Origin of the sequence: Sphingomonas sp. OV641 (genome assembly GCF_900109205.1) — a bacterium.
Lineage (GTDB): Bacteria > Pseudomonadota > Alphaproteobacteria > Sphingomonadales > Sphingomonadaceae > Sphingomonas.
The window spans coordinates 1-57,198 of record NZ_FNZB01000002.1 but is presented as its reverse complement, the minus strand read 5'-3'; the positions used below and the strand labels follow the sequence as shown (position 1 = coordinate 57,198).

51 protein-coding genes and 1 riboswitch (1 of these 52 only partly in view) are annotated in these 57,198 nt (G+C 66.1%); of the genes, 28 read left to right on the top strand and 23 right to left on the bottom strand.

Annotation, left to right across the window (positions count from 1 at the left end):
* Together BMX36_RS11170 and BMX36_RS11165 are read right to left on the bottom strand one after the other, a co-directional pair.
* A protein-coding gene (locus BMX36_RS11170) for a sulfatase family protein (RefSeq protein ID WP_093065586.1) crosses the window boundary here: on the bottom strand, window positions 1-693 show its 5' end (the start). The gene continues 720 nt to the left of window position 1, outside the view; 693 of the gene's 1,413 nt are visible here — the first part of the coding sequence; its start codon is at window positions 691-693; the stop codon falls past the left edge of the window.
* A 156-nt stretch (window positions 694-849) separates the two neighbouring features.
* Window positions 850-3,348 carry a TonB-dependent receptor gene (locus BMX36_RS11165; protein WP_256210769.1) on the bottom strand — a complete coding sequence of 833 codons (2,499 nt, stop codon included), beginning with the start codon at window positions 3,346-3,348 and terminating at the stop codon, window positions 850-852.
* Between the two features lie 153 nt (window positions 3,349-3,501).
* On the opposite strand from BMX36_RS11165, the gene BMX36_RS11160 reads away from it, so the two are divergent.
* Both BMX36_RS11160 and treA read left to right on the top strand, forming a co-directional pair.
* A complete protein-coding gene (locus BMX36_RS11160) occupies window positions 3,502-4,557 on the top strand; it encodes an alpha/beta hydrolase (RefSeq protein ID WP_256210768.1) in 1,056 nt (351 codons plus the stop codon).
* Window positions 4,558-4,559: 2 nt separating this feature from the next.
* On the top strand, window positions 4,560-6,113 hold the full coding sequence (gene treA / locus BMX36_RS11155; RefSeq protein ID WP_093065582.1) for an alpha,alpha-trehalase TreA: 1,554 nt from the start codon (window positions 4,560-4,562) through the stop codon (window positions 6,111-6,113).
* Between the two features lie 83 nt (window positions 6,114-6,196).
* Here treA and BMX36_RS11150 read toward each other — a convergent pair whose 3' ends face one another.
* Window positions 6,197-6,376, bottom strand: a complete 180-nt coding sequence (locus tag BMX36_RS11150; RefSeq protein ID WP_066776213.1) for a YbdD/YjiX family protein — start codon at window positions 6,374-6,376, stop codon at window positions 6,197-6,199.
* A complete protein-coding gene (locus BMX36_RS11145) occupies window positions 6,373-8,424 on the bottom strand; it encodes a carbon starvation CstA family protein (RefSeq protein WP_093065580.1) in 2,052 nt (683 codons plus the stop codon). The genes BMX36_RS11150 and BMX36_RS11145 overlap by 4 nt, the downstream gene beginning before the upstream one ends.
* 161 nt (window positions 8,425-8,585) lie before the next feature.
* Here BMX36_RS11145 and BMX36_RS11140 point away from each other — a divergent pair, with 161 nt between their 5' ends.
* From BMX36_RS11140 to dapF, 10 genes are all read left to right on the top strand, one after another.
* Entirely contained in the window at window positions 8,586-8,855 is a 270-nt protein-coding gene (locus BMX36_RS11140) for a hypothetical protein (RefSeq protein WP_066776221.1), read from the top strand.
* Between the two features lie 33 nt (window positions 8,856-8,888).
* Entirely contained in the window at window positions 8,889-9,161 is a 273-nt protein-coding gene (locus BMX36_RS11135; RefSeq protein ID WP_066776224.1) for a hypothetical protein, read from the top strand.
* Between the two features lie 134 nt (window positions 9,162-9,295).
* Entirely contained in the window at window positions 9,296-9,577 is a 282-nt protein-coding gene (locus tag BMX36_RS11130) for a ribbon-helix-helix domain-containing protein (RefSeq protein WP_093065578.1), read from the top strand.
* Window positions 9,578-9,782: 205 nt separating this feature from the next.
* The gene (locus BMX36_RS11125; RefSeq protein ID WP_093065576.1) at window positions 9,783-10,751 is read left to right on the top strand and encodes a ferritin-like domain-containing protein; all 969 of its coding nucleotides are present in this window, start codon (window positions 9,783-9,785) and stop codon (window positions 10,749-10,751) included.
* A 47-nt stretch (window positions 10,752-10,798) separates the two neighbouring features.
* Window positions 10,799-11,761: a ferritin-like domain-containing protein gene (locus BMX36_RS11120; RefSeq protein WP_093065574.1), complete on the top strand. Its 963-nt coding sequence runs from the start codon at window positions 10,799-10,801 to the stop codon at window positions 11,759-11,761.
* 84 nt (window positions 11,762-11,845) lie between these two features.
* Window positions 11,846-11,954: riboswitch (TPP riboswitch) on the top strand.
* Window positions 11,955-11,996: 42 nt separating this feature from the next.
* Entirely contained in the window at window positions 11,997-13,892 is a 1,896-nt protein-coding gene (gene thiC / locus BMX36_RS11115; RefSeq protein WP_093065572.1) for a phosphomethylpyrimidine synthase ThiC, read from the top strand.
* Window positions 13,893-14,142: 250 nt separating this feature from the next.
* On the top strand, window positions 14,143-14,892 hold the full coding sequence (locus tag BMX36_RS11110) for a helix-turn-helix domain-containing protein (RefSeq protein ID WP_093066311.1): 750 nt from the start codon (window positions 14,143-14,145) through the stop codon (window positions 14,890-14,892).
* A 141-nt stretch (window positions 14,893-15,033) separates the two neighbouring features.
* A complete protein-coding gene (locus BMX36_RS11105) occupies window positions 15,034-15,771 on the top strand; it encodes a phosphatase PAP2 family protein (protein WP_082746319.1) in 738 nt (245 codons plus the stop codon).
* Between the two features lie 62 nt (window positions 15,772-15,833).
* Complete coding sequence (locus tag BMX36_RS11100) at window positions 15,834-16,301, top strand: DUF6456 domain-containing protein (RefSeq protein ID WP_066781282.1); 468 nt, start codon at window positions 15,834-15,836, stop codon at window positions 16,299-16,301.
* Window positions 16,302-16,356: 55 nt separating this feature from the next.
* Window positions 16,357-17,286 (top strand): diaminopimelate epimerase, encoded by a 930-nt coding sequence (gene dapF, locus BMX36_RS11095; protein ID WP_093065570.1) that lies wholly within the window; start codon window positions 16,357-16,359, stop codon window positions 17,284-17,286.
* Window positions 17,287-17,381: 95 nt separating this feature from the next.
* Here dapF and BMX36_RS11090 read toward each other — a convergent pair whose 3' ends face one another.
* Genes BMX36_RS11090 through BMX36_RS11080 form a run of 3 tightly spaced genes read right to left on the bottom strand, consistent with a single transcriptional unit; the run spans window position 17,382 to window position 19,330 of the window.
* Complete coding sequence (locus BMX36_RS11090) at window positions 17,382-18,125, bottom strand: thioredoxin domain-containing protein (RefSeq protein WP_093065568.1); 744 nt, start codon at window positions 18,123-18,125, stop codon at window positions 17,382-17,384.
* Window positions 18,126-18,143: 18 nt separating this feature from the next.
* Complete coding sequence (locus BMX36_RS11085; RefSeq protein ID WP_093065566.1) at window positions 18,144-18,815, bottom strand: thioredoxin domain-containing protein; 672 nt, start codon at window positions 18,813-18,815, stop codon at window positions 18,144-18,146.
* A complete protein-coding gene (locus tag BMX36_RS11080) occupies window positions 18,812-19,330 on the bottom strand; it encodes a DUF721 domain-containing protein (protein ID WP_231731757.1) in 519 nt (172 codons plus the stop codon). Before BMX36_RS11080 ends, BMX36_RS11085 begins: the two co-directional genes overlap by 4 nt.
* Before the next feature lie 26 nt (window positions 19,331-19,356).
* Between BMX36_RS11080 and BMX36_RS11075 the strand changes: the two genes are divergently transcribed.
* From BMX36_RS11075 to nudC, 3 genes are read left to right on the top strand one after another with little or no spacing between them, the layout of a single operon-like run.
* Window positions 19,357-20,409 (top strand): A/G-specific adenine glycosylase, encoded by a 1,053-nt coding sequence (locus BMX36_RS11075; RefSeq protein ID WP_371262869.1) that lies wholly within the window; start codon window positions 19,357-19,359, stop codon window positions 20,407-20,409.
* Window positions 20,406-21,758: a serine hydrolase domain-containing protein gene (locus tag BMX36_RS11070; protein ID WP_093065564.1), complete on the top strand. Its 1,353-nt coding sequence runs from the start codon at window positions 20,406-20,408 to the stop codon at window positions 21,756-21,758. The genes BMX36_RS11075 and BMX36_RS11070 overlap by 4 nt, the downstream gene beginning before the upstream one ends.
* Window positions 21,755-22,621, top strand: a complete 867-nt coding sequence (gene nudC, locus BMX36_RS11065; protein WP_093065562.1) for an NAD(+) diphosphatase — start codon at window positions 21,755-21,757, stop codon at window positions 22,619-22,621. Before BMX36_RS11070 ends, nudC begins: the two co-directional genes overlap by 4 nt.
* 435 nt (window positions 22,622-23,056) lie before the next feature.
* On the opposite strand, the gene BMX36_RS11060 is transcribed toward nudC, so the two are convergent.
* Together BMX36_RS11060 and BMX36_RS11055 are read right to left on the bottom strand one after the other, a co-directional pair.
* On the bottom strand, window positions 23,057-25,168 hold the full coding sequence (locus BMX36_RS11060) for a S9 family peptidase (protein ID WP_093065560.1): 2,112 nt from the start codon (window positions 25,166-25,168) through the stop codon (window positions 23,057-23,059).
* Window positions 25,169-25,267: 99 nt separating this feature from the next.
* Entirely contained in the window at window positions 25,268-26,158 is an 891-nt protein-coding gene (locus tag BMX36_RS11055; RefSeq protein WP_093065558.1) for a prephenate dehydratase, read from the bottom strand.
* A gap of 100 nt (window positions 26,159-26,258) precedes the next feature.
* On the opposite strand from BMX36_RS11055, the gene BMX36_RS11050 reads away from it, so the two are divergent.
* Both BMX36_RS11050 and BMX36_RS11045 read left to right on the top strand, forming a co-directional pair.
* Window positions 26,259-26,978, top strand: coding sequence for a c-type cytochrome (locus BMX36_RS11050; RefSeq protein ID WP_066780139.1), 720 nt, complete (start codon window positions 26,259-26,261; stop codon window positions 26,976-26,978).
* A 177-nt stretch (window positions 26,979-27,155) separates the two neighbouring features.
* The gene (locus tag BMX36_RS11045) at window positions 27,156-28,487 is read left to right on the top strand and encodes an Hsp70 family protein (RefSeq protein WP_093065556.1); all 1,332 of its coding nucleotides are present in this window, start codon (window positions 27,156-27,158) and stop codon (window positions 28,485-28,487) included.
* Window positions 28,488-28,493: 6 nt separating this feature from the next.
* Here the strand turns inward: BMX36_RS11045 and BMX36_RS11040 are convergent, their stop codons facing one another.
* Together BMX36_RS11040 and BMX36_RS11035 are read right to left on the bottom strand one after the other, a co-directional pair.
* Complete coding sequence (locus BMX36_RS11040) at window positions 28,494-29,963, bottom strand: CYTH and CHAD domain-containing protein (protein WP_093065554.1); 1,470 nt, start codon at window positions 29,961-29,963, stop codon at window positions 28,494-28,496.
* Window positions 29,964-30,015: 52 nt separating this feature from the next.
* The gene (locus tag BMX36_RS11035) at window positions 30,016-31,272 is read right to left on the bottom strand and encodes a serine hydrolase domain-containing protein (RefSeq protein WP_093065552.1); all 1,257 of its coding nucleotides are present in this window, start codon (window positions 31,270-31,272) and stop codon (window positions 30,016-30,018) included.
* Between the two features lie 267 nt (window positions 31,273-31,539).
* Here BMX36_RS11035 and BMX36_RS11030 point away from each other — a divergent pair, with 267 nt between their 5' ends.
* The 4 genes from BMX36_RS11030 to BMX36_RS11015 all read left to right on the top strand — a co-directional run bounded on the left by BMX36_RS11030 (window position 31,540) and on the right by BMX36_RS11015 (window position 34,311).
* The gene (locus tag BMX36_RS11030) at window positions 31,540-31,908 is read left to right on the top strand and encodes a DUF6481 family protein (RefSeq protein ID WP_066780144.1); all 369 of its coding nucleotides are present in this window, start codon (window positions 31,540-31,542) and stop codon (window positions 31,906-31,908) included.
* Window positions 31,905-32,576 (top strand): spermidine synthase, encoded by a 672-nt coding sequence (locus BMX36_RS11025; RefSeq protein WP_093065550.1) that lies wholly within the window; start codon window positions 31,905-31,907, stop codon window positions 32,574-32,576. Before BMX36_RS11030 ends, BMX36_RS11025 begins: the two co-directional genes overlap by 4 nt.
* Window positions 32,577-32,683: 107 nt before the next feature.
* Entirely contained in the window at window positions 32,684-33,445 is a 762-nt protein-coding gene (locus BMX36_RS11020) for a histidine phosphatase family protein (protein WP_093065548.1), read from the top strand.
* Entirely contained in the window at window positions 33,442-34,311 is an 870-nt protein-coding gene (locus tag BMX36_RS11015; RefSeq protein ID WP_093065546.1) for an NAD(P)H-hydrate dehydratase, read from the top strand. The genes BMX36_RS11020 and BMX36_RS11015 overlap by 4 nt, the downstream gene beginning before the upstream one ends.
* A gap of 55 nt (window positions 34,312-34,366) precedes the next feature.
* On the opposite strand, the gene BMX36_RS11010 is transcribed toward BMX36_RS11015, so the two are convergent.
* The 6 genes from BMX36_RS11010 to BMX36_RS10980 form a co-directional block, all read right to left on the bottom strand.
* Window positions 34,367-34,780 carry a hypothetical protein gene (locus BMX36_RS11010; RefSeq protein WP_256210767.1) on the bottom strand — a complete coding sequence of 138 codons (414 nt, stop codon included), beginning with the start codon at window positions 34,778-34,780 and terminating at the stop codon, window positions 34,367-34,369.
* Window positions 34,781-34,913: 133 nt separating this feature from the next.
* The gene (locus BMX36_RS11005; RefSeq protein ID WP_093065544.1) at window positions 34,914-36,149 is read right to left on the bottom strand and encodes an acyl-CoA dehydrogenase family protein; all 1,236 of its coding nucleotides are present in this window, start codon (window positions 36,147-36,149) and stop codon (window positions 34,914-34,916) included.
* A 42-nt stretch (window positions 36,150-36,191) separates the two neighbouring features.
* Window positions 36,192-37,433: an LLM class flavin-dependent oxidoreductase gene (locus tag BMX36_RS11000; RefSeq protein ID WP_093066305.1), complete on the bottom strand. Its 1,242-nt coding sequence runs from the start codon at window positions 37,431-37,433 to the stop codon at window positions 36,192-36,194.
* Between the two features lie 412 nt (window positions 37,434-37,845).
* Window positions 37,846-42,324: a beta strand repeat-containing protein gene (locus tag BMX36_RS22305; protein WP_143058559.1), complete on the bottom strand. Its 4,479-nt coding sequence runs from the start codon at window positions 42,322-42,324 to the stop codon at window positions 37,846-37,848.
* 618 nt (window positions 42,325-42,942) lie between these two features.
* Window positions 42,943-43,359 carry a helix-turn-helix domain-containing protein gene (locus BMX36_RS10985; RefSeq protein WP_143058558.1) on the bottom strand — a complete coding sequence of 139 codons (417 nt, stop codon included), beginning with the start codon at window positions 43,357-43,359 and terminating at the stop codon, window positions 42,943-42,945.
* Window positions 43,360-43,637: 278 nt separating this feature from the next.
* A complete protein-coding gene (locus BMX36_RS10980; RefSeq protein WP_093065536.1) occupies window positions 43,638-44,096 on the bottom strand; it encodes a hypothetical protein in 459 nt (152 codons plus the stop codon).
* A 242-nt stretch (window positions 44,097-44,338) separates the two neighbouring features.
* Here BMX36_RS10980 and BMX36_RS10975 point away from each other — a divergent pair, with 242 nt between their 5' ends.
* From BMX36_RS10975 to BMX36_RS10960, 4 genes are all read left to right on the top strand, one after another.
* A complete protein-coding gene (locus BMX36_RS10975; protein ID WP_093066303.1) occupies window positions 44,339-45,673 on the top strand; it encodes an ABC1 kinase family protein in 1,335 nt (444 codons plus the stop codon).
* Between the two features lie 67 nt (window positions 45,674-45,740).
* Window positions 45,741-46,157, top strand: coding sequence for a cupin domain-containing protein (locus BMX36_RS10970; RefSeq protein ID WP_066780158.1), 417 nt, complete (start codon window positions 45,741-45,743; stop codon window positions 46,155-46,157).
* 191 nt (window positions 46,158-46,348) lie between these two features.
* Window positions 46,349-47,221 (top strand): type 1 glutamine amidotransferase, encoded by an 873-nt coding sequence (locus tag BMX36_RS10965; RefSeq protein ID WP_256210766.1) that lies wholly within the window; start codon window positions 46,349-46,351, stop codon window positions 47,219-47,221.
* Between the two features lie 99 nt (window positions 47,222-47,320).
* Window positions 47,321-48,208 carry a DMT family transporter gene (locus BMX36_RS10960; RefSeq protein ID WP_093066299.1) on the top strand — a complete coding sequence of 296 codons (888 nt, stop codon included), beginning with the start codon at window positions 47,321-47,323 and terminating at the stop codon, window positions 48,206-48,208.
* A gap of 10 nt (window positions 48,209-48,218) precedes the next feature.
* Here BMX36_RS10960 and BMX36_RS10955 read toward each other — a convergent pair whose 3' ends face one another.
* From BMX36_RS10955 to BMX36_RS10940, 4 genes are all read right to left on the bottom strand, one after another.
* A complete protein-coding gene (locus tag BMX36_RS10955; protein WP_177179115.1) occupies window positions 48,219-48,980 on the bottom strand; it encodes a nucleotidyltransferase family protein in 762 nt (253 codons plus the stop codon).
* Window positions 48,977-49,879, bottom strand: a complete 903-nt coding sequence (locus BMX36_RS10950) for a hypothetical protein (protein WP_093065532.1) — start codon at window positions 49,877-49,879, stop codon at window positions 48,977-48,979. Before BMX36_RS10950 ends, BMX36_RS10955 begins: the two co-directional genes overlap by 4 nt.
* Complete coding sequence (locus tag BMX36_RS10945; RefSeq protein ID WP_066780162.1) at window positions 49,876-50,919, bottom strand: diacylglycerol/lipid kinase family protein; 1,044 nt, start codon at window positions 50,917-50,919, stop codon at window positions 49,876-49,878. The genes BMX36_RS10950 and BMX36_RS10945 overlap by 4 nt, the downstream gene beginning before the upstream one ends.
* Before the next feature lie 246 nt (window positions 50,920-51,165).
* Window positions 51,166-52,461 (bottom strand): lipopolysaccharide biosynthesis protein, encoded by a 1,296-nt coding sequence (locus BMX36_RS10940; protein WP_218142159.1) that lies wholly within the window; start codon window positions 52,459-52,461, stop codon window positions 51,166-51,168.
* A 40-nt stretch (window positions 52,462-52,501) separates the two neighbouring features.
* Between BMX36_RS10940 and BMX36_RS10935 the strand changes: the two genes are divergently transcribed.
* Both BMX36_RS10935 and BMX36_RS10930 read left to right on the top strand, forming a co-directional pair.
* The gene (locus BMX36_RS10935) at window positions 52,502-53,626 is read left to right on the top strand and encodes a hypothetical protein (protein WP_093066297.1); all 1,125 of its coding nucleotides are present in this window, start codon (window positions 52,502-52,504) and stop codon (window positions 53,624-53,626) included.
* Window positions 53,623-54,771: a hypothetical protein gene (locus BMX36_RS10930; protein WP_093065526.1), complete on the top strand. Its 1,149-nt coding sequence runs from the start codon at window positions 53,623-53,625 to the stop codon at window positions 54,769-54,771. Before BMX36_RS10935 ends, BMX36_RS10930 begins: the two co-directional genes overlap by 4 nt.
* Window positions 54,772-54,866: 95 nt before the next feature.
* Here BMX36_RS10930 and BMX36_RS10925 read toward each other — a convergent pair whose 3' ends face one another.
* Complete coding sequence (locus BMX36_RS10925; protein ID WP_093065524.1) at window positions 54,867-55,580, bottom strand: HAD family hydrolase; 714 nt, start codon at window positions 55,578-55,580, stop codon at window positions 54,867-54,869.
* Window positions 55,581-55,664: 84 nt separating this feature from the next.
* Complete coding sequence (locus tag BMX36_RS10920) at window positions 55,665-55,901, bottom strand: DUF6894 family protein (protein ID WP_143058557.1); 237 nt, start codon at window positions 55,899-55,901, stop codon at window positions 55,665-55,667.
* A 529-nt stretch (window positions 55,902-56,430) separates the two neighbouring features.
* Here BMX36_RS10920 and BMX36_RS10915 point away from each other — a divergent pair.
* Window positions 56,431-56,679: a hypothetical protein gene (locus tag BMX36_RS10915; RefSeq protein ID WP_093065522.1), complete on the top strand. Its 249-nt coding sequence runs from the start codon at window positions 56,431-56,433 to the stop codon at window positions 56,677-56,679.
* Window positions 56,680-57,198 lie beyond the last annotated feature (519 nt).

The following is a 57,198-nucleotide window of genomic DNA, read 5'->3' as shown; positions in this document are numbered from 1 at the left end:
GAGCGATTCGTAATATTCGGCGAGATCCTGCCGCACGGCGGGCAGATCGGGGAGATGCGCCGGTATCTGCACGCGGCGTGGATCATAGCTCTGCGGCTTCACACCTGGCCACGCACGGTCGTTGCCGTAATCAACTGCGGCGCGGTGCGGATCGCTATATGCCACCGTCACGAAGAACGGGCGGTTGTTGGTCGATCGGATAAAGCTGGATGCGGCGATCGCGAGTTCGCGCACGTCGCGGATGCCGCCGCGCTCCGGCACCAATTCCGTCTCGTAGGGAAAGGCGCTGTCGGGGCCGACATGCTTCTTGCCGACCAGCGCCGTGGCATAGCCGGCGCGGCGCAGCATCGCCGGCAGCGTCTCGATGCCCGGCAGCAGCGACTGGTGGTGCACGTCATGCTGCAGGCCATACATGCCGTTCTGGTGCGTATAGAGCCCGGTGTTGATCACCGCGCGGCTGGGGCTGCACGACGAAACGGCGGCATAACCGTGGCGGAACAGCGTGCCCTGTCGTGCGAGCTGGTCGAGCCGCGGCGTCTTTACCGCGACGCCGTAGCAACCAAGATCAAGGCCCTGGTCGTCGGAGATCAGCAGCAGCACGTTGCGCTGCCTGGTCACGGGCTGGGCAAAGGCGGGGGCGGCGGAAGCTGCGGCCACTCCGGCCATGCCCTTCAACAGGTTACGTCTGTCCATCGCCCGCTTCTACTCCCACCCGTCATTCCCGCGAAGGCGGCAATCCATAACGCCGAAGGTTCGTTTCCTTCGATGCGTTGCGGGTATGGATCCCCGCCTCCCCGGGGTCACAGATATTTGATCCTCCCCATGCCGGGCATGGGGAGGAAACAGGTATCAGAACTCGAACGCTGCGCTGAAGCGGAACGAACGGCCGAGGATCGGACGAGCAAGGATCACGCCCTGGCCCTGGCCACCGATGATGCGCGGGTTCTGTTCGGTCAGGCCCAGCTCGTCGGTCAGATTGTTGCCGGTCACCTGCAGGCGAATGCGATCGGCCACCGTCACCGAGACACCAGCGTCGAGCTGGTAGAAGCTCGGCAGGATCTGGTTGTTCTCCGGATCGGAGAAGCGATCGCCGGTGTATTGCAGGGTGGCGAACAGCGACGGCTTCACGCTGCCGATCGGCAGTTCATAGGCCGGCGTCACGCGCCACATCCACTTGGGCTGACGCTGCACGCGATTGCCGGTGTTGTCGATTGCCCCGTTGCCCGTGAAGAAATCACGATAGGTGCCGTCGAGGAACGTACCGGCGGCCGCCAGGCTGAAGCCCTGGAACGGGCGAAGCACGCCCTCAACCTCGACGCCGGTCGCCTTCGCGCCGCCATTGGAGCTGGTCGGCACGTCGTTGATGATCGTCGTCGTGGCCAGCCCGTCGAAGCGGTTGTGGAAGACGGTGGCGTAGAGGTTGGCGATGTCGGTCGAGACTTTCAGGCCGCCCTCGAAAGTGTCAACTTCCGCAACAACGGCAAGTCCGGTGTTGTTGGCGATGTCGGCAGCGCTGGCCTCGCGCAGGTTGTCGAACTGCGGGAAGCTGTTGCCGCGGCTGTAGCGCGCGAACACGCCCAGGTTGCGGCTGAAGTCGTAGTTCACGCCCGCCGTCCACGACCATGCATCGTCGCGATAGCTGATCGTGCGCAGCGGCCCGAGCACGGTGACATTGTTGTCGTACAGCGTGTTCGGATTGCCATCGAGGTCGATATTGCCGCCCTGCGCCGCCGAACGCGGCGTGCTGAGTGTGCCGTCCACGATGTGGCGCTGCCAGCGGATGCCGCCGTCGATGCGCAGTTCCGGCGTGATCTGGAACTCGTCAACCGCATAGAAGGCGAGATCCTGACCTTCATACCAAGCGCTCACCTGAAAAGCGGGGCCGCTGGTGAAGCCGCGCAGCGTCGCCTGCTGCGCAGTGCCTGCCGCGCTGGTCACGGCGAGGTCAAGCCGGCGGGCGTTCGGCTCTGCGGTCAGGAGGACCTGATTGCCCAATGCCCACTGATCGCGCGAAGTGAAGTTGGTGTAGTAGAAGCCGCCAGTCAGCTTGTTGTTGCCGCTGGTCCACTCCAGCGCCGAGTCCGTCACGAAGGACGAGATCTTCTTGCGCACTTCCCAGATGCCGGCGCGCAGCACCTGCGTGTCGGCGCCAGTGGCCAGCGCGCCGCTGCCATCGGCATAGACCAGCGAGGAAACGGTGGCACCGGCGCCTGCGAGGCGGGTCGCCATGACGGATGCGGCCACCGGCGCCTCGGTCGGCACGAGGCCAAGCGTGTTGGCGTTGCCGCCCATGTAGCTCATGCGCTCACGCACGCGCAGACCGTCCAGCACTTCATAGTCGAAGGTGAAGCCGGTGTTGATTACCTTGGCGCCACGGCCATCCTTCAGATCGACGGTGCGGCCGACGACGTTCTGCACGGCGCGCGTATCCGGGCCGTTCAGCGTGCCGGTGCCATGATCGAAGCCAGGATACTGGCTGGTATCCTCGCCATCCACGACAACCGGGATCGGCAGCAGCCACTGGCCGCGATCGTTGAGGTAACGGGCGTAAACCTCGACCGAGCCCTTGTCGCCGAAATCATGATGAATGTTTGCGGTGATCTGGCCACCCTGCTCGGCACGGTAGCGCGGATCGCGGATGCCGTTGCTCTGCGCGTAATAGCCGCCGATCATGAAGCCCGTGTCGGGGCCGATCGGGCCGGAAATCCAGGCGTCACCGCGGATTTCGTCGAAATCGGTGTAGGAAAGCTTGGCGAGACCGTGGAACTCGCTGCCGCCGATGCGTGGCACCACGTTTACCGTCAGGCCCGGCTGGCCGTTGGAGAACAGCGAGCCGGTGCCACCGCGCACGGCTTCCACGCGCTGCACCGTCTCGTCCAGCCGGATGAGCTGCGAATTTTCGAGAAACGACAGCGTCGGCGGCGCGAAGACCGGCGTGCCGGCATATTGGAACGTCACGAACTGCGCGTCGCCGCCCGACGGATAGCCGCGCACGAAGATGTTGGCGCCGTTCTGGCCGCCAGAGCTTTCCGCCATGACACCCGGAACGGTGCGCAGCAGATCCGCGGTGCTGTTCGGCGCGGCGCGCTCGATCGCGTCATTGCCCAGCGTGGTCACGGCGAAGGACGCGTCCTGGCGACGCGTGCCGCCGCCTGCCGTACCCACGACAACGATGTCCTCGCCTGCCTGGGCGGCGGTGTCGACAAGTCCGGTTTCCGGCTCGGCACGCTGTGCGCTATCCGCGGCCTGCGCGGCGGAAGGATCGGTCTGCGCGGCAACCGGCATGGCGGCGAGCATGGCGCCGGCGGCCGTGCCAATCATGAGACGGCCCATGAAGGTGGAAAGCATGATCTTTATCCTTTTGCTTCCGCCGCTCCTCCCGGTAGCGGCCTGATGGGCGCGAAATAGGAGTGCGGATTCCGCCCGTCGAGGTGGACAACTACCGGTGTTGCGCAATCCCGTGGCGGGTGCAGCCTTTCTGCAACAGGTAAGGAGGAGACGATGGTGAAATCAGGCATGGCGCTCGCAATGCTGCTGCTCGCTGCTCCTGCGGCGGCACAGACGGTTGAGGTGCCAGCGATGACGCTGCCGCCCTCCAGTTTGCTGAGCGAGGAGGCGAAGCGCGTCATCGTACGCCAGCAGGCCGTCCGCCCACCCGATTTCGGCAACGACATCGCCGCGGCGCGCGCCTTTTGGGGTCGCTACAATGACGAGCGTCTGACGGAGATGCGGCGCCATTTCCGCACGAGCGAGCGGCGTGAGCGGATGGGCGGTGTCACGGTGGACGTGGTGACCCCGGTTGCGGGGCCTACCGCCCGCAATGCGGCGCGCGTGCTGATCAACGTGCACGGCGGCGCGTTCATGTGGGGCAGCGGCAGCGGCGCGCTGGTGGAGGCGATCCCGATCGCGGCGACCATGGGCGTCAAGGTGGTGACGGTGGATTACCGCCTTGCGCCGGAGCATCGCTATCCGGCCGCGTCGGAGGACGTGGCGGCGGTCTATCGCGAACTGCTGAAGCGGTATCGGCCGGAAAATATCGGCATCTATGGCTGTTCGGCCGGGGGGATCATTACCGCCCAATCGGTCGCGTGGTTCCAGAGCCATGGCCTGCCGCGGCCCGGCGCCGTCGGCACGTTCTGCGGCACCGGTGCGGGATACGCCGGGGACAGTGCCTATCTGTCGGACCCGCTGACCGCCGGCAAGCCGATCCGGGCGGGCGACCTTCCGGCCGATCTTTCAAGTATTTACATGAAGGATGTGCCGCTCCGCGACCCGGCCGCCTATCCGCTGCGCGCCGAGGCGGTGATGCGGCGATTCCCGCCGACGCTGCAGCTTGCCGGAAGCCGCGATTTCGCCGCCAGCGTGCTGACGTGGCAGCATCGCCAACTGAGCGCGATGGGCGTCACGAGCGAGCTTCAGATCTTCGATGGACTGGGCCATGCCTTCTTCGTCTGGCCGGACATGCCTGAATCCATGGAGGCTTTCCGGCTTGTTTCGGCCTTTTTCGACCGGCATTTGGGCGCGGAGCCGGCGCGCTCGGAAAAAAAGGGTAATTGACGATGAAGCTTTGGCATTCGCTGGTCGGGACATCGCTGGCGGTATGCGCGCTGGTCGCGGAACCGCTGGGCGCGCAGCAGTCGCCGGCGGCGCTGTACGGCGACCTGTTCAGCGCGGTGCAGACCGGCCGCCTCTTCCCGGATGGCAAGACCTTCGCCGATGCCGCGCCCAAGCGCGACCCGCAGGCGATCATGGCGGATTATCGCCGTGAGCGGCCGGCCACGCCGGAAGCGCTGCGCAGCTTCGTGCTCGCCAACTTCACCGTCCCGGGTGTCAACGATCGCGGCGCGACGGACCTACGGCGCCATATCCGGAACCTGTGGCCGATGCTGGTGCGCCAGCCGGACGAGCAGGTCGCGGGTTCCTCGCTGCTTCCGATGCCCCATCCCTATGTCGTCCCGGGCGGCCGCTTCCGCGAGATGTATTATTGGGACAGCTATTTCACCATGCTGGGCCTCGCCGTCGATGGGCAGCAGCCTTTGGTGGAATCCATGCTGGCGAACTTCACCGACACGATCGAGCGGTACGGCCATATCCCCAACGGAATGCGCACTTACTACCTCGGCCGATCGCAGCCGCCTTTCTACGCGGCAATGCTGGACCTGTCGAAGGACACCGATCCCGCGACCGCGGCGAAGCGGCTGGCGGCGCTGAAGAAAGAACATGCCTATTGGATGAAGGGCGCGTCGTGCCTCGATTCGAGCGGGGCGTGCGACCGCGTGGTGCGGATGCCCGACGGCACGCTGCTGAACCGTTATTGGGATGATCGCCCGCTGCCGCGCGATGAAAGCTTCGCCGAGGATCTGATCACCGCCAAGGAAGACCCCAGCCGTCCGGCGGAGGAAATGTACCGCCACCTGCGGGCGGGGGCGGAGAGCGGCTGGGATTATAGCAGCCGCTGGCTTTCCGATCCGCAGCGGCTCGCCTCCATTCGGACGACCGAGATCGTGCCGGTCGATCTCAACAGCCTGATGCTGATCATGGAGGAAGCGATCGCCAGGCGCAGCGCAGCCGCAGGGGATCAGGCGGGCGCTGCGTCGTTCGCGGCATTGGCGAACAAGCGTCGCGCCGCGCTGAACCGCTATTTCTGGGTCGCCGGGCAAGGGCGCTACGCCGATTGGGACCGGATGACGCGCAAGCCCACGCCGCGCATCTCGGCCGCCACGCTTTACCCGCTATTCGCGGGCGCAGCCTCGCCGCAGCAGGCGGCGGCCGTTGCCGCAAGCGTCCGCCGCGATCTGCTGGCGACGGGTGGCCTGCGCACCACGCCGGTGCGCACCGGCCAGCAATGGGATTCGCCCAATGGCTGGGCGCCGCTGCAATGGGTGGCGATCGCCGGGCTGGAGAAGAACGCGCAAGGTGAGCTGGCGCGCGAGATCGCGAAGCGCTGGCTGGACACCGTTTCCACCACCTATGCCGAGACGGGCAAGATGCTGGAGAAATATGACATTGAGGAGCGCAAGCCCGGCGGCGGCGGGGAATATCCGACGCAGGACGGCTTCGGCTGGACCAATGGCGTGACCAGCGCAATCCTGGAACGTTATCCGGATCTGTGACTACCTCGGCCTTTCGCTCTGAGCCTGTCGAAGGGGGTGTTCCTGGCACGTACCTCGACAAGCTCAGTGCGAACGGAAAGGGGCTAGCAACACCGTCCGCCGCCGCTGCCGTAGCGGGCCTGCTGGCGATCGCGGAAGAATTCCGCCCGCGTCATCGGCGTGGCGCCGGGATGGTGGTCTGCGACGTGCCGGCAATAGGCATCGTAGTCCGGCATGCCGACCATCAGCCGCGCGGTCTGCGCCAGGCGCGACAGCAGGCTCACCGCGCGACACCCAGAGCCGGCGGGATCTCCGTCGCGCTTGGCCGGGCGAGACGGCGCGCGGCGAGGCAGGTGCGCACCGTATAGACCAGAATGGCGGCCACTACGGCGAGGAACAGCGCGCACAGCCCGGCGTCGATCCGGTCGTTGAAGACGATGCGGCCCATCTCCGCCATGGAGGCGGCAGGCTTCAGCACCTCGCCGCGCGCGATAGCGTCCGAAAACACCTCGGCATGGGCGAGGAAGCCGATCTTCGGATCGGGGTGGAACAGCTTCATCAGCCCCGCCGTGCCGGTGCACAGGACAAGCCACGCCGCCGGTACGATCGTCACCCAGGCGAAGCGATCGCGCTTCATCCGCACCAGCACCACCGTTGCCAGCATCAGCGCAACCGCCGCGAGCATCTGATTGGAGATGCCGAACAGCGGCCAAAGCGTGTTCACCCCGCCGAGTGGATCGGTGACCCCCTGATAGAGGAAGAAGCCCCAGGCTCCGACGCAGATCAATGTCGCGACCAGCCCGGGCACGAAGCTGGACGTCTCCTTGAAACGCGGGCTCACCAACCCGAGCAGGTCCTGCAGCATGAAGCGGCCCGACCGCGTGCCGGCATCGACGGCGGTGAGGATGAACAACGCCTCGAACAGGATCGCGAAATGGTACCAGAAGGCTTTCATGCCAGGCCCGCCCAGCACGTTGCTGAAGATCTCCGCCATCGCCACCGCCAGCGTGGGCGCGCCGCCCGCACGGCTGACGATGGTCGTTTCCCCAACTTCGCGCGCAGTGGTGGCGAGCGTGTCGGCGGAGACCGGAAAGCCCATCGCGGTGATTGCCGCCGCCGCCGTCGCGGGATCGCCGCCGGTGATCGCGGCGGGCGTGTTCATCGCGAAATAGATACCGGGGTCGAGGATCGAGGCCGCGATCAGCGCCATGATCGCGACCGCGCTTTCCATCAGCATCGCGCCATAGCCGATGAACGGCGCATCACCCTCGCTGGCGATCAGCTTGGGCGTGGTGCCGCTGCTGATCAGCGCGTGGAAGCCGGAGACCGCGCCGCATGCGATGGTGATGAACAGGAACGGGAACAGCGGCCCAGCCCAGACCGGGCCGGTGCCGCTGAAGGCAAACTCGGTCAGCGCCGGCATGCGCAGCGGCGGGGCGAGCACGACGATGCCGATCGCGAGCGCCGCGATCGCGCCGATCTTGAGGAACGTGGACAGATAGTCACGCGGCGCAAGCAGCAGCCACACGGGCAGCAGGGAGGCGACTGCGCCGTACACGATCAGACCGAAGCACAGCTGCACCGGTGTCAGCGTGAAGATCGGCGCCCAGGTGGCGCTTTCCGCCACATTTTGCCCGAAGATGATCGCCGCGATCAGGCCGATGAAGCCGATCACTGACACTTCGCCGATCGCGCCGGGGCGGATCCAGCGGGTGTAGGCGCCCATCAGCATCGCAAGCGGCACGGTGGCGATAACGGTGAACAGCCCCCACGGGCTTTCCGCCAGCGCACGCACCACGATCAGCGCCAGCACGGCCAGAATGATGACCATGATCATGAAGGCGCCGACCAGCGCGATGGTGCCGGGCACCGCGCCCATCTCCATGCGGACGAGCTCACCCAGCGACTTGCCGTCGCGGCGCATGGAAATGAACAGGACCATGAAATCCTGCACCGCGCCCGCCAGTACCACGCCCGCGAGGATCCAGAGCGTGCCTGGCAGATAGCCCATCTGTGCCGCGAGCACCGGGCCGACCAGCGGGCCGGCACCGGCAATGGCGGCGAAATGGTGGCCGAACAGGACGCGGCGGTCGGTGGCCACATAATCCAGCCCGTCGGCACGGCGAACAGCAGGGGTGGGGCGCGACGGATCGATGCCGACCACGGCGCGGGCGATGAACAGGGCGTAGTAGCGGTAAGCAACCAGATAGACGGACACAGCGGCGGCGACGATCCACAGCGCATTGACCGGCTCGCCGCGGACGGTGGCGACCACCCCCAGGCTGCCGGCTCCGACAAGCGCCAGCGCGATCCATGGAAGATGCCGCGTCATCTGAAATCCTCTTTGCGCATGGTCCATAAGCGCCGCCCCTAGTGCATGGCGTGCCGCGCGGCCAGCACCACCGGCGGCGCGCGCATTGCGCGCCGACGGGAACCCTCCTGCAGGTTCCGGCGATTGGGGGGCAGTACCGGAATCGGCGCGGGAGACGCAGCATGGCGGAAGCCACCTGGGGCGATGCACTCGACCCCTCGATAGACTGGAAGATGAGTGCCTCGCTCGAAAACGTGACGCGCGGGGGAGAAGAAGTGCCCGAAGTCACCAACCTCGAGGCGGCCGTGCGTGCGTGGCTGCAACTGGAGCAAGGCATGAAGGGAGAGGCGGTGCTGACCCTTGAGCGGCCGATCCACCTGGAAGCCGGCATGCCCCTCGACACGTTCGTCGGCGAAGCTATCGGCGATCTCGCGCGACGCCTGCCGGCCTGACCGGCGACGTATCCAAACAGAAGGAAGTAGCTGATGGCAGACGGCCAGTTGGAGATCGATACCAGTTCCGTTCTCGACAACATCGACGCCGAGCTCGTGGAGTTCACCGGCGAGGTCGATGGCGACGATTACGAATTCGCCGTCCAATATGACCTGCTGGAAGCGTTGAGCGGCGATCGCCCGGACGGCGATGCGGTCGACATGTTCAACCGCTTCATCGATCAGGTGACCGAAGCGGCACTGTCCGCACTGAGCCGGAATTCGGACGCAAATCCGATCGTGGTGAGCGAATCCGACCTCGAATAGGCATTGTCGCCGGTTGCGCGATGCTCCGACGCCCGTCAGATCATGACCATGAAGCGGACGGATCATCGCGCACCCAGCGGTCGCATGGACGAGCGTCGACCACCCGCTGAGGACGGACGGGCGGGGCGGTCGTCATGATCGATATCCGGCCGCCACACGGCGGGTTCGCCGGGCCCGTCAAGCGATCGATCACCATCGCCGGCCATCCTACCTCGATCAGCCTTGAACCCTTGTTCTGGCATGCGTTGGAACAGGCGGCGGCTGCGCGTCGATTGCCGTTGTCCGCGCTGGTCGCGGAAATCGACGCCGTGCGCATCGGCGCAGCCGATCCCCCCAATCTGGCCAGCGCGCTGCGGACCTGGCTGCTGGCGGAAACGATGCGCCGGCAAGCGGATGACGGCCTGTCACCCGCCTGACCCTGTCGCTGTCCCGCCGCAACAGGGCGGCGCCTGTTCGGCGCGTGGATAGCGATCCCCGCGGCCAAGCATCGCATTTCCTTGCGCGCACTTTCCCGCTAGCGCGTTCCTGTCGATCCGTTCAGGGAACGGACAGCGAAACCGATTAGGCACGGGGCTGGGGTGTTTGCCGCCCGGTGCGCGTAGAAAGAAGAAGGAAGCCGCGATGTCGCAGACGGAAACGTTGATCGAGACGCCGGAGGCGCGCGGGCCGCAGCGCGCCGATCGACGTGCCTTCTTTGCCACTGCCTTTGGCGCGGCAGCGGTCGGTGCCGGCGCACTCGCGCTCACGACGCAGCCGGCGGCGGCGCAGACGGTGGCCACCGAACTCGACGTGCTGAACTTCATTCTGAACGTCGAATATCTGCAAGCGAACTTCTTCTCGGTGGCGACCGGCGGCGCGGTGCTGGCGGCTGACGACATTTCGGGCAGCGGCACGGCCGGCGTGGCGACGGGGGCGCGGGCGGTGTCATTCGGCGACGCCGCGCTCGCTTCCATCGCGAAGGAAATGGCCGCCGACGGCCTGGCGCATGTCCGCTTCCTGCGCAGCTCGCTGACGACCTCCTATGCCGTGGCACAGCCCGCGATCGACCTCGGCTCCGCCGCCGCCAATGCGTTCAGCGGCCTCGCCCGCGCGGCCGCGATGATCGGCAACGCCCAGTCGTTCGATCCTTATGCCAGCGAGGACAATTTCCTGCTCGCCGCATTCATGCTGAAGGACGTGAGCGTCACGGCTTATGGCGGCATCATGGGGCTGATCACCACTTCCGCTTATGTGGAAGCGGTCGGCGGGATGATGGCAGTGGAGGCGCACCATGCCGCCGCCCTGCGCGCTCTGCTCTATCGCCGCGGGCTGAGCACCCCGTCGCTGATCGATGCGACGGAGGCGATCTCCGGCGCGCGTGACACGCTGGATGGCGCCACGACCGATCTGGACCAGGGGGTGCGGCCAACCGCCTCCGCATCGGGCGATGCGATCGCCAATGTCGCGCCGCTGAACGCCAATGGCCTCGCCATCAGCCGGACGCCGCAGCAGGTGCTCAACGTCCTGTATCTGAACAGCGGGACTGCCACGAGCGGCGGCTTCTTCACCGCCGGGGTCAACGGCACGATCAAGTCCACCGCGACGAGCTGAGGCGCCGCCCGCCTCGCTTGTTTCCCTTGTTTCCAGGACCATTCGCCATGACCGACCTCGACACCCTGCCGCAGCCGCCCGAACCCACCGCCGATCGGCAGGCGGAGCGCCGCCGCTTCCTTCAGCTTGCCGGCGGCGCATCCATCGCCGCGGGCGGCCTTGCGCTGCTGTCTGCCTGTGGCGGTGACGATGATGATTCGGATCCCGATCCGGATCCAACGCCAACGCCGACCCCAACGGCGACCTCGACGAGCAATGCCGATCGCGCCGCGCTCAACTTCGCGCTTCAGCTTGAATATCTGCAGGCGCAATATTTCGCCTATGCCACGACCGGCGCGAGCGTTCCCGCCGATCTGCTGACCGGCACCGGTACGCCGGGGGTAGTGACGGGCGGCGCGCCCGTGTCGTTCAGCGACCCGTTCACCGCCGCCTGCGCGCGCGAGATCGCCGCTGAATCGCAGCGCCGCATTGCCTATCTGCGCGGCATCATCACGGCCGAGGCGGTGGCGCAGCCGGCGATCAACATTTCCGGCGCGGCGGACGGCCCGTTCTCCACGGCGCTCGGCGAAGCGTTCAATCCTTATTCGGGCGACGGCAACTTCTTACTGGGCGCGTTCTTCCTGCAAGACGTGATCGTCACCGCGTACAAGGGCCTGCAGCCGCTGATCAATCTCGGCACCACGCGCACCGGTTTCTTCGGCCTGCTTGGCGCGCACAGCTACCATGCGGGCCTGATCCGCACGGCGCTGTTCACCAATGCGACGCTGCGTACCCTGGCCGGTCGGTTCAGCGATGCGCGGGACGCACTGGATGGCAGCCGCGACCTCGATCAGAATGTCGCGATCGATGGCGCGGCGAACATCACGCCTGCTGACGGCAACGGCATCGCATACAGCCGCTCAAGTCCGGCGGTGCTGAACGTGCTGTACCTGAACAAGGCGTCCGTTTCGGCCGGCGGGTTCTTCCCGGCGGGACTCAACGGCGATCTGAAGACCAGCGCCGCAAACTGAGCGTTCCACCCGGACGGCCGGCAAGCCGTCCGGGCCACATCTTGGCGCCCGGCTTTACCTTAGCCGCCAAACACCTTAGAATTGCCCGCATCCTCGGGGGACCGCTGACGGCGGTTGAGAGGCGGGCACGAGCCCGCGACCCGCTGAACCTGATCCGGTTGACACCGGCGGAGGGAAGGAGCGGCGCCAACACCGGCAATCCGTCCCCGCTCTCCGATTAGTGGAGAGTGAACACATGGCCGACGTAGATTCGCCGATTGAACGCGTTTCCTCCGGAAACCCGCAGGCACGCACCGAAATCGGCGTAACCACCGGCCCGATCCGCGGATCGCGCAAGATCCACGTCGGTCCGCTGAAGGTCGCGATGCGCGCGATCGATCTGGAGCCGTCGTCGGGCGAACCCCCGCTCAACGTCTACGACACCTCCGGCCCCTACAGCGACCCCGCCGCCCACATCGACATCATGGCCGGTCTCCCCCAGCTGCGCCGCGACTGGATCATGGCGCGCGGCGATGTCGAGGCGTACGACGCCCGCGAGATCCGCCCCGAGGATAACGGCCAGCTCGGCCCCGACCGTTCGGGCGGCGTCCAGCCCTTCCCGAATGTCGTCAAGCGCCCGCTCCGCGCCAAGCCCGGCGCCAACGTCAGCCAGATGCATTACGCCAAGCGCGGCATCATCACCCCCGAAATGGAATATGTCGCCACGCGCGAAAATCTCGGCCGCGAGATGCTCCGCGAATACGTCCGCGACGGCAACAGCTTCGGCGCGGCGATCCCCGATTACGTGACGCCCGAATTCGTCCGCGATGAGATCGCGCGCGGCCGGGCGATCATCCCCAACAACATCAACCATCCCGAATCCGAGCCGATGGCGATCGGCCGCAATTTCCTGGTGAAGATCAACGCCAATATCGGCAATTCCGCGGTCGCGTCGAACGTCGCCAGCGAGGTGGACAAGCTCGTCTGGGCGATCCGCTGGGGCGCGGATACGGTGATGGACCTCTCCACCGGTCGCAACATCCACGACACGCGCGAATGGATCATCCGCAACTCCCCCGTGCCGATCGGCACCGTGCCGATCTACCAGGCGCTGGAGAAGGTGGGCGGCATCGCCGAGGACCTGACGTGGGAGATCTTCCGCGACACACTGATCGAGCAGGCCGAACAGGGCGTCGATTATTTCACCATCCACGCCGGCGTGCGCCTGCCCTACGTGCCGCTCACCGCCAAGCGCGTCACCGGCATCGTCAGCCGCGGCGGCTCGATCATGGCGAAATGGTGCCTCGCGCACCACAAGGAGAGCTTCCTCTACCAGCGGTTCGACGAGATCACCGAGATCATGAAGGCGTATGACATCGCCTATTCGCTCGGCGACGGCCTGCGCCCCGGCTCGATCGCCGACGCCAATGACGAGGCGCAGTTCGCCGAGCTTTATACGCTGGGCGAACTGACCCACCGCGCCTGGGCGCAGGACGTGCAGGTGATGATCGAGGGCCCCGGCCATGTGCCGATGCACAAGATCAAGGAAAATATGGACAAGCAGCTGGAGGTGTGCGGCGAGGCGCCCTTCTACACGCTCGGGCCGCTGACGACCGACATCGCGCCGGGCTACGACCATATCACCAGCGGCATCGGCGCGGCGATGATCGGCTGGTACGGCACGGCGATGCTCTGTTACGTGACGCCCAAGGAGCATCTCGGCCTGCCCGATCGCGACGACGTGAAGGTCGGCGTGGTGACGTACAAGCTCGCGGCGCATGCGGCGGATCTGGCGAAGGGTCACCCGGCGGCGAAGCTGCGCGACGATGCCCTGTCGCGCGCGCGGTTCGAGTTCCGCTGGCGCGACCAGTTCAACCTGTCGCTCGATCCCGAGACGGCGGAGCAATATCACGACCAGACGCTGCCGGCAGAGGGCGCGAAGACGGCGCATTTCTGCTCGATGTGCGGGCCGAAATTCTGCTCGATGAAGATCACGCAGGAAGTGCGCGATTTCGCCCGGCTGCAGAACCAGGGCAGCGAAGGCTTCCTCGCCACCGCCGAGGCGGAGGCCGGTATGGCGAAGATGAGCGGCGTGTACGAGGATCAGGGCCGCGAATTGTACATGGGCGCTGGTGGGCGGGAGCACGACTGACGGGAGCGTCACTGTCGGGGCCTCGTGCCTGCGTTGCATTGAGGTTCGCGTCACCGTGGATGTCGGTACGAGCCGGGCATGATGGGATGAGCCGTTTAGTGGCTACAATCAGGCCGGAAGCACGTGCGATCCGCCCTGCACATGTGCGCAGGCCCGCATTTTCGCTGGGGGTACAAGCCTTTTGGGGGTCGCGGGCAGTGGAGCGATACCCTAGCGTTGGCTGACTTTGGGTCAGCTGACGACGGATATGATGATCGAGGGGTACGATGCGCTGACGGAGAAGGAGAAGCAGACCCTGCGTCTGCTTCTCGTCGGCCATGACGCCAAATCGCTCGCGCGGCATTTCGGCCTGTCGGTTCACACCATCAACGAACGGCTGCGCGATGCGCGGCGCAAGCTCTCCGTATCGAGCAGCAAGGAAGCGGCGCGGCTGCTGCGCGAGGCCGAGGGGCCGGCCCCCGAAATCATCGCGGACATGCCGATCGGGGCTGCCGGGTTCGTGCCGGGCGATCAACTCGGATCCCAGCCCTCACCGTCGTCGCGATTGCCGCGCCGGCTGGTCTGGGCAGCAGGAGGAACCATCATGATCGCAATCGCTGCCGTTCTGCTTTCTATCATCGCACCCGTGCAGGCACCGGAATCATCCGCCGCGACAAGCTCGAACGCTGTGGCGGAAACCCCCGTTTCGAAGGCCGCGCGTGATTGGCTGGCGCTGGTCGACAATGCCGATTGGCAGTCAAGCTGGGCCGGGACGGCGAAATCGTTCCGGTCGGTCAACAGCGTCGCGAACTGGCAGTCGGCGTCCGAAAAGGCGCGCGTGCCGCTCGGCGCCGTGCTGTCGCGCACGCTGCTCAGCGACGTGGACACGCCGGCTCCGCCAAATGGCTATCGCACCGTCCAATTCCGCACCGACTTCGCCAACAAGCCCGGCGCAACCGAAACCTTGTCGCTTAGCCGGGAGGACGGTGCCTGGAAGGTCGTCGGCATTTACATCGATTAACGCCGCGCCAGCGGAAGAGCTCAGGCCGGGAGCAGGGTTGTCGGCCGGGTCACTGCGCGCGCAGCGGCTCGGCCGCTCATGGGGCAAGAACTCAGCGCCTAAGGAGGACACCTTCGCTCGTGCCCCTGCTACACCCCAACCATGCACGACGAATCCCCGCTCGAGATCCTCGCCGAAACACCGGCGACACCGGACCAGACCGCACCGGCGGGGGTCACCCACCCGCCCTATTCGTTCATCGCGCTGGCCACCGTCGCCGGCGCGATCCTCATCATCGCGCTGCTCGGCATGACGATCGCCCGGGGTACGCAGTTCGAGTTTGATCACGCCATCATGCTGGCGCTGCGCACGTCCGGCGATCTGTCCACGCCGATCGGCCCGGTGTGGCTGCAGGGGGTAATGATCGATATTACCGCGCTGGGCGGCGGCACGGTGCTGACCATGGTCGCTGCCCTGACGATCGGGTTCCTGCTGGCGAGCCGCCACTTCCTTACCGCCGCGCTGGTGTTCGGCGGCACGCTCAGCGGTTCGGTCGCTATCTCGCTTGGCAAGCAGCTGGTGGCGCGCGAGCGGCCGGCGCTGGTCGATCATCTGGTGGAAGTCGCCTCGGCCAGCTTCCCCAGCGGTCATGCCGGGAACAGCGCGATCATCTACCTGACCATTGCGCTGACGGTGATGCAGATCGTGCCGCGACGCACCGCGCGATGGTTCCTGTTCGGCGCGACGATCGCGCTGGTGCTGATGATCGGTGCCAGTCGCGTGTACCTGGGCGTTCACTGGCCTAGCGATGTTCTGGCCGGCTGGAGCGCCGGCGCGCTCTGGGCCCTGTCATGGTGGGCGCTGGGCGCCTGGCTGCGACTGCGCCACGACGCGCGCTGACGGCCTGTCCTACAAGCCGCGCTTCGTGCCATGCATCTGCTTCGAACAAACGGAGAACAGGCATGCAGATGCTCGTGGAGCGTGGGATTGATCGTGATGGCCGACTTCTGCCGGGGAAAGCGGGCCGGGGCGGCCGCAGCGTCACGGTGAACCTCGCCGAATCGCCCTTGTCGTGGCTTGGCGCGCGGGGCTTACTGGATGCGCGGCAGATCGCGGCGGGCGAGCGGCTGCGGGCCGATTACGAGCGCGCGGCAATCGGCCCGGCAGTGACGATGCGCTGGTCGGCGCGGGTCGATGGCGGCGCGGGTCAGGGGCTGGACGCAACCGCCGCGCACCTTGCTGCCAAGCGCCGCTTCGATGCCGCGGTGGGCGCCGTGGGGCGGGGGCTCAGCGATGTCCTGTGGCGCGTGGTCTGCGCGGGGGAGGGGCTGCCGGTCGCGGAAAAGTCGCTTGGCTGGCCGGCGCGGTCCGGGCGGCTGGTGCTGACCATGGCGCTGGATCGCCTTGCCGATCACTATCGGATCGATTGATCGCGTTGTGGCCAAGGCTTGCGGCGGCTGCCCGGCCGGCAGATAAGCCGCGGCCATGCGTTTCGACATCACCAAGTGCCATGGCTCCGGCAATGATTTCGCTTTGATCGACGCCCGCGCCCTTGCGCTGGCCGATCAGGAATGGGCGCAGGCCGCGCGCGCTTTGGCGAATCGGTCGGGGCCGGTGGGGGGTGACGGCATCCTGCTGCTGACCGGCGGGGATGATGAGGCCGCCTTCGGCATGCGGATCTTCAACGCCGACGGCTCCGAACCCGAAACCTGCCTCAACGGCCTGCGCTGCGTGGCACGCGCGGGGCTGGAGGCGACCGGTCGCCCGCAGGCGGTGGTGCGGCTGAAGACGAGCCGGGCGGCGGTGGCGCGGGACGCTGATCTGGCGCCGGGCGTCTATACCGTGCGTGAGACGGCCGGGCCGGCGACGCTGGACGTGCGCGACTGGCCGCTGGAAGGCGAGGGTGAGCGCATTCGGGAGGCAGTGATTGCGCGGCTGTCATCTGACCTGCGCTTCACCGCAGTCGCGATGCCGAATCCGCATCTTATCGCCTTTGTTGATCAGGTGGACGAGGCCGAACTCGTGCGCATCGGCGAGATTTGCGAAGCCGCGCCGGCATGGCTGCCCAACCGCGCCAATGTCTCCTTCGTGGAGGTGCGGACGGGCGGCGAGCTGTACGTGCGCACGTTTGAACGGGGCGTGGGGCTCACCAATGCCTGTGGCAGTGCGATGGGCGCGGCGACCTTTGTTGCCGGGCTGACGGGACGCCTGCTGTTCGACCGGACGGTAACGGTGCGCAACCGCGGCGGCCTGGTGCGCGCCTCCGCCAGTGAGGCGGGCATGGTGACGCTGAGCGGCAACGCAACGGTGGAATGGACCGGGCAGGTGACCGTTGACCTGTCGCGAGGCACGGCGGGGGATCTGGTTGTCACCCGCCGGCACGAAGATGAGACCGCCGCCTGGGCAGCGATCTAAGCCACTTCTGCGATCAGGGCCGGACGACGCATAGGGCCGGACGCCGCCCCACGTAGGTCGTCGTCCCTGCCCTGTTGACGCCGCTCAGCCCCGCATCAGGCGCCGGCAGCCTTCAGCGCCTGCTCGATCTGTGGCCAGCTTGCCGCGTCCAGCTTCTCGCCGTTCAGGATGAAGGTCGGCGTCCCGGTCACTTCCTTGTCGCGCATCGCGACTTCGGAAACCTTGGCGAGATCCTCGATCCGCTTCGTGTCGGACAGGCACTGGCGCGCCTGCGCTTCGGTCAGCCCGCGCTGCTTCACGAAGTCGATATAGCCCAGATGCTCGACCCAGGCGGTCGCCTGCTGCGCTGGGCTCATGCCCTGCAGGCGCTGCTGAAAGTCGGCCGGCACGCTTTCCAGCTTCTCGAGAAATTGGTTCTGCTCGACGAACATCTGCTCCAGGATCGGAAAGAACGGCGTCTCGCCGGCGCACTGGCCCAGGATCGCGACGCCAAGGTCCGGCGCGTGGACCAGGAAGTCCCGGAACTCATAGGAGACCTTGCCGCTCTTGATGTAAGTGTCTTCGAGCGGGCGGGTGCCGGTCCGGCCGAAATTGCCGCAGGTCGGGCAAGTGCGCGATCCATATTCGACCAGCTTCAGCGGCGCGTCGGGATTGCCCATCACATAGCCGCCGTCTGCCGTTTTGGAGACGACCTGAGTCCAGTCCTGCCCGGCCGGCGCCGCGGTGGCGGCGATCGAGTTGGGTGCGGCGGCGTTGCTGTTGCCGCTGTCTCCGCAGGCGGCGAGCATCGCAAGCGCGCAGGCGAGGAGAGGGGTGGTCGCGGCAAAACGCAATTTCATGCTATCACTCCGTATCAATCACTTGGCGCCGGCGGCGCGCAGCATCGGTTCCAGCCCGGCCCAGTCGGTATTCTGGATCAGCTTGCCGTTCAGTTCAAAGGTCGGCGTGCCGGTGATCTTGCCCTGCATTGCCTGCGCCACCTGAAGCGTCTTGGCGACATTCGCCTCGTTGGCGAAGCAGGCGGCGATGGCGCTATCGGTCATGCCCGCGGCTTTGGCGATGCCGGTCAGCCCGGCACCATCGGCGAGCGCGCGCATGATCTGCGGCTGGGACTTGCCGGCATTGGCCTGGCCCGATGCCTGATCGAAGGCCGCCGCCTGCTTCAGCCATTCCTCCTGCCGCGTGAACAGCAGGTCATGGATCTTGGGGAACAGCCCCGGCCCGGCGCAGCGCGCCAGCGTGGCGGCGACCAGATCGTAGCGATCGTGGATGGAACTGCGCACCTCCAGGCTGGTGGATCCGGACGCGATCATCTTGCCCCTCAGCACGGGCGCGGAATCACGCGAGAAATGCGCGCAATGCGGGCAGGTGTAGCTGACATATTCGATCAGCTTCACCTTCGCCTTGGGGTTGCCGATGACGAAGCTGCCCGATGGCGCGAGAGCGGCGGTCGCCGTCCACGGTTTCTGGGTCGCGGCAGTCAGTGGCGCGGCGAGGGCCAGGGCGGCCAGGGCAAGCAGCTTTGTCATTTGACGGTGGGCAATCCATGGAAAGCGCCGACGCCGGCGGCAAGCGCCTCCAGCACGGCCTTGAGCTCAGGGTCTTCGATGCTTTTGAGGCTTTGCCCCAACTCGACCGGAACCGGGCGCGGTGCAGGCGAGGGGCGCGGCTTGGGCCGCGGCGCCACATCGCCCTGGCGGATGGCGACCTTGGCGATGGCGGGATAGCCGAAGAACAGGTTCACTCGCTCGATGATCTCCGGCACGACATGCTGGATCATCACCGCATGGGCGCTGCGGACCATCAGGCTAAGCGTGCCGTCCTGCTTCTTGCCGACCGGAAACTTGATCGATTCGGGAGCGCTCGCCGCGGCAAGCTTTTCGCCCACGATATCGGGCCAGCGGGTCACGATCGACGATTGCACGAAGCCGAAACGGCGGAATGCCGCGCCGCCGACGCTGGGCAGCAGCTCGGATACCGGGCGCGAACGGTTTGATCGCGCGGGTTCCGGCTGGGATTGGGACGCTCGCACCCGCTTGCTCATCTGGCGCCCCATGCCATAGCCGGGGCGTGGACGCCAAGCGCTCGATCGCCGACAGACTGCTCGACTGGTATGATCGTCATGCCCGCACCCTGCCATGGCGGGCACCGCCGGGCGTAACGCCCGATCCCTATCGGGTCTGGCTGTCGGAAGTGATGCTTCAGCAGACAACGGTCGCCACCGTGCGCCCGCGCTTCGAGGCATGGGTGGCGCGATGGCCTGATGTCGCCAGCCTCGCCGCCGCCGACGAGGCGGAGGTGATGGCGGCCTGGGCGGGGCTTGGCTATTACGCCCGTGCCCGCAATCTCGTGCGGGCGGCAAAGGCGATCGTCGCCGATCATGGCGGTCGCCTGCCTGGAACGGAAGACGCGCTGCGTGGCCTGCCGGGGCTGGGAGACTATACGGCGGCGGCCGTGGCGGCGATCGCGTTCGGCCAGCGCGCCGTCGTGATCGACGCCAATGTCGAACGTGTCGTGTCCCGCCTGTTCCGCGCCGCGGGAAAGCGCGCGGTCCGGGCGGCGGCGGAGCAGGTGACGCCCGATCGGCGCGCAGGCGATTTCGCCCAGGCGATGATGGATCTCGGCTCCGTCATCTGCTCGCCGCGAAAGCCCAAGTGTCTCCTGTGCCCGCTCGCCCGTGATTGCGCCGCGCACCAGGCAGGAGAGGAGGAGGCGTTTCCGGTCAAGCCGGCGAAGAAGCCCCGGCCGGCGCGGTTCGGCACCATCTTCTGGCTGGAGCGTGGCGGCAGCGATGGTCTTTCCTCTTCGGCGCGCGAGGTGCTGCTGGTCCGCCGTCCGGCGAAGGGGCTGCTTGGAGGCATGCGCGCCTTGCCGACGGGGCCCTGGGAGCCCGCCGCGCCCGGGCTGCAAGGGGCACCGGCGGCGTTGGACTGGGCGATGTTGAACCATGTGGTCAGCCATGGCTTTACCCATTTCACCCTCGAACTCGCGCTTGCCGTGGCGCGCGGGGACGCGCATTCAGCGCAGGCCGGGGGCGAATGGTGGCCGGTCGACGATCTCGCGTCCGCGGGATTGCCGACCGTCTTCGCAAAGGCCGCAGAGGCGATAGGGAGGGTGCAATGAGAACGCTTTGGCTGGGCGGCACCATGGTGTTGCTGGCATTCGCCGCCACGACGGGCGACGCGCGTCAGGCGCAGCCGGCACCGCAACCTGCCCCTGCCCCTTCTGTCGCCGCGGCGCCCGGCGCAAACCCGCTGCTTCGCGAAACGCAGGCCCTGTTTGATGGCTATGTCGCCAGCGGCAAGATGCCGGGCGTGGTGGGTGCGTTCGGCGTTGGCGACGCCCCGCCGCAGTTCGTTTCCGCCGGCCGCATCTCCGACGATCCGGGCGCGCCACTGGCCGGTCCGGACAGCCTGTGGCGGATCTATTCCATGACCAAGCCGGTGACGGGCATGGCGGCGATGCTCCTGGTGGAGGACGGGCGGATCGGCCTGGATGATCCGCTGAGCAAATATATTCCCGCTTTCGCCAACATGCGGGTGCTGACCAGCCCCGATACCTCGCTGGACAGCGTGCCGGCGAAGAAGCCGATCCTGATCCGCCACCTGCTCACCCACAGTGCCGGCCTTGGCTACAGCATCAATGCCAAGGGGCCGCTGCTGCAGGAATATGAGCGGCGCGGCATCGTGCCGGCACAGGTGAACGCGCAGATGGAGGCCAAGGCGCGCACCGCTCGCCCGACCACGCTCGCAGAATTCGCCAACCGGGTGGCGGCGGTGCCGCTGATCGCCGAACCGGGCACCAAATGGCATTATTCCATTGGCCTCGACGTGCTGGGCGCGGTGATCGAGCAGGCGAGCGGCATGCCATTCGACCGCTTCGTGCAGACGCGCCTTCTCGGCCCGCTGAACATGCGATCGACCTACTGGAGCGTCCCGGCGAGCGAGGTGGGGCGATTGTCCACCAACTACGTGTTCGTCGGGGATGTTCGCGCGCCGATCGATCGCGCGGCGACGTCGGTGTACCTCAAGCCGCCCAGCTTTCCCTATGGTGGCGCGGGGCTGGTTTCCAGCGCGCGCGACTATGATCGTTTCCTCCACATGCTGGCGAACGGCGGCACGCTGGACGGGCGGCGGGTGATGAAGGCGGAAACGGTGGCGCTCGCCATGTCGAACCTCCTTCCGCCCGGCGTGACGTTCGGCGGGCTGGGCGACGGAACGGGCGGGGTCATGTCGGCGCGCATGGGGTTCGGTGCCGGCGGCTCGGTTTATCTCGAAAATGCGCCGGGCGGCGTGCCGTCCAAGGGAACATTCGGCTGGGGCGGTGCCGCGGGCACCATCGCCTGGGTCGATCCGGTCAGGAAGATGCGAGGAACGGTGATGGTGCAATATTTCCCGGATGATAAATGGCCGGTTCGGCGAAACGTATCCGCCGCCCTGGCGCGTGACATGCAGCGGTTGACCGCGCGATGAGCGTGCCGGGCTTCACGGGCGGCACGCTCAGCCGCGTTGCCGATCACCGCAACGATGCGGAGGCCTTTGCCGCCGCCATGGGCGACTGGCGCGCCCGGCTGCTCAAGCTGGACGGCTATGATCCCGAAATCACCGAGGATGGCCGCCTTGGCTGGACGATGGTGACGGAGGCGGCGGACGACGCGCATATCGTGCTGCTCGGCTTTGACGAGGGGCGGCCGCGCTTCGCCGCCGCGCCGGAAGGCGTGCCTGCTCCGCCGCTGCGTTCACCCGCGCTGTTCCGCGCGCTTGACCAGCTCGCGCCCGGTGAGGCCGCCACTTATGCCATGGCGCGCGCGGTGCTCGACTGGAATGCGCGGCACCGCTTCTGTGCCAATTGCGGTACGCTGACCACGCCGTTCCGTGCCGGCTGGGGCCGTAAATGCGGGAATTGTTCGACCGAGCATTTTCCGCGCGTCGACCCGGTGGTGATCATGATCGCCGAGCATGACGGGCGCGCCCTGCTCGGACGTCAGCCAAGCTGGCCCGCCGGTCGCTATTCCGCGCTCGCCGGCTTTCTGGAGCCGGGCGAGTCGATCGAGGAGGCTGTCGCGCGCGAGATTCAAGAGGAGGCCGGCGTGCGCGTTTCCGGCGTCCGTTATGTGGCGAGCCAGCCCTGGCCGTTCCCGTCGCAACTGATGATCGCCTGTGTCGGCATTGCCGAGGATGATGCGATCACGCTCGACGAGAATGAGCTGGAAAAGGCCGGTTGGTTCACGCGCGAGGAAGTGCGCGCATCGCTCGCGGGTGAGGGGCCGTTCGTCGCGCCGCCTACCTATGCCATCGCGCACACGCTGCTGACGCTCTGGGCGAACGAAGGCTGATCACCCCTCCGCCGGCCAGCCCTGCGAAGAGAGCAGCAAGATTGCGGCTCGGGGCCACCCGGCGCTTGAAGTCAGATCCATCTGATCCGAACCAGTTCCCCGGCGAAGGCCGGGGTCCAGTTGGAAAGACGCGCGTGATAGCACGCTGCGCATTCCATGACTTATCCTACTGGGGCCCCAGCCTTCGCCGGGAAGCAAAGGGCGCTTGTTCAGCTAAGGCCAACCAAGTTTCGTCCCCCACCGTCATGCCGGGCTTGTCCCAGCATCCAGCGCTCCACGGACCTCACGCTACCGAAGGTACGGAACAGTGGATCCCGGCACGAGCCCGCTCCCAGCGACGCCGCACGCGGCGCCGAGGGGGTGGGATGACGCAGCCTGTGTGTGGCGGGACTGAAGCGTCTCAGAAGGGCCCGCACAGGACCGTCATGCCAAGCCTCAGCCCACCACGTCCAACTGCTGAAGCACGAACGCGCCCCATTCGGCATTCTGGCGATAGCGTTCGAACCGGCCGGACTTGCCGCCATGGCCGGCTTCCATGTTCACGCGGAACAGCAGCGGATTGTTGTCCGTCTTCTTGTCGCGCAGGCGCGCGACCCACTTGGCCGGCTCGTAATATTGCACCTGGCTGTCCCACAGGCCGGTGCCGACATACATGGCGGGATAGGCCTTCGCCGCCACCTGATCATAAGGCGAGTAGCTCAGCATATACTCATAATATTGCTTCTGCGCCGGGTTGCCCCATTCGTCATATTCGAACGTGGTGAGCGGGATCGACGCGTCGAGCATCGTGGTCACCACGTCGACAAACGGCACCTGGGCCACGATCACCTTGTAATCCTCGGGTGCCATGTTCGCGACTGCACCCATCAGCAGCCCGCCGGCGGATCCGCCCATGGCGGCGACGCGGCCCTTTGCGGCATATTTCTGCGCCACGAGATAGCGGGTCACGTCGATGAAGTCGGTGAAGCTGTTCTTCTTGTTCAGCAGATGGCCGTCATCATACCATTGGCGGCCCATTTCCTGACCGCCGCGGATGTGGGCGAGGGCATAGACGACGCCGCGATCGAGCAGGCCGATCCGCCCGGGATCGACCGCCGGGTCCATCGAATTGCCGTAGCTGCCATAGGCATATTGGAACAGCGGCGCGGTGCCGTCGCGCTTCACGTCCTTGCGGTGCACGAGGCTGACCGGGATCTTCGTGCCGTCGCGCGCGGTCGCCCAGACGCGCTCCGTGACGTAATTGGCGGGATCATAGCCGGGCACCGGCGCGACCTTCAGCACGCGCCGCTCGCCCGTTTTCGCATTCACCTCATAGGTGGTGGTCGGCGTCACCAGCGAGCCATAGGTGTAGCGCACCCAGGGGGTATCCGGCTCCTCGTTGACGTCCAGTGCCATGCGATAAGCGGGCTCATCGGCCTTTACCGGCAGCGACTTGCCAGCGGAATCGAGCACCCGGATCATGCGGTTGCCGCCCTCGCGCTGATCAACGGCGATGAAGCCGGTGAACGGCTTGAAGCCTTCGATGAAGACGGCGTCGCTGGCGGGTGTCAGGTCCTTCCACGAAGCCGTGCCGCCACCGGCCGCGCCGTCTGCGACGGTCATCAGCGTATAGTTCTTGGCGCGAAGGTTCGTGCGGACGATCCAGCGACCGTCCATATGATCCGCCTGGTAGCGCAGCTCACGCTTGCGCGGCGCAAGTGTCTGGAACGTCGCAGGCGTGGCCGCGGGGGCGCAGCGTTGCTCGTCGCTGACGGTGGACTGGACGACGATGCAGATGAAGCGATCATCGCTGGTGCGCGTGATCCCCATCTGGAAGGTGTCGTCCTTCTCTTCGTACAGCGTCCTGTCCTGCTGCACCGGCGTGCCCAGGACATGCGCCATCACCTTGTAGCCACGGAGCGTCGTGGGATCCTTGGCGACGTACAGGATCGTGCGATTGTCGCCGGCCCAAACGATGTTGGGTTCCGCATTGGTGATTGTGTCGGCCAGGAGCTGCCCGGTCGCGAGGTCCTTCACCTTCACCGTATATTGCCGGCGGCCGACCAGGTCCTCGGCATAGGCGACCAGGCGGTTGTCGGGGCTGACCGCCCAATCCGACAGCGCGAAGAAGCTGTGCCCCTTGGCCATCGCCGGCTGGTCGAACATCAGTTCCGCCGGGGCATCGCGATCGCCCTTGCGGCGCTCGATCACCGGATAGTCGGCCCCGGTGTCGAAGCGGGTCTGATACCAATAGCCGTTCTTCCGATAGGGAACGGAGCTGTCATCCTGTTTGATGTGGCTCACCGTCTCCTGGTACAATGTGTCCTGAAGCGGCTTCAGCGTGGCGAGCTGCGCGTCGGCATAGGCGTTCTCGGCCTGCAGATAGGCCAGCATGTCCGGGTTCTTGCGCGTGTCGTCGCGCAGCCAGTAATATTCGTCGTTGCGGATGCCGTTGGGGGATTTCACCTCATGCGGCTTCTTGGCCGCGCGCGGCGCGCTTGGCGTGCCCTGCGCCGCTGCCCCGGTGGATAGGGCGAGGACCACGCCCGCCAGCAACATCTTGCGCATTCTCACCCCGCTCCCGTTCACTCTGTCGTTGCGAGTGATACGACAGGAGGAGCGGGACGCAAGGTGCGCCGCGTAGCAGTGGCGCCGGTTGCGATGTTTTCAGCCGCGCTTGCGCGCCTGCCGGTACGTGCCGAGGATGCGGACCCATTTCGTCTGAAAGCCCAGTTCCTCCAGCGCGCGGTCGACATTCTCGTCGCCCGGCTTGCCTTCGATGTCGCAGTAGAAATCGGTCGCCGCGAAAGTGCCGCCTCGCTGGTAGCTTTCCAGCTTCGTCATGTTGACGCCATTGGTGGCGAAGCCGCCCAGCGCCTTGTAGAGCGCTGCGGGAACGTTCTTCACCTCGAAGATGAAGGTGGTCATCCACGGCCCCTCGCCCGCCGCCGGGCGGCCACCGCGCGCGAGGACGACGAAGCGGGTCATGTTGTGGTCCGCGTCCGCGATGTCGGTGGCGAGCAGGTTCAGGCCATAGATCCCCGCGGCAGCCGGCGGGGCGAGCGCGGCGATGCCGGCATCCGCCTGTTCCGCCACCAGCGCGGCGGCGCCGGCGGTGTCGGGGTAGGACACGGGGCGGATATCGTGCGCCTTCAGCCAGTGGCGGCACTGCCCCAGCGCCTGCGGGTGGCTCATCGCCTCGCGCACGTCGTCGCGCGTGCCCACGCCCATCAGGGCATGGCGGATCGGCAGGAAGTGCTCGCCGGTGATCACCAGCCCCGATTCGGGCAGCAGGAAGTGGATGTCCGCCACCCGGCCGTGCAGCGAATTCTCGATCGGGATCATCGCCCGGTCCGCCGTCCCGCGCTTCACCGCATCGATCGCATCCTCGAAGGAAAAGCACGGCAGCGGCAGGGCATCGGGAAAGGCTTCGCTCACCGCGACATGGCTGTTGGCGCCCGGCGCGCCCTGGAACGCAACGGTGCGTTCGGGCGCTTGGGAGGCGGCGGCGATCATGTCGGCAACGATCGGACGGGCGGGCGCGGCGAAATTTTCCATCGATCTGCCCGCTAAGCGACGATCATCTTCGTCTCAAGCGCTTGCCGACCGTTGACGGCTTTTCTATGGACGCACGACTTTGGAGGGGTAACCGCACGACATGGATGATCGGACCAACACGATTGCAGGCTGGGTTCTTGCTGCCTGCGGCGCCGCGCTTGGGCTGTCGATCGTCGGCGGCATGGTCTTCCACTCGGGCGAGGTCGAGAAGCCGGGTTACGCCATTGAGGCCGCTGAGGAAGAAGGCGGCGGGGCTGCCGCCGAAGTGCCGATCGCATCGCTGCTCGGCACCGCTGATCCCGCCAAGGGCGCGGACGTGTTCAAGAAGTGCGCCGCGTGCCACACCGCCACGCAGGGTGGCGCGGCCGGTATCGGCCCGAACCTGTATGCGACGCTGGGCAAGCCGGTCGCCGGCCATGCGGGCTTCGCCTATACGGATGCGCTGAAGAAGGTCGGCGGCACCTGGGACTTCGAGAAGATGAACGCGTGGCTCACAAGCCCGCGTAAGTTCGCACCGGGCACGAAGATGACCTTCGCCGGCCTGTCGAACCCGCAGGATCGCGCTAATCTCCTCGCCTATCTCAACCAGCAGGGCTCCAACCTGCCGCTGCCCGCCGCGCCTGCGGCTGGTGCGCCGGCGGCGACCGAGGGCGGCAATGCGGTCGAGGGTGGCGGCGGGGCCGCGCCGGGCGCCGCGAATGCCGTGGACGCCGTGGAAAAGGACGTGCGTGGCCAGACCGGCGACATCGCCAACACCGCCACGCCGGCCAGCGGGGCGCCTTCGGTGGATCCGGCGGCGCAGAAGCAGACCGGTCGCTGATCGCTTCCGCCCGGGCCCGTCCGCGCTGCGGCGCGCCGGGCCGGGGATCATAGATGTCAGGATAAGACGCTCGCTTTCCTGACGGCACACCCCCCCCTCTCGCGGCAATGCTTCTCATTGCTGGCATTGAACATCGCGCGGACGCCAGTAATGGCGCCCCGCCAAGCGCCATCCCGCATGGCGGCTCATCCGGCCACGACAGAGGAGCAGATCGTGGACAAAGGCGCGCCCGCGCTCGGCGTGGATTTCGGCACGACCAATACCGTCGTCGCTCAGGCCGACGGCGCCGGCGACTCGCGATTGGTCGATTTTGCGGGTGAGGCGTTCCACGGGCCGGTGTTCCGTTCCGCCTTGTGCTTCTGGGAAGACGATTCCGGCTGGAACGGCGTGGCGCATGAAGCGGGCCCTTGGGCGATCGAGGAATATCTCGGCTCGCCGCTCGACAGCAGGTTCGTGCAATCGTTCAAGACGGTGGCGGCCAGCGCGACGTTCGAGCGCGCGCTGATCTTCGGCAAGCCGTTCCGCTTCGAAGATCTAGGCCAGCGGTTCCTGCGCAGGCTGGTCGGCCATGCCGGCGGCCGGCTGGATGCCCGGCCATCGCGGATCGTCATCGGCCGTCCGGTGCAATATGCCGGCGCCCGCCCCGACGAAGCACTCGCGCGGCAGCGTTACGACGCGATGTTCCACGGGTTCGGCACCAGCATCCACTATGTCTATGAGCCGCTTGGCGCCGCCTACAGCTATGCCGCGCAACTGACCGAGCCCGCGACCATCCTGGTTGCGGATTTTGGCGGCGGCACGACGGACTTCTCGATCGTCCGCGTGGCGGAGCCCGGCACCGCCCGCCGCTGTGTACCGCTGTCCTCCGCCGGCATCGGCATCGCCGGCGATCGCTTCGATCAGCGGCTGATGGACCGGCTGGTCCTGCCACTGATCGGCAAGGGCACGACCTACCGCTCATTCGGGAAGCTGCTGGACATACCTGGCGGCTATTTCGCCGATTTCGCCGATTGGTCGCGGCTTGCCCTGATGCGCAATCGTCGCACCCTTGAGGAACTGCGCCGGCTACAGCGCGACGCCAGCGATCGCAAGGCCGTCGGGCGCATGATTGCGCTGATCGAGAACGAACAGGGTTTTCCGCTCTATGACGCGGTCGGGCGGGTGAAGCGGGAATTGTCGCAGGCCGAGGAAGCGTTTTTCCGCTTCGAGGGCGGTGGGGTCTCGATCGCCGCACCGGTCACCCGCGCCGACTTTGAACAATGGATCGCGGCCGACCTGCGCCGCATCGAGGAAACGATGGAGACGGCGCTCGTCCGGGCCGGGATGGAGCCGCGCGCGATCGACCGGGTGTTCCTGACGGGCGGGTCGTCGCTGATCCCGGCAATCCGCGCGATCTTCGAACGCCGGTTCGGCGGTGAGCGGATCGCATCGGGGAATGAGCTGACGTCAATCGCGCATGGGCTGGCATTGATCGGCGAGCAGGCGGACGTTGCGGAGTGGAGCGTCTGATCCCGCTTACCAGAAGCGTTCGGCCTTGATCAGCGAGCGATGCGCCTTCGCCGCATCCGCGATCAGCGCTTCGCGGCGATCCGGCGAGCAGGCTTGTTCGTCGAGATCGAACCGCTTCAGCAGCGCCGGCGCGGTGGCAAGGTCGTTCAGTTCGCCCAGGTCCTCCTGAAGCGCGGCCAGCCGCTTGCGAAACGCCTTGTAGCGCCGCCGGGCCTTCTTGCCCGTGAACAGGCTTTCGAAGAACTCCGCAACATAACGCAGCTTCTTGGCGAGAATGCGAACGCGATGCCGCTGCTCATCGTCCAGCGTGTCGAGATCCTGCCCACGCTTCTTAAGCCGGCGACGTAGTCGGCGGAGCGAGGCGGCGGCGAAATCTTCGGCCGGCTGCTCGACCACGGCCGGATCGACCGGACGTACGCGCCACTCACCAACCGTGATCCAGGCAACCAGGTCGATCATCAGGTCGCGCGTCCGCTGCGTATCGAGCGTGGCCAAGGCAGCGGCATAGGCCTGCTCGCGGGCGGTGTGGATCGCGGGGTCGGCGTTCGGGCCCAGCCGTCCTACCAGCACGTCGAGATCGCGTGCCTCGCCAAGCGCATGGGCCAGCCGGCGTAGCTCCGCCGCGAAATGGTCGAAGCGGTCGTCGGCGAGCACGGGCTTGAAGATCGACAGGGCCGACCGCAGCCGTCGCAGCGCGACCCGCGCCTGATGCAGGGCATCCGGCTGCGGGTTCTTGCGCAGCGCGTCTTCGTTGAGGCGAAACTGGCGCAGGCATGAACCGGCAATTGCGGCGAACGCCTGTGCGACATTCGCTCCTTCGTCCAGTTCGACGCGCTCTGCCTTGGCCGGCCGGTGCAGCAGGTTTTCCGCCAGGCGATAACCGCGCTCTGCCTTTGTCAGCACGCCAAGGCGCAGCGGCACCTCGCGGCCTAGGTCCCGCGCGAGCGCGAACAATGCCGCGGGGTCGCCGCTCATCAACTCGGCTTCGATCTCGGCCACCGCGGCGTGGCGGTCTTCTACGGAAACCGTCCCCTCGTCCGCGACCAGCTCGATCGCGGTACCGGAGCGCTCGATCTCCCAGCTATGGCGCCGGACAGCGATGGTGAACACGGGACGCAGGCGAACGGGGGCGCTGTCGCCCACCACGCCATGCAGCGGTGCGAGGTCGTCCATGTCGGGGCCAGGCCCCGCAATCTCCCGCTCCCATTCCGGGCGGGCGAAGATGCCGGCCGTGGCAGGGCCGCCGGCCTTGATGGTCTGGATGTGGCGCTCGCCGATCCGGCGCACCCGCAGCGAGACGCCAGCGGCGCGCAGATCCGCATCGGGCGTATCGAAATAGGTGGTGAACTGCTCCCGTTCCGACCCGGCGCTGCCGGTCAGCATCGCCGATTGGCGCAGCGACGCGGCCGCATTGGCATCAGTCTCCAGCTTCAGCTCGATCTCGGTCGGTCGCTCGCCTGCTGCGCTTCTGGTCATGCACAGACAATCGCCGGGAACCGGCTTTGATCCACAAGGGCGCCAGCGCGCCTTACCGGGTCAGCGGCTTGTCCGGCAGTTCCAGCCAGTCTGTCGGGGCGAGCCCGTACAGCATGTCGAAGAATTCCAGCTGAAGCCGCGCGGCGACATGCCGGTTGCTGTTCCACAGCATCACGATGCCGCTGTGATCGGCCGGGTCGAACAGGATCAGTGATCCATATCCGTCGACCGAGCCGCGATGTCCGACCAGGCTGTGGCCGGCATAATGGTAGCTGCGCCAGCCCAGGCCGTAAGCCGCGTCGGTGAGCGCGCGATCCATCGCCGCGCGCGGGCCGTGCGGCGGCGTGTCGACGCGCGGGCGGTGCATCGCTTCCAGCAGCGGCTGCGGCAGCACCTTCGGCGCGGCTCCCATCTGGGCCAGCATCCAGCGTGTGAGATCGCGGACGGATGAATTCACCCCGCCGGCGGCGGGGACTCGATAATAATAATCGTTCACGCTCACTGGCCTGCGCGCCATGTGATGGGGCTTGGCCCAGCTCGCCGCTGCCTCCAGACCAGCACGACCTACGCTGGCGTTGCTCATGCCCAATGGGGTGAACAGTCGTGCGCGCGCGGCGGTGGCATAATCCTGACCCGTCGTTCGCTCCACGATCTCCGACGCCGCGTCATAGGCGATATTCTGATAGGCGTAGCAGGTACCCGGCTTGCAGAACGGGGGCAGGGTGCCAAGCTCCGCACGGATCGCCTTGGGATCGGCGCCCGCCTCCAGCCGGTCGTCCCAGGCATTGCGGACCAGCCCCAGCCGATGGGACAGCAGGTCCGCCACCGTGGCGTTGTGCGTGTCGCCGGGCAGGGTGAGGGTGGTGCCCATGGCGGACAGCGGCGCGTCCAGCGACAGGCGGTTCTCGCCCGCCAGCTTGGTGACCAGGGCCGATGCCACGCCCTTGGACAGCGATGCCCAGCGGAACACCGTGTCCGGCGTGACCGGATCGCCCGATCCCGCCTGCGTCTCGCCATAGCCACGGATGAAGCGCAGCCGGCCGCGCTCCACCGTGGCGACGGCAAGGCCGACCATGTTCGGCTCCTGCATCAGCCGCGCGATCCGCCGATCGAGCTGCTGGTAATTCACGCGCGGCGGGTCTGCGCGGGTCACGGGCAGCGGGCGCATCTTGGACGTGATGGGATCCGCGGTGTCCGCCGGCTGCCTGGACGTGAACGCCAGGGTTGATCCCACGCCGGCGAGCAGCGCCAGGGCGGCGATGACGGTAATCCTGTTTCCACTCCGCGGCTTCTTCCACGTACCGTGCATCGAATTTCCTGATTGGAATGCTGTTGAACCGACCGAAGGCCGCGGCAACGCCATTCCACCCAAAACAGGCCACGTCGAGCCGGAAGCGGTACGTGGGCGGCCGATTCTCGCCCGGCCGAGTGTTGCCCGCGGCCGGCGAAAGCATGGCGGTTCAGGCGTTTAGGGTGTTGGTTTGCCCCTCGGCGTCGGGTCGCGGACCGGTCGGTTGATCCGGGTCGGCCGGATTAACCCTTTCTCCTGCGCCAGTTTCTGCTAACGAGCGCCGGCATGGCAGGAGCTAAGATTCCCAACTTCGGCGAACGCGCAACCGCGTCCCGAGAAGCAAAGCAGCGCGCACTGGAAAAACTGCGCAACAAACCGGCGCTTGATCCGGAGGCAGCAGCAGCCCGCGCCGCCGCGCTAGAGGCGCGTGAGACGGCAGCGGCTGAGCGTCGTGCGGCGCACCGCGCGGCGATCGAAAGCGAGAAGGCAGCCCGGGCGGAAGCGCGCGCCAAGGCCCAGGCCGAAGCCGATGCGGAGGCGGAGCGACTCGCCGCCGCCCGTCGTGCCGCTCCGATCAAGGTGCCGACGCCGGCGGAGCTGAAGGCCGCGCGCGACGCACGCTACGCTGCACGCAAGGCGCGCCAGCGCGGGTGACCCCGCGGGAGCTGATCGGCATCGCGGAGGTCCCGGGCGGACCGCCACTGCGGCTGTTCCGGCGCGGCGCTGACTTCATGATCGTGCTCGATCGCAACGAGCTGATGAGCACGCGGATGAGCGGCTCTGAAGTCGCGCTTGGCACCATGACATGCGATCGGCTGGCCGGGCATCCCGCGCCCCGGCTGCTGATCGGTGGCTATGGCATGGGCTTCACGCTGCGTGCCGTTCTCGATCGACTCGGCCCGGACGCGGGAATCACCGTTGCCGAGCTGGTGCCCGGCATTATCGAATGGGCGCGCGGCCCGATGGCCGATCTCACCGCCGGATGCCTCGACGATCCGCGCGTCACGCTGGAAATGGGCGACGTCGGGGAGGCGATCCGGCGCGCCGCCGGCAGCTATGATGCGATCATGCTGGACGTGGATAACGGCCCGGATGGCCTCACCCGTCCGGCCAATGACGGCATCTACTCCATCCGCGGCCTGGCCGCGGCCAGACACGCGCTGAAGCCCGGCGGCGTTCTGGCGGTCTGGTCGGCCGCGCCCGATCCCGTCTTCGCGCGCCGCCTGTCGCAGGCCGGTTTTGGTGTGGACGAGGTGCGCGTGCGCGCGCGCGACAATGGCAAGGGCGCCACGCACATCATCTGGTTCGCACGCCGGTCCTGACCGGCGCCGCATCCCCGGTCGGGAACTCTCTGCCGCTCCCATGCTTGGACATCGGAGAGACGGAGATGGACCTGCAATGGTGAGATTCAGCGGATCAGAGGTGGTCGATGGCCGGACGCTGGCCTGAGCGGCTATGGATCGTGCGGCATGGTGAAAGTGCCGGCAACGTCGCGCGACAGGCGGCATACAGTGCCGGGGAACATCGCATCGCCTTGACGGCGCGTGACGTGGATGTGCCTCTTTCCCCGCGCGGCGAGGCTCAGGCGTCCGCGCTGGGCTCATGGTTTGCGGCACAGGCGCCAAACGAACGGCCGGAGGTGTTGCTCGCTTCTCCTTATGTGCGCGCCCGTGAGACGGCGCGGCTCTTTCGCGCTGCCGGCGGCGCGGCCGGTGACGAGCCGATCTGCCTTGATGAGCGGCTGCGCGAAAAGGAGTTCGGCATCCTCGACGGGCTGACGACGCGGGGGATCGCCGCGATCCAGCCGGATCAGGCGGAGTTCCGCCGGCTGCTGGGCAAATTCTATCACCGGCCCCCTGGCGGCGAGAGCTGGTGCGATGTGATCCTTCGGCTCCGCGCGTTGATGGACACGGTCGCCCTGCATCATGCCGGACAGCGGGTGATGATTGTCGCGCATCAGGTGGTGGTGCTTTGCCTGCGCTATGTCATTGAGAACATGACGGAGGAGGAGATCATCGCGATCGACCGTACCGGCGAAGTCGCGAATTGCTCGGTCACCGAGTATCGCTTCGATCCGACGCTTGGCGCATCCGGCAAGCTGGCGCTGGTGCGGTACAATGATGTGCGGGCGGTGGATACGAGCAGCGTGGCCGTTACTGCGGAGCCCGATGCCGCGGCGGTGCGGCGGTGATTCCGCTGGATGCCGCCTGGCGGGCAACCCACCCCATCAAGGCGATCGACGCAGGCACGGACAAGGACGCGCGCGGCCGCCTGCTGGTGGTCGGCGGATCTGCGCACGTGCCTGGCGCCATCGCCCTGACTGGGGAGGCAGCCCTTCGGGTGGGTGCAGGAAAGATCCAGCTCGCAACGATCGCGTCGGCGGCGATCCCCTTGGGCGTGCGCTTTCCCGAGGCGCGTGTTCTGGCGCTGCCGGAGGATGCGGCCGGCGAGATTGCGGACGATCCGCCGCAGACGCTGGAACAGGCGCTCACCCGCGTCGACGTCGCCCTCATCGGTCCGGGAATGACCGACAAGGCGGCGGCTGCTCGCCTCGTCAGCCGCGTGGCACAAGGGCCGGTCGAGGTCCCGATGATCCTTGATGCCGCCGCAGTCGCATGCCTCCATGGCATGGAGACGGTGCTTGAGCCACTACGCGGACGACTCGTCATGACGCCTCACCCCGGCGAGATGGCTGGCCTGCTCGGCTGTGACGAAGATGAGGTGCGCAGCGACCTTCAACGCCACGCAGGCGATGTGGCGCGACGGTTCGGCGCAGTCGTTGTGCTCAAGGACGCGCAATCGGTGATTGCGCCCGCCAGGGGCGACCTGCTCCAATATGCCGGTGGCGGGCCGGGGCTGGGTACTGGCGGCTCCGGCGACGTGCTGGTCGGCGCCATCGGTGGCCTCGTCGCGCGTGGCCTGCCGCTGTTCGACGCGGCCGCTTGGGGCGTTTGGCTGCACGGCGAAGCGGGTCGGACGCTGGCGATGCGCAGCGGCCCGGTCGGCTTTCTGGCGCGCGAACTGCCGCCCTTGCTGTCCGGATTGCTTCCGCGCTGATTCGCCAGACGGAAGACGAGTTTTCCCGGTCGCTCCTGCGCCTGCAGGTGATCCGTTAAAAGCGGGCGGGATGCAAACGGATCGGGATGAGTTCCGCGAGCGGCCGCCAGCCGAGCCGCGCGATCACATCGTTGCTTTCCCGCGCATGTCGGCCCCGCGCCCGATCAAGCGACCAGGTGATGTGGAAAGTACCCTCATCTTCCCTGACGCATGTCCCGCCGATCCGCACCACAAGCGCCTGCACACCTTCACGATCGTCGATCTCCCCGATGATCTCGCCGCGCTGGTCAAGCGGCAGGGGCGTGTTGGCGTCCGTGCCCGATCGAAGCGTCACATGATCGGCAACCACGTCCGGGAACAGGGGTGTAAAGCGGGCAAGAAGGCTGGCGCGATCGATCCGGTCGAGCTTCCAGCCAGTGACCAGGCGGGCGTTCGTTCGTTCTTGAGGGAAGGTTTGTTGCATGTTCATCGGACGACCCCTTCGCCGGTTCCGAAGCTGCCCTCCCTGCAGCTCCCGAGTTTGACCCGATCGGCCCCCCGGCTGCCGGACCGACAATGGTCAAAGAGGGAGGGGCCGCCTGAGCGGCGCCCTCCCGATCGTGTCAGAGCAGGTCCCCGCCGCAGGCTGCGGCAGTCGTGCCGTCCCGCTCGAACGCCTTGATGACGTTGCGCCCCACCGTCCAGCGATGCACCTCGTCCGGACCATCCACCAGGCGCTGCGAGCGGATGTGGGTGTACCATGCGGCAAGCGGCGTATCGAGGCTGAAGCCGAGCGCGCCGTGCAGCTGGATCGCCGTGTCCACCACCTGATGCACCATATTGGCGAGGAAAATCTTGGCGATCGAGTTTTCCTGGCGGATGTCCGCCCCTTTTTCCGCCTTGTAGGCGATGTGGAGCAGCATAAGCCGCGCCTTGTAGATCTCCGCGGCGCAATCGGCGAGCATCCACTGAACGCCCTGCCGCTCCTTCAGCAGCTTGCCGAATGTCTCACGCTTCACGACATGCGCCGTCGCCAGATCGAGCGCGCGCTGTGCCATCGAGACATTGTGCATGCCGTGACGCAGGCGGCCGTAGGCGAGGCGATGCTGGCCCATGTTGAAGCCGTTGCCCTCGCCGCCCAGCAGATCTTCGGCCGGAACGACCAGATCCTTGATCTCGACCTCGGAATGGCCGCCGCCCAGCACCTCGCTCAACGGGCCGTGCACCGCCATCGTCTCGATATCGCGGATAATGCGATAGCCGGGGTTCGGCAGCTCGACGATAAACGTCGAATAACGCTGATGTCGCGGCGCATCCGGATCGGTCATCGCCATGACGAGCGCGATGTCTGCAACGCTCGCGGCGGAGGAGAACCACTTCTCCCCGTTCAGCACATAATTCTCGTTGCCGTCCTTTACCGCCCGGGTCTGCATGCCGGTGGCGTCGGCGCCCGCAGCTTTCTCCGTCATGGAATAGCAAATGCGCTTTTCGCCATTGAGCAGTGGCTTGAGGTACTTCTCCTTCTGATGCTCGGTGCCGTGCGCCAGCAAGGTCATCATGGTGGCATCGTCTGGCCCTTGCGTGTTCATCGACAAGGCGCCGAGATGGCTTTCACCGAGTTCCATCTGGACAAGCGCATTGGCCAGCGGCCCAAGGCCCATGCCGCCATATTCCTTCGGGATGAAGGGGCACCATAGCCCCTGTGCCCGCGCCTTGGCGCGAAGCTCGCCCAGCACGGTCTTGTAATCCTCGCCGGCGACAAGCCGCTGTTCGGCCGGCTTGCACTCGTCCTGGACCCATTGGCGAACCTTGGCGCGGATCGCCTTGGCGTCTTCCGGAATTTCAAAGTCGATCGACATGCGGCATCCTTTCCTGGGGTGTGTCGTCGCCGTCGCCGACGATCAGTTCTTCAGCGCCTCTGCGGCCTTGTTGAGATCCGGCGCGTTCGGCGAACGCATCGCGACGCCGCCTTCCTGGCCTGCCTTGAGGGCGGCGGCCGCGCCTTCATGCGACATTATCTTGGAGAGCACCGCCTGGCCGGCGCGCTCGAACGATTCGCGGTGGTCGATCACGTATTGGCGTGAGGTGCGATACCCTTCGAGCAGCCCGTGGATCTCCGGAATGACGTAGCGGGCGACCAGATCCCAGCTGCGCATGGTGTTCTCGCGATTGGCCCAGTCGTGCGCGAAGCCGAGCACCGTTCCAAAGCCGCCAGCAGAGGCGTGCAGCTTGCGGATCGCCGCGACGAGGTCGTCGGGCGTGCCGATCACGGCGGCGGCGCCGTCCACGAAGGCGGTCTGATCCACGGCCTGATCCGGAGACGTGAAGGGCTGGGCACCGGGGCGCATCAGCGTGCCGACCGTATATTCATTGTGCCATTTCATCAGCCCGGCACCGGCCTGCGCCCGTGCCTCTTCGCGCGTTTCGGCGATATGCCACGACATCAGCACCCGCCAGTCGTCACGGCGCACCGTATTGCCCGACTTCGCTGCCGCGTCTTCCGCAAAGCTCCATTGCGTCGGCAGCGCGGCAAGCCCGGCCTCGGAATTCGACCCGATCGAGAGCGCGCCGATGCCGTATTTGCCCGCCAGCGTCATGCCCGACGGGCTGATCGACGAGGCGACGACGAAGGGCATCTCTTCCTGCAATGGGAACAGCTGCAGCCGCGCGTCTCGCAGGGTGAACCAATCGCTCTCGTGCGTCACGCGCTCGCCGGCAAACAGGCGCCGGATAACGCCGATCGCCTCGTCCTGCCGGTCGCGCTGGGTCATCGGATCGATGCCGAGCATATAAGCGTCCGACGGCAATGCTCCCGGGCCGGTGCCGAAGATCACGCGGCCACGCGTCATATGGTCAAGCTGCACGATGCGCTGCGCGACGTTGAAGGGGTGGTGGTACGGAAGAGAGACGACGCCGGTGCCCAGCCGGATACGCTGGGTCTGCTCACCAACGGCGGCCAGGAACAGTTCGGGCGAGGCGATCACTTCCCAGCCTGTCGAATGGTGTTCGCCGACCCAGAATTCGTCAAAGCCAAGTTCGTCCAGATGCTTCGCCAGCTGAATGTCGCTGCGCATCTGGAGCATGGGGTGCTCACCGATGGGATGGTGAGGGGCGATGAACGCGCCGAACTTCAATCGAGCCATGAAAGCCTCCGTGATCAATCCATGAAGACGTCACGGTCCGGCAAAGGAACGCGCACGCGCTCCACGATCGAACACCCCAACATCCTCTCCCATGTGCCGTGAAGACACTCCGCCTGGCTCCTGTCACCCGGAACGGCGCGGATCCTTGTCGTTAGGGAAAGCTGTCATGGCCAAGGGTTGTTTTGTCAATACGAGCGGACGCGCTCCGCGAGCAAAAATAAGCCAAACGGCTTATGTTCTTGTCGCTGTCGGCTGAAAGCTTGAAAAACAGAGGCCAAGCGTTCCGTTAGCGAAGGGGGCAGGGCGTTGCTCGCGCGAAACGATAAGCAGATCGGCGCGCCCGCTGGTCCAGCAGACGCGCCAATTTGTTACGATCTCTCCCCGGTCGTCTCCGGGGAGAGGATGTGTCGGCTTACGGCAGAATGGTGGTGGCCGCATCCTGGATGAAGAAGGCAGTGTTGAAGCCATACGCTGCCTCGAACCCCGCGATCCCTCCGCCAGTGACGGTGCTTTGCCCAGCGACGGCGAACACGTCTTGCGCCGTCAGCGAGGTAACACCGTCCAGTTTGATCTGGATGTCCAGGCCATCCAGAACTCCGTCATCGTTGACGTCTGCCCACAGGATGCTCCGGTTCGTCTCGAACACCACCTGGAGAGCGCCTTCTCCGGCCGTGACGGAGGTTTGGGCGTCGGCGAAGTCGAGAACGTTGCCGAGGAATTCGACCGAGCCCAGCCCCACTGCTTCCTGTAGTGAGCGGAGATCAATGCGATCGGTGCCCGATACGAAATCGGTTACCGTATCCCGCGTCTGCGGCGTTGCGCTATCCAGGCCGGATGTGAAGACAAACACGTCACGGCCGGCTCCGCCTGTGAGCGTGTCCGCCTCCGCGCCGCCATGGATCACGTCATCGCCGGCACCGCCCAGCATGGTATCCTGGCCCGCGCCGCCGCTGAGCACATCGCTGCCGGCACCGCCGTCGAGCGTGTCGCTTCCGGCATCGCCCTGCACGCGGTCATCGCCGCCACTGAGCGTCGCAATGTCATCACCGGCACCCAGATTGACGCGCGAGTCCTGATCGATACCCGCGCCGCTGAGCAGCACATTGTCATCCCCGATACCAGTCGAGATCGATCCCGCCACGCCTGTGACGCGATCATTGCCCGCCCCAGCGGCGATGCGATCCTGATCTGCCGGCAATCCGAAGCCGTAGGTGAACCCGCCGGATCCAGCCGCGCCAAGATCGATGACGTCGTTGCCGGAGCCGCTGATGACATAGTCGACGTTCGGCGTGCCGGCCGTCGCCAGATTGACGACGAGATTGGCTGTCGCTGCGGCAGCGTTGATGAAATAAGCGTCGCCGAAGGTGCCGGCGTTTCCAGCGGCGGAGATGGTCTGTGTATCGCCGGCGATATCGTCCGCGCTGGTGTCCAGCACCAACGTCGTAGAGGTAAACACGGAGGATGCCGATGCGCCGACCACCATGCTGATGGTTTCCACCTCGGTCAGATTGGTGAGATCGGCGATCTGATTATCGGCGGCGACAATGATCTGCGCAACGTCGCCGCTGCCCGACCCGCCTTGCAGAGTGTCACCGTTGGTAAATGCACTCGCTTCACCGACAAAGGTGACGGCGGCGCCTGAGACCGAGCCGTTGAACGCCCCGGTAACAGTGTCGTCGCCGCCGGCAAGATTGATCGTCAATGCCGTGGTGAAACCGCCATCCAGGAAAAGGCGATTGTTCTGGTCAGAGAAGTTGACCGTTTGCAGCCCGGATGCAGACGCGCGATCACCCAGAATAGCATTCACGGCGGTTGCTGCCGTGCTCTCCAGGATTTCCACGCCGCGGACACCAACGGTATCGTTATCGGCATCGCCATAGCTGTCGTCGGTGATCAGACCACCGGTCTGCACCACGGCATCTGTTCCGGCATTGCCGTTGAACGTGATCGTTGATCCGAGATCGCCACCATTCACATACAGCCGATCAACGCCAGCGCCGCCCTGGAACCGGATGTTATTGTTCGTGCCGATGTTGTTCTTGAAGACCTCCGTCGTGGCGGCGGAGCCCCGGATTGTCAGCTGGTAGTCGGCATCGAGCAGATCATCATCAAGCGTGATCTGCGTGGTATCGAGCGTGTCGGCCAGAAGCGAGCTGTCCACTGTGATGTTCACGAGCGAGCCAACGCCGCTCGCGACGCTGCCCTCGAAGCTGAGTGAATAGATATCGGCATCGTTGCCCGCAGGCGGGGTTGAGGGATCGCTGCCGTCGCCGGCAAGTCGATAGACTTCCACGTTGCGGACGAGGTCCAGGTTAACCGCCGCGTCGACTGCCTGACCATCGCCCAGGGCGCTGACATTGTTCAGCAGAACCGTGTCTTCGCCAGCGCCACCGTTGAACGCGTCGCGCGTGTTGAATTCGCTGTCGTCAACGATCAGCGTGTCGTTTCCTGAGCCGGATGTGACGGACTGATCGCCCGAGCCCGCGTCAATGGTATCGTTGCCGCCGCCGGTGATGATACGGTCATTCCCACCAGCGGAGGCGTCGACCAGCAGATCCGCGCTATATTGCCCGGCGTCCAGCGTGTCGCCGATCCGCGCCGCGTTGTTCAGATAGACGGAGCGGATCCCGCTTTCCTCGGCCTCTCTGCCGATCTGGACATTGCTACCCGTGCCGACGACGATCAGCCGTTCCATGTCGGAAACATTGGTGAACGCTGCATCGACCAACGCGGCACCCTGCACGAGCAAGGTGTCGATCCCGCCGGCGCCGCCATTGATGGTGTCGGCAGCGGAAAGCTGGTCGGCATTCACGCGGTCGCCGGCAACGATCGTGTCATTGCCGGCGCCGCCGCTGACGTTGTCTGCGCCGGTGCCAAGCGTGATCCGGTCCGCACCGCCCCCGCCAAGCGCGACGTTGTTGCCCGACAGAAGGATGATCGCATCGCTGCCGCCTTGGCCATCAAGCGTATCGCCGCCCACGCCGATCAGCGTATCGCTTCCGCCTCCCGCCGCGACGGTATCCGCCAGCGCGCCGCCTCGGATGACGTCGCTTGCGCCGCCACCGGAGATGTCGAACGCGAAATTGGTGACCGCTGAGCCATCAAGCGTCAGGGTTTCCGCGCCCAGCGGCCCGCTGGACAGTTGCACGGCGCGTACCGAAAGGCGACCGCCCGTCGTCGGAGCATTGTCGTTGTCGAGCGTGAGATTGTAGGTCGCCGGCGCGTTGCGGCTGCCATAGCCACTCAACAGGTTGATCTGTTCGATATTGTTGAACAGGCTAGCGGTGGTCAGCGTCGTGGTGAAGTTGATCGTCAGCGAATCCGCGCCTTCCCCGCCGTCCAGATCGTCACCGTCCGTGAGCTGATCGGCCCAGTTGAACGCATCATCGCCGCGCCCTGATGTTACCGTATCCGCACCCCCTGCCACCGTGCCGATCCGCAGCGCGCGATCGAAGCTGCTGGCGTCAACCACATCATCCCCGCTACTGAGCAGCGTGATGCGGCTGATCCCGGCCTGTTCGGCGTTGTTGAGCCCGCCCTGGTTCAAGGCGCCATTGTTGCCGCCCAGCCACGTGTCGCCGGCGGTCGCCAGTTCCAGCGTCTCGATGGCAACGACGTTCTCGAAGCGGGCATCATCGTCCTGATCCGATCCGCCGAGCGCGCTGATCTGCAGCGTGTCGGTGCCCGCTCCGCCATTGACGATATCCAGCGCGATCCCGGACACGTCGTTGCGCGCGTCAAGATTGTCGCCAAAGCTGATCGTGTCGTTGCCGGTCCCGCCGTCGACATCGTGCCGCCCTGCGCCGACGAGGACAAGATCATTGCCTTCGCCAGCGTCAATCTCCTCTCGCAACAAGCCGGCCGCCGGCGCGTCGCCGCTCTCGATATAATCGTCGCCGTCACCGCCATCGATCACGTCGCGGTCGCCGCCCGTGAAGATCACGTCTCGCCCTTGACCCGCGTTGATGACGTTGCGACCCGCCGCCGCGGAGATCCTGTCATCACCGATGCCGGAATCGATATAATCCTCTCCGCCGCCGGCATCGATCACGTCATTGCCCTCGCCGGCGCTGATCGTATTGTTGCCGCCGCCCGCGTTGACATAGTCGTTGCCGCTGCGGGTCTCGATGCGGTCATCCCCCACGCCCGCAGTGATCGTGTCCGCGCCCGTGCTGCCGATGACACTGGCGCCTGCCAAATTGTTGGCGAAGCTGAACGACAAGCGGCCGCTTGCGCCGGTCGCGTCAATCGTCCGCACCGTCGCGTTGAGCGCGGTCGCGATGGCGATGCTTCCGGTGCCGCTGATGTTCAGCGTGGTGAGATTGGTGTCCAGCCGATCGATGACGGAATTGCCGCGCACCATAAGGTTCACGGTCTCGATACCGGCATTGCCGGTGCCGACGCTGCCGATGCGTACGGTGCTGACGTCGGTGCGCGTCACGTTGACGCTCACCTGATCGTTTGCGCCCGTCAGCACTCGGTCCCGGAAGAGCATTTCGACATCCGTCGTGCTCGCATCGGTGGTGTCGATGATGTCCAGGGATGTGTTCGGATTGATATTGTCGATCTGGGTGAAACGAACCGAATTGGTGCTGTTCGTCACGGCGTAGCGGCTGGTCTGGGCCGAGCCGGACATGTCGAAAATCAACTGGGCGGTAGAATCGTTGGTGACCTCGAGCCGCTCGACGCTGCGCAGCTCGAACGCGCCGTAGGTTACCTGCGTTCGGCCGCCATAATCGCCGTCGGCAAAGAAGCGGAAGCGGTCGAACCCGGAATAGCCAACGAGGATATCGCCCGCGTCGAAATTATCCTCGTTGCCGATGAAGATATCGTCTTCGTCCGGGTTGCCGACGGCAAGCTCCTGACCAGTCTGCAATGTGATGTTCGCCAAGCTTCTTCTCCTGCCCGTTGCAGAGGCGGCCTTCTGCAGTGGAACCACGCCACGCGCATGATAAACAATGACCATGCAATGTTGACTGGGACTCCGGCTTCGGCTCGCTCCCTGTTGAAGAAGACCAGCCGACTTCAAGAGTCGGAGGATCAACTGGAAAGGTGATAGTCGAAGTGAACTTGCCGCGCATCGTCTACAAAGACGAGAATAGTCGTAAACCGAGCAATCTGCCTTGAAGAAGGCAGTAGGTTCCATCCGCTGATGGAGTAATGTGAATCTACGCTGCTCTACTTTACGCCGCGGCGGTAATGCGCGGATCCATGAACTTGCAGCGCTCCATCCTGTGCCGCGCTTTCTTGCGGTCTGACGTGGTGAATCTAGCGATTTCGAAACAGAGATGATCGCAAGGTCATTCGATAAGGCCAACTCTGACGAGCGCCCGAACAATCCCGCGGGCAGTTTCGCGGATCGATCTCGCCAGCCGCGGATGGTGCGCGCACTGGTGCAGGTCCGAAGAAAGCGCGCACCCCTGTTGCTTGATCGCCACGTCGCACGCCGGACGGACGTCGCCTGGCGCTTGCGCTTCCATCACTTGGTCGCGAGCTGTTTCAGCGACCATCATGGGCGAGCGGACGTGACAAAGGATCGCAGCACTCCAAGAAGGCCGTTGCGGCCCTTGATGCTAAGCGAAAGCAGTCGTCGACGCCGATCTGCTGCGTCGGCTTTGCTGATGATCAGCCCGTGCAGCTCCAAGCGTCTGATCCACTCGAGCCCGGTGGTGTCGGGTAGCCCTGCGGCGATGGTCACGCTCTTGACGTAGGAAGGACGGCCGCTTCCCTCGTCGATCAGGATGCTGAGCAGGATGTCCCAACCGGGGTCGCTGAACAGGCCCGGGCGACCAAGGAAAGCTTCCTGCTTTTGCCGCAAATCACCTAGAAGCTTGGCAGCTACCAGAAGGTGGCTGGGGATCGCTGTTCCGGGGGGGGCGATATCTCGCGTTGTCAGGCTCGGTCCGTATTGAAGACCTTCTGCCATCCTCGCCAACTGCATGGTTAAATGTCTCCCGGATGATGGGCGACTCAATTGTTATGTTCTGTTTAATGGAAAGCAGTGCGGCATCTCGCTAAGGCTAGCCGTACTTCTTTGCGTAGGTAATATTCTTAAATTTGAACGTGGGCTGTTGTAGAAAACATCAGCGGCTAGGGCGCTAGTTGCGCAACAGGTAACGCAACTGTTTTCAAGGGCGCAATAGTTTTGCTGCCTTTTACGTCCGGAACGGATGCAAGGGAGCGGCTCGACGCCCGTTCCCGGCCTCAACCATGGTCCTCCGGAGCCTCGCGCAGCGCCTCGGCAATCTGATCCTCCGTCAGGCTGAACACTGCGGCCAGGCTCGCGACGGACGCTCCGCGCGCCGCGAGCATGCGGATCCTGCCTGCATCGACGATCATCGCGTAATTGCTGGTGTCGCGTTGTTCGCGCACGATATCCTTGCGACCGGAACCGCGCCTTCGCTGTGCAGCGGCCTTGTGCGGGTCGCTCAGCGCCAGCTTCGCCTCGGCGTCGCGCCGTTCCTGCCTGATCCGTTCGCGTTCGGCCGCCTGTTCCTCGCGCGCGCGGGCGCGCGCCTCCAGCCGTTCGGCCATGGTGTCGACCCGTGCGCGTGCCCGCTCCTCCCGTGCGCGTGCCCGTTCGGCCTCGCGCTCTTCCGGGCTGTCATTCGTGCGGATGCGAAAGCCGGTGGTGCCCGTGTTGCTCCAGCTCTTGTCGACCACGAACCACTCTCGCCTGTTTGACTGCGGCGCGCGCGACCATGCCGCCGCGCCGGGGGGCGCCAGCTACAATGGCGTGCATGGGAATGCCAGGCATCGGGCGGCTTTTGTGGAACGCGACACCGCGATCGGCGCTTGGTGTTGGTCGTGATGCCCATCGATGCGGGGCTGCGGCGTGCCGGCACGCTGGCACGGTGCTCGCATCAGGTGGATCTCGCCGGTGGGTCTGAGATGAAAGGTAGATGATGGCGGACGATCGACGCGGACGGGCTGTTCCGAGCGGGCGATTGTCGCGCTTCGGGCGCTTCGGGCGGCTGGCGGGCGGCGTTGCCGGCGGCGTGCTGGCGGAGGGCACCCGCCGGCTGGCCTCGGGCGAGCGCCCCCGGATGGGTGACCTGCTTCTCACGCCGGCCAACGCTGCGCGGGTCGCCGACCAGCTGTCCCATCTGCGGGGTGCGGCCATGAAGCTGGGCCAGATGATCTCGATGGATGCGGGCGAGCTGCTCCCGCCAGAGCTGACGCAGATCTTGGCCCGGCTGCGCGACAATGCCCATCACATGCCCCCGGCGCAGCTTGAGCGCGTGCTCGCGGCGGAATGGGGGCGCGACTGGCGCCGGCGCTTCCGGCATTTCCAAGCGCATCCGATTGCCGCCGCCTCGATCGGTCAGGTTCACCGTGCGGAACTTCCGGACGGGCGCGTGCTGGCGATCAAGGTGCAATATCCCGGCATTGCCGGCAGCATCGACGCCGACGTCGATAATGTCGCCACGCTGCTTCGTGTGTCCGGGCTCCTGCCACGCGAGATAGACATCGCGCCGCTGCTTACCGAGGCGAAGCGCCAGCTTCACGATGAGGCGGATTATGGGCGCGAGCTGGCCATGCTGGAACGGTATCGCGCGCTGATCGGCGATGATCCCGCCTATGTCGTGCCGGATGCCGTGCGGGAGCTCAGCACGGGGCAGGTGTTGGCGATGGAATATGTTCCCGGCGCGCCGATCGAGGTGCTGGAAGCAGAGCCGCAGGCCGTCCGCGATCGGGCGGCAAGCGCGCTCATCGCGCTGGTGCTGCGCGAGATGTTCGACTGGGGCCTCATGCAAACGGATCCCAACTTTGCCAATTACCGCTGGCAGGCGGAAACGGGGAGGCTGGTGCTGCTCGATTTCGGCGCCGCGCGTCCGGTCGGGCGGGCAACCAGCGCTGGCTATCACCGCCTTCTCATGACGGCGCTGGACAATGATCGCCAGCGCGTCCGCGAGGCGGCGATCGCCGCCGGCTTCCTCGGCAAAGAGGCGGCCGAGCGACACAGCGACATTGTTGACCGGATGATCGACGTGATCGTGGCGGAGCTGCACCGGCCGGGGCCATTCGACTTCGGAGACCGAAGCTTCGTCTCGGTCGTGCGCGAGCAAGCGACCCCGATGGCACGCGATCGCCAGACGTGGCACGTGCCGCCCATCGACACGCTGTTCGCCCAGCGCAAGGTGAGCGGCACCGCCTTGCTCTGCGCCCGGCTGAAGGCACAGGTTCCGCTTCGCCAGATGATCGAGAGCTATCGCGCAGCGGCAATTCCGACGGAATAACAACGATCAGGGAACGCCACCGCGCGGCAATCGTCCTTTCGCCGAGACGTATCGAAGGGACAGCAACATGGCGATCTTCAACAAGGACATGATTGACCTCGCGAACCGGAACACGCTTTGGCAGAAGGAGGTGTACCGCGATCGCAAGATCCAGATCGTGCTGATGAGCATTCCTGCCGGTGAGGAAATCGGCATGGAGACGCACCCGGCCGATCAGACGACCTTCATCGTCAGCGGAGAGGCGCAGGTGGTGATTGACGGCCATTCGACCAAGGCGGGCGCGAACCACATGGTGGTGGTGCCCAAGGGCTCGCAGCACAATGTCATCAACAAGGGCTCCGGCGACCTGAAGCTCTTCTCCGTCTATGCGCCGCCGGCCGAGCCGGAGGGAGCAGCCTTCAAGACCAAGGAAGAGGCCGAAGAGGCGGAGAAGGGGCTGCTGTCGAAAGCCGCCGACAAGGTGAAGGAAGCGGTCGGCCGATAACGTCGCAGGGCCGGGTCCGCATGGCGCGACCCGGCGCCTGACTTTCACCGATAATCGGTCGCCGCGGCGCCGATATCGCCAACGCTCCGCCAATCTGTCGTGTCGAAGCTTGCCGGCGCGGCGACGAATGGCCGTCTGGCGGAGCGGACCCGCTCGTCAGCCGTTGGGAGCGCTCCAAAAAGGATGGATGCGTGACCAGCAAGCCTTTGAATTTCCTGATTGCAGAAAGTGAACCGCCCGAATCCCGTGACAAGCGACGCGAATCCGTCGGCCGAAGCTCCGGTGAAACCTATGAGGCCGTGCTGCGCCACATCGCGCCCGCGGCGAAGCTGTCGCGCATCGCGCCGGCGGACGGGGTGATCGACAGCGCGGCTCGGCAGGCACTTGAGTCGGCGGACGGCGTATTCTTCACCGGCTCGCCGCTGCACCTGTACGACGAGACGGCCGAAGGGCGCCGCGTCGTCGAGTTCATGCGGGCCGTATTCGCGTCGGGTACGCCCGCGTTCGGCTCCTGCGCCGGCCTGCAGGTGGCGACAGTGGCCGCCGGCGGCAGCGTCGGCCCCATGAAGGGTCGCCGGGAGGCCGGCTTCGCACGGCGCCTCCACCTCACCGAAGAAGGCGCGGGGCACCCATTGCTCGATGGGCGGCCACCGGTGTTCGACGCGCCCGCCATCCACACCGATGAAGTGACCGCCCTTCCGGAGGCGAGCACGTTGCTGTGCGTCAACACGACCACCAGGATCCAGGCGGCGGAGATTCGATGCGGCGACGGCCTGTTCTGGGGCGTGCAATACCACCCGGAGATCAGCCTGTACGAAATCGCGGCTGCCTTGCGGCGCCAGGCCGACGATCTGATCGAGCATGGCCTTGCCCCGGATGCGGATACGGTGGCCGATCATGCCGCCTTGATCGAGGCGCTGCATGACGCGCCAGACCGCCGCGATCTCGCTTGGCGGCTCGGCGTGGACAGCGAGGTGATCGTGCCGGAGCGGCGCACCAGGGAGATCCGCAACTTCGTGGAACGTCTGGTCCTGCCGACCCGCTCGCGGCGCGGGCGCGCCTAACGCTGCTGCGGTGGGTGCAGAGCCGATCAGCACCGTGCGCAGTGCACGACGGTCGCAATGGCTGGCATCGCGCCGTCGGCTCTGCCATCGGGATGCGGCATGAAGCTGCGCGACTTCCTCTTGCTGGTGCTGATCTGCCTCGTGTGGGGCTACAGCAATGTGTTGAGCAAGATCGTGGTCGGCAACTGGAGCATTCCGCCGCTTTTCTTTGCCGCTGTCCGCTTCGCCGTGGTGATTGCCGCGACAATCCCGTGGCTGCTGCCGATGCCGCGGCCGCGCTGGCGCATCATCGTCATCGGTCTGTTGATGGGGGCGGGCAACTTCGCGTTGCTGTTCATCGGCTTGCAGTCGGCCAGCCCATCTGCCGCCGCCGTGGTGATCCAGATTGGCGTGCCGTTCACGACCCTCCTGTCGATCGTGATGCTGGGGGAACGGATCCATTGGCGACGCGGCCTCGGCATCGCGCTCACCCTGGCAGGCGTTCTGCTGGTGGTGTGGAACCCCGACGGCGTCGCGCTGTCGGCCGGGCTGTGGTTTGTGGTCGGTGCCGCCTTTACCGGCTCGCTCGGCGCGGTGCTGATGAAGCAGGTGGAGGATGTCGCACCGCTGCGCTTTCAGGCATGGGTCGGGCTCGTCTCCTTCCTGCCGCTGGCGCTTGCCTCGGCGGTTTTCGAGCAGGGTCAATGGACGAGCGCCTGGGCGATCGGATGGCCGTTCGTCGGCGCGGTCCTGTTCGCCGCGCTGGTCGTCTCGGTCGTCGGCCACACCAGCTATTACGGGCTGATCCGCCGCTATGAGGCCAACCTGCTCGCACCGCTCACGCTGATGACCCCGCTCTTCACTATCGCCTTCGGCGTCGTGCTGACTGGAGACCGGCTTGATCTCAGGATGGCGGCTGGTGCGATGCTGGCGCTGGCGGGCGTGCTGGTCGTGGCGCTCCGCTCCCGTCCGCAAAGCCCCTTGCTGGCCGAGCGGGAGCAGGCATGATGCCGCGCGATCAGGCTGCGGTTGGCTGTCCGGCCAGATAGGCGCGCACGAAATCCAGATCCGACGGCTTATCCACGTCAACGGCGGCCAGCCCATCCCGGCATTCCACTACCGCCGCAGTGATGCCAGCGCGCCGGCCCAGCGCGGCAATCGCTTCCGAAAGCGACAAGCGCCCCATCAGATAGCGCAGGAGCAGGCCCGGGCCGAGCCGCCCGACGATGCGCCACGGGCGCTTGCGGTCGCGCTCCACCGCCTGCCACAGCCGAACCGCTGCCTCGGCCTTCGGTGTCGCCAGCAGGAAGAGGTTGCAGCCCGACCAGTCGCCGTCCGCGAACCGCAGATAGGTGCGGCGTGAGCCCGGCGCGGCCTGCTCCACCGCCTCGCGCCGTGCGAGCAGCACCGCCACGTCGGCCTCTCTCGGCACGTCAGCCAGGAATTGCCGAATCCATTTCGGCTGCAGCAGGGCGTGGTCGCCCGTCGTCACCAGCAACGGCGCGCCGAGTGTGGCGAGCGCCTCGGCCGTACTGGCGCTCGGGCCCGCCGCCGCTGGCAGGCGGTTAGCGCCATGCTGTTCGGCTTCGGCGATGACGCCGGGCGCATTTGCCGCCACCGCTACGTTGACGATGCCGGCCTCATCCAGGGCGCGAAGGACGCGCGCCAGCATGGTGGTACCGGCCAGCTCGATCAGCGCCTTGTCCGAAACGCCCGCATGGCTGGCGACCGGGTCGGTGCCGCCGCGCGAGCCGGCGAGCACCACCGCCGCTGGGATCACCGCAGCACCGTATGCCGCCAGAGCTGCCACAGCACGCCCGGGGCCGCCATGATCGGGTGCCGTTCCCGGAATGGCGTCACCATGACCTGCATCCCTGTATGCCGCTCGATCTTCCATGCGGCATAGCGCGTCGCGCCGTCGAAGGTGAAGGCGGCCTTCATCAATCGGGCAAGGTTCAGTCGCTTGCCCGCGCGCTCCAGCCGTAGCCATACGGAGGCAAGCGCGATGATCCCGGGTTCGGGCAGGCGCGGCGAGAGCTCCTCGCCAACCTGCTCGAATGCGATGCCGGCCTCCTGCCAGGCGAGCGGCAGCAGCTTGCGATAGCGCGCCTGGTCGAAGCCCAGGATCTGATCCTCACGGCCTGGCGCTTCGACGCGCAGTTCGGCGGCATAGGTCGCTCGGAACAGGCCGCGCCAGAAATCGATCGCATCGCCCTGTTCCGGGCCGTGCAGCGCCGCGAACCGGGCGGCCGTCATCGCCGCTTCCGCGACCGCGTCGAGCGTCTTCTGGCGAAAGCCCGGGTTCTTGGTCCAGACGAGTGCCGCCGGCTGAACGAAGCGGGCCCACACAGTGGTATCCAGCGTACCGCCCTGCGCCGCGCGCGCGAACGTCTCCAGCGGCATTGCCGCGACCTTCGCCCGCACGATCGTGCCGCCGACGTTCACTTCGTGATAGCTGACGTCAGGCCACAGCAGGCGCGTCACCGCATTTCGGGACCTGCCGTCGCGCAGCACGTAGAAGTCCAGCAGCCCATCCAGATCGCCGGTACGAAGCACCGAGCCGTAGAACAGGACAGCCACGCCGCCCAGTCGGCCGGCGATCACCCGGCCGGCCTGTTCCACCTCGGAAGGCACGGCACGGTCCAGCTCCCCGGACAGGAAATCGGTAAGCGCGTTCACGGCGTGACGAACCGGATCGGCGCGCCCGTGCGCACGTCGATCGTGCCGCCCGGAAACATTTCGCCGTCGAGGATGAAGCCGCGTTCCAGCTTCAGCTGCACTGGCGGAATGCCATGCCCGTGGTGATAACCGAGGCGCTGCAGCCATCCGCCCTCGCGCCCGGCGACTACCGCTGCGGCGGCCACCGGCAGCATTCGCGGCGGCGCATCAACGGCGAGCACGTCCAGCCCCGCGCCGGTCTTGCCGAGCGGCTTGATGCCCAGCGGCATGCGCTCCAGCGTGGACCCCAAAAGCAGGTAAAGGTTGCGGACGCTCGTCTCGCCGGTTGCGTAATCGAGAATCTCCACGCGTTCGCCGACGCGCCAGCGATTGGCCAGGCTGCCAAAGCAGGTCTGCGCCACCGCGCCGATCAGCGACAGGCCAACGGCCAGCCCGTCGATCGCGCCCAGGCGGTGGGTCCCCTGCGCCAGTTCGGTCGCCATGACGAAGCCACCGACACCGAAGATGAACCCGCAGAGCGGTTCCTCGGCGTCCCGCCGGATCTCGATCGGCGCGCGGGTCTGGATCCGTCCAGTGGCATGGGCTGCGATCGCGTCCTGCAAGGACCAGCCCACCGGCACGCCAAGGTCGAGCGCCAACGCGTTGGTCTTGCCAGACGGCAGCAGGGCTAGCGGAGGAAGGTCGTCGCCGTAGATGCCGGTCGCCGCGCTCAGCACGTCGCGCACCGTGCCGTCGCCGCCGTCGATGACGAGCAGTTCCAGTTCCTGCTCGGCGAACGAGTGCAATGTCTTGACGAGCTGCTCGTTGGTCGTCGGCGCGGCCGCCAGCACACCCGGGCCGATCTTGCGCTCCAGGTCGACAGTCCAGTTGCGCCGGCTGCGCGGGTTGCTGATGATGCCCACGCGCGCGTCGCCCCGGGCGAAGCGGAAGGATGAATTGGGGGTGGGGGCCAGCTGCTTGCCGCCTCGATCACTCATCAGATCGGCGCGCGGCCCAACCTTGGGATGAAGAGCGACGCCCGTCGGGAAAAGCACTTTCACGAAATCTGACGTCCTCACAAATGCGTAACACGGCCGTGTTACCTACCGTGTTCCACCGTTGCCAACGCAAGTGGGCGCAAATGCGGCATTTCCGGTGCGGAAGTGGAACTGCCCCTTTCTTCCTGTCGTTCGCCTGGCACGCTCCGGCACGGCCGGAACTCTCGGCCGCTCGCGCCAACCTGCTCTTCAGCCCTCTTAGGTCGCGACCGGAGCGGCGAAATTCAAGGTGCCGGGCGCCTTGCTCCGTCAGGCACGGGTGAGCGCATAGGCGCTACGCATCAGCGCGATCAGCGCCACGGCGGAGGCGGCGAGCGACGCGACGCCTGCCCCGATGATCCCGAAGCCAGGCATCAGGAGCAAGACGAGGCAAAAAAGCACTACTGCCGAAAACATCCGGATCCGCAGTGCGCGCGCGGCGTGGCCCGTGCCCAGCAACACCGGTTCGAACCCCACGGCCATGATGTCCAGTCCGGCGGCCAGGCCCAGCAGCACGAGCACCGGAAAGGCGCCGAGATAGGCCTCGCCGGCGATCAGGTATAGCGCCGGCTTGCCGAGCGGGGGCACCAGCAGGCAGGTTGCCAGCCCCACGCCTAATGCCAGCCGGGCCGATTGCCGCACCAGCTTGCGCAGTTCCTCCGGGCGCTGGCTGGCATGGGCGCGGGTCACTTCGGGAAAGACGCCGCGCGCGAACAGATCCGCCAGGCGGACCAGCGACTGGCTTAGCTGATAGGCGAGGCGATAATTGCCCGCGGCGGCAGCGCCGGTGAGCAGACCGACGAGCACCACCGCAAATTGCCGGCTGGCCGCGTTCACCGTCGTGTTCAGATTGGTCACCAGCGCGAAATGCCAGATGCCCGGGTTTTCCGACGGCGCCTCCGACACGCCGCGCCATCCGCCGATCGCGTGCGGCGCAACCCGCGCCGCGCTGATCCAATAGCCGGTTGCCGTCAGCACTTCCGCGGCCGCCCAGGCGATCAGGAATCCGGTCACGCTAGCATCCTGCCATACCGCGATCACCGCACCGACGAAGCGGGCGATCGGCGTCACGGCATCGGCACCTGCGCCAATGGCGAAGCGGTCATGCAGCCGCAGGATGCCCACTGCGGTGGAGCGTACCGACAGCAACAGGACCACGGAAAAGCCGAATGCCTGCCAGGCGAGCCCGGCAGACCAGCCGAAATGCCCCTGCATCAGCCATAGAGCGACGCCAGCGATGATGATGCCGACCAGCGCGCCGCCGATATCCAGCGCCAGGCAGAAGCGGATAAGGCGCGCGAGGGCGGCAGCGGAGCCGCGCTCGCGATGCGCCATCCCGAACCGCACCACGATCTGCCACGTCTGAAAGCCGACCAATGCCGCTACCGCCTGTGCGGTGCTGAGGATCAGGGTGAAGACGCCGAAGGTCTGAACCCCCAGCGATCGTGTCGCCAGCGCCAGATAGACGATGCTGAGTATCGCGCCGACGCCCTTGCCGGTCAGCAGCCAGCCGACATTGCGCAGCGCGCGCCGAAAGGGGGATATTGCTTCAAGGGGGGACGTCAACGGCTGTCTTCCACTCGCCACCGCGCTATGGGCCACGCGGATGCGCATTGCTTTCCTCTATATCGCAGAAGCCTATCAGTGCTACCACGGCGCGGCCATCGCGCTTGAGCTGGCACGCCGAACCGGCTGGACGATCGTCAATCATTATAACGATCCCGAGACCCCGCACCATCTAAGGCGGATCGCAGAGGCATGGGGCGGCCCGGTTCTGGAGGAACGGCCGTTGCACAAGTCGCTGCTCACGCAGGGGCTGCAGCGGATCAAGCGGCTCGGCATGTTCAAGGACATGGTGATGCGCGACAACATCGCCGAACTGAACGGCTATGACGCGATATTCGCGGTGGAGAACACGGCCGCTGCCTTGCGCCGTTTGGGGGCCACGCACCCGCGCTTGATCTACAGTCCGCACGGCTTTGGCGATCGCGCGCGCGGGTTCATCCCGCGCATCGCGACTTTTGATCTCGTGCTGCTCGCCGGGCGCAAGACGGCGGCGCGGATGCTGTCAGAAGGATTGATCAGGGAAGGGGGCTATGCGCTTACCGGATCGGTGAAGCTCGATACCGCGGCACATATCGCCCGTGCCAGCGCATTGCCGTTCGATACCGTGCGACCCACGGTGCTCTACAATGCGCATAAGGAGCCCAAGCTGACATCGTGGCATCGCTTCGTGGAGCCGATGCTGGCCGGCTTCGCTGCCGACCCCGCCATGAACCTGATCGTCGCGCCCCATGTAAAGCTGTTCCGCCGGCGCAGCGAGGAGCTGCGCCAGCGATGGCGCGCCCGCAGTACCGCGAATGTGCTGGTCGATCCGGGCTCCGATCGTTCGGTGGACATGAGCTATGCCGCAGCGTCCGACATCTATGCCGGGGACGTCAGCAGCCAAGTGTACGAATTTCTTGCCGTCCCGCGACCCTGTGTGTTCCTGAACGCGCATGGCATCGACTGGCGTGATGATCCCAGCTTCGCGCACTGGCATTTGGGCGACGTGGTGGACGATCCGGCAAACCTGATGGCGGCGATCCACGCGGCGCCTGAGCGTCACGCGCTCTATCGGGAGCGTCAGGAGACCATGGCGGCCGCTAGCCTCGGCGATACGTCGCCGGGCGCGGCGGCACGGGCAGCGGAAGCGGTGATCGCCTTTATGAAGGGGCAGGGGCGGACATGAAGGTTGGTTTCCTTTTCAACCACGATGCCCTGCACCAGATCCGCCATACAGCGCCGGTGATCGCCGAGATCGTCCGCTATGCCGGGGTGGAGGCGGTGGTGCTCACGTCCTCATCGGTACAGGAGCGGGAAGTTCGCGCGCTTCTGGGCGACGCCGCGCGCAAGGTGACGTTCGTTTCCTTGAAGGTCGGCGCGGTATCGGCGGCGCTGGACCGCGCGCTACGCTTCATCGCGCCCTTTCGTCGCATCGCGACCTTGCGCGAGAACCTGCCCGCCTTTGCCGCGCTCGACGTGATTGTCGTGCCGGAAACCACGTCCCTCCTGCTGCGTGACCGGTTCGGCCTCACTCGCCCGAAGTTCGTGTGGATTCCGCATGGCGCCGGCGACCGCTCTGTCGGCTTCCGGGCAGTGATGCGCGGGTTTGATCTTGTCCTGCTGTCCGGCGCCAAGGTGCGGGACAGGATGCTGGCCGCAGGGCTGATCACGCCCGACAACCACGTGATCGTCGGCTATCCCAAATTCGACACGATCGACGATGCCCCGCCGCCGCGCCTGTTCGACAATGATCGGCCAACGGTGCTCTACAATCCGCACTTCGATCCGTTGCTTTCCTCCTGGTACACGATGGGTGAGGATGTGATCGCGTGGTTCGCGGGCCAGGCGGACTATAATCTCGTTGTCGCGCCCCATGTCATGCTCGCGCAGCGGCGACTTCACGCGTCGGTCGAGCACCGCGTCGTCCGTTGGCGCCGGGATGTGGCGGCGCGTTACCGCGAGCTGCCGCATATCCGTGTCGACATGGGCAGCGAAGCCTCGGTGGACATGACCTATACGCGTGCGGCGGACATCTACCTTGGGGATGCCAGCAGCCAGATCTATGAATGGATCGTGCGGCCGCGCCCTGCCATCTTCCTTGATGCGAGCAGCGCGGATTGGAAGAACAACCCGGACTTTGCGCACTGGCAGCTTGGCGAGGTCATCCGTGATGTCGGTGCGCTGCCTGGGGCGCTGGATCGCGCGGTACGTCAGCCCGATCGCTTCCGCGCGGCGCAGCAGGCCGCCCTCGCGGCTACCTTCTCGCTGACGGACCAGCCTGCCTCCGCACGGGCAGCCGCCGCCATTGTGGAACGCTTCGGCGATGCGTGAGTGAATACGCACCGGTTTACGCTCGCTCCAACGGGACTGATCCTCGCAAAGTCCGTGTCCCGCCCACCTGCACCGACAAGCTCAGCGCAGACGGATCAATCCGGTCGAGGTCCGCCCGACCCGCCCCCCCAGTCCACCACACGCCACCCTCGCTCGGCTGCCATCGCGCGCAGCTTGCGATGCGGATTGACGGCGACCGCTTCGTCGACCCAGTCGAAGGTCGGCCGGTCGCTGGCGTGATCGGAATAGAATCGGATGTGTGTGTCCGCACGGTTCATGCCGCTGCGGGCGAACCATGCGGCAATCATCGCCTGCTTGGCGTCGCCGTAACAGTTCGGGCCATTCAGCAGCGGCTGGATATCGCCCGTCATTCCGCGCGATGCCTCGGTTGCAACAAGATCGTCCGCACCAAGCAATCGTGCGATCGGATCGGCATAGAATCGGTGAGCGGCGGTGGCGATCACGATGCGGCGGCCTTCCCGTCGATCAGCCTCCATCTGCGTCCGCGCGCCCGGCCTGATGTGCGCGCGAACGATCCATTCCGCAAACGCCTGTGACACCGGCTCCAGCTGCTGTGGCGAGAGAGAAGGGCCGAGCAGGAAGCGATGCATCGCCTCCTTCAGCCGGTCGCGATCGATGATGCCTAGCGCGCGCGCGGCGGCGGAAACAGCCACGGCCGGCAGGAGGGCAAAGCGGATCGGCCGCAGCCGCCGGGCCGCGAACAGCAGATAGGGTGTCCAGGTCGGAAGACTGGTGATCGTGCGATCCAGGTCGTAGATCGCGAGCGAGACCGGCGGCGAGTTTTCCATTGGCCCGCTGGTGCAATGTGGGACTGCCCCATGTCAAAGGCGGCTCTATTGCCGAACCGTCGACCAGTTGCGCCGCAAATCGCATCAGGAGATCTGATGCGCGACCTCGCTCAGCAGCAGGCGTGCGATGGCACGGTCGGCGATCTCGACATCCACCGTGCCGCCGATCTCCCGATTGCCGCGCCGCGCCGGGTTGCGGACCAGGGTTCGGGCGAAGCGTTGCGCCCGGGCCATGGCTGCGTCCAGATCCGGCAGCTCATCACGTTGCACACGGTGAGACACATTATCAGGGGTACGTACACGAAAGACATAGTTCGGCATGCCAGCTAAATGTCTGAACCTCGGCGTGGTTTCGCGAGCTTCAACATAGATTTGTGCCTGTCGTGGCGGTCTGTTGCGCTGCAGGCGATGTGGCAAGCGACGCAGGCATTTCGACCCGCCGCCAGCTTGAGCGACGGCGCGCGCTTGGCCCGGGGAGCAACCCATTGAAATTGCAACGTCGCGCCCCAGATAAGCCGCATCGTTCAACAACGGAAAGGAGGTGGTCGAATGTCTCATTGTCTCACGCCGCTCGCGGCAAGTCTGATGGACGTGACCTCCACCGTGGAGTTTCTCGCCTGACGAGAGCCGCGAATGGCTGACAATGGAAAGGCCGCCTTCGAAAGAGGGCGGCCTTTCGCTTTATTGTCTCTGCAGCGCATTAGCGATGGATCAGCATCAGTGGCGTTCCCGCAAGGATCGTCAGGAACACAGGGCTTCGCCTGTCGTTGCTATTGAGTGACGGCGGGAGGCGATCCGAAGGGTTCCCGATCGGCCCGCTCCATCATGAAGCAGAGTTCCGGAGGACGCGATGACCGACAAGCAGCCGATGCAGGCCGATGGAGCCGGTGCGAAGCCGAAGGATTCCGATGAGCACGGCCAGGCCCCGGGCGAAAAGCGCGGCGATGGCGAGAGTCAGGGCGGGGCTTATCCCAATCCGCATACTGGCAAGGAAAGTGGCGGGTTCGATGGGGGCCAGAGCGGCCGCGCTTACCATGGCACGGGCCAGCTAGGCGGCGAAAAGACCGGCGAGCAACCAAACGCCGGCTCCACAGAGTAACGGGTTTCGGAAGAGGGCGACCGATGCTGCCCTTGTGGGCGGCGCCGGGTGGTAATCCTACGGCGTGGTGACAGCGGGTAAGCCGCGAGGCTTGCCGCTTTGAGCGAAGCAGCGTGACCTGGCTTGGTGAGCGAGGGGCGATTCGAGAGTGGCTGACCGCGGTTGCGGGAGATTCGTCTGCAGGGAATCGACCTGACCATCAGAATTCAGACGGATTCGGGCCGCAGATTCGCTGCTTCTCGATGGCTGCAGCGTCTATGATGCGGCGGCGCATATGCCGGGAGCAGACTGTAAACCCTTGATTGCGCTCCGTTTTTCGGAGCTTCGCGTCTTCGGTTGCAAAAAGTGTTTGACGGTATTGGGCGGTCGCCCTAGATGGGTGTCACCGCAGCGGTGGCCGGAACGGTCGTCGCGGTGGTCATCAAAATCCAGGCGCCGAGGTCGTCCCACGAAAGAGGGATTGGACTGGGCGTCGGTTTTTGTCGCTCTTTGACATTGTTGGTTTAGATGAAGGGACAT

Excerpts from the sequence above, each read along its gene's own strand:
- BMX36_RS11165 (WP_256210769.1), bottom strand. The coding sequence starts at position 3,348 with ATGCTTTCCACCTTCATGGGCCGTCTCATGATTGGCACGGCCGCCGGC.
- BMX36_RS11160 (WP_256210768.1), top strand. The coding sequence starts at position 3,502 with ATGGTGAAATCAGGCATGGCGCTCGCAATGCTGCTGCTCGCTGCTCCT.
- treA (WP_093065582.1), top strand. The coding sequence starts at position 4,560 with ATGAAGCTTTGGCATTCGCTGGTCGGGACATCGCTGGCGGTATGCGCG.
- BMX36_RS11145 (WP_093065580.1), bottom strand. The coding sequence starts at position 8,424 with ATGACGCGGCATCTTCCATGGATCGCGCTGGCGCTTGTCGGAGCCGGC.
- BMX36_RS11140 (WP_066776221.1), top strand. The coding sequence starts at position 8,586 with ATGGCGGAAGCCACCTGGGGCGATGCACTCGACCCCTCGATAGACTGG.
- BMX36_RS11135 (WP_066776224.1), top strand. The coding sequence starts at position 8,889 with ATGGCAGACGGCCAGTTGGAGATCGATACCAGTTCCGTTCTCGACAAC.
- BMX36_RS11130 (WP_093065578.1), top strand. The coding sequence starts at position 9,296 with ATGATCGATATCCGGCCGCCACACGGCGGGTTCGCCGGGCCCGTCAAG.
- BMX36_RS11125 (WP_093065576.1), top strand. The coding sequence starts at position 9,783 with ATGTCGCAGACGGAAACGTTGATCGAGACGCCGGAGGCGCGCGGGCCG.
- BMX36_RS11120 (WP_093065574.1), top strand. The coding sequence starts at position 10,799 with ATGACCGACCTCGACACCCTGCCGCAGCCGCCCGAACCCACCGCCGAT.
- thiC (WP_093065572.1), top strand. The coding sequence starts at position 11,997 with ATGGCCGACGTAGATTCGCCGATTGAACGCGTTTCCTCCGGAAACCCG.
- BMX36_RS11110 (WP_093066311.1), top strand. The coding sequence starts at position 14,143 with ATGATCGAGGGGTACGATGCGCTGACGGAGAAGGAGAAGCAGACCCTG.
- BMX36_RS11105 (WP_082746319.1), top strand. The coding sequence starts at position 15,034 with ATGCACGACGAATCCCCGCTCGAGATCCTCGCCGAAACACCGGCGACA.
- BMX36_RS11100 (WP_066781282.1), top strand. The coding sequence starts at position 15,834 with ATGCAGATGCTCGTGGAGCGTGGGATTGATCGTGATGGCCGACTTCTG.
- dapF (WP_093065570.1), top strand. The coding sequence starts at position 16,357 with ATGCGTTTCGACATCACCAAGTGCCATGGCTCCGGCAATGATTTCGCT.
- BMX36_RS11090 (WP_093065568.1), bottom strand. The coding sequence starts at position 18,125 with ATGAAATTGCGTTTTGCCGCGACCACCCCTCTCCTCGCCTGCGCGCTT.
- BMX36_RS11085 (WP_093065566.1), bottom strand. The coding sequence starts at position 18,815 with ATGACAAAGCTGCTTGCCCTGGCCGCCCTGGCCCTCGCCGCGCCACTG.
- BMX36_RS11080 (WP_231731757.1), bottom strand. The coding sequence starts at position 19,330 with ATGAGCAAGCGGGTGCGAGCGTCCCAATCCCAGCCGGAACCCGCGCGA.
- BMX36_RS11070 (WP_093065564.1), top strand. The coding sequence starts at position 20,406 with ATGAGAACGCTTTGGCTGGGCGGCACCATGGTGTTGCTGGCATTCGCC.
- nudC (WP_093065562.1), top strand. The coding sequence starts at position 21,755 with ATGAGCGTGCCGGGCTTCACGGGCGGCACGCTCAGCCGCGTTGCCGAT.
- BMX36_RS11060 (WP_093065560.1), bottom strand. The coding sequence starts at position 25,168 with ATGCGCAAGATGTTGCTGGCGGGCGTGGTCCTCGCCCTATCCACCGGG.
- BMX36_RS11055 (WP_093065558.1), bottom strand. The coding sequence starts at position 26,158 with ATGGAAAATTTCGCCGCGCCCGCCCGTCCGATCGTTGCCGACATGATC.
- BMX36_RS11050 (WP_066780139.1), top strand. The coding sequence starts at position 26,259 with ATGGATGATCGGACCAACACGATTGCAGGCTGGGTTCTTGCTGCCTGC.
- BMX36_RS11045 (WP_093065556.1), top strand. The coding sequence starts at position 27,156 with ATGGCGGCTCATCCGGCCACGACAGAGGAGCAGATCGTGGACAAAGGC.
- BMX36_RS11040 (WP_093065554.1), bottom strand. The coding sequence starts at position 29,963 with ATGACCAGAAGCGCAGCAGGCGAGCGACCGACCGAGATCGAGCTGAAG.
- BMX36_RS11035 (WP_093065552.1), bottom strand. The coding sequence starts at position 31,272 with ATGCACGGTACGTGGAAGAAGCCGCGGAGTGGAAACAGGATTACCGTC.
- BMX36_RS11030 (WP_066780144.1), top strand. The coding sequence starts at position 31,540 with ATGGCAGGAGCTAAGATTCCCAACTTCGGCGAACGCGCAACCGCGTCC.
- BMX36_RS11020 (WP_093065548.1), top strand. The coding sequence starts at position 32,684 with ATGGCCGGACGCTGGCCTGAGCGGCTATGGATCGTGCGGCATGGTGAA.
- BMX36_RS11010 (WP_256210767.1), bottom strand. The coding sequence starts at position 34,780 with ATGAACATGCAACAAACCTTCCCTCAAGAACGAACGAACGCCCGCCTG.
- BMX36_RS11005 (WP_093065544.1), bottom strand. The coding sequence starts at position 36,149 with ATGTCGATCGACTTTGAAATTCCGGAAGACGCCAAGGCGATCCGCGCC.
- BMX36_RS11000 (WP_093066305.1), bottom strand. The coding sequence starts at position 37,433 with ATGGCTCGATTGAAGTTCGGCGCGTTCATCGCCCCTCACCATCCCATC.
- BMX36_RS10985 (WP_143058558.1), bottom strand. The coding sequence starts at position 43,359 with ATGGCAGAAGGTCTTCAATACGGACCGAGCCTGACAACGCGAGATATC.
- BMX36_RS10975 (WP_093066303.1), top strand. The coding sequence starts at position 44,339 with ATGGCGGACGATCGACGCGGACGGGCTGTTCCGAGCGGGCGATTGTCG.
- BMX36_RS10970 (WP_066780158.1), top strand. The coding sequence starts at position 45,741 with ATGGCGATCTTCAACAAGGACATGATTGACCTCGCGAACCGGAACACG.
- BMX36_RS10960 (WP_093066299.1), top strand. The coding sequence starts at position 47,321 with ATGAAGCTGCGCGACTTCCTCTTGCTGGTGCTGATCTGCCTCGTGTGG.
- BMX36_RS10935 (WP_093066297.1), top strand. The coding sequence starts at position 52,502 with ATGCGCATTGCTTTCCTCTATATCGCAGAAGCCTATCAGTGCTACCAC.
- BMX36_RS10930 (WP_093065526.1), top strand. The coding sequence starts at position 53,623 with ATGAAGGTTGGTTTCCTTTTCAACCACGATGCCCTGCACCAGATCCGC.
- BMX36_RS10925 (WP_093065524.1), bottom strand. The coding sequence starts at position 55,580 with ATGGAAAACTCGCCGCCGGTCTCGCTCGCGATCTACGACCTGGATCGC.
- BMX36_RS10920 (WP_143058557.1), bottom strand. The coding sequence starts at position 55,901 with ATGCCGAACTATGTCTTTCGTGTACGTACCCCTGATAATGTGTCTCAC.
- BMX36_RS10915 (WP_093065522.1), top strand. The coding sequence starts at position 56,431 with ATGACCGACAAGCAGCCGATGCAGGCCGATGGAGCCGGTGCGAAGCCG.